The following is a 48,125-nucleotide window of genomic DNA, read 5'->3' as shown; positions in this document are numbered from 1 at the left end:
AAATTTATCTCGTCTCTGAGTTGCAGGATCTGTCTGTGAGTAAAAACGACCTCTATCCCAACAGCACACACACTACATCCCAACAGCACACATTGCTACCCCACCAGTACACACGAACCTCCCGTCAGGACACATGTTTATCCCACCAGCACACATTATAAAAGTGCCTCAGGCCAGATGTGGAGCGGGTTCAGAGACCGCGGGATCTGTTGGGAACTGTAAGGATCATAGTTGGATCAATATTGGATCGAGCCTGTGCAGATGTGGATAAGTGATTTTGTTTGCTAACGCGCCTTCGGCTTGTTCAACAGGCGGTGCCCATACAAAGAATTTGTATGGGCACCGCCTGTTACCATTAGACCTAGCTGCTGCTTCACACCGTATCTTATTCAACCAGTTTCCATACATGCGCTGGCACGCGATCAAAGAGCTTTACAACCGTTAGCTCAGCCTTACGGTGATCGTATGCTGACGTAATTACAAATCATTCACTCGAATCAGCTTTAGATTAGCCCCTTAGATCACCAGACACTTCGCCTCTCTTAAAATAAGAGGTAGTCTTGGAACTATGTTTAACACCAGTCAGAATAATAAGATGGTTGAAGTGTTATCAGGACATGAGCGGCGTCGGCGTCGTACTCCGCAGGAAAAAATTGCCATTATTCAGCAGACTATGGAACCGGGCATGACCGTGTCTCATGTCGCACGACTGCACGGTATCAATGCTAATCAGATCTTCAAGTGGCGCAGGCAGTATGAAGACGGTTCACTGACCGCCGTGACCTCAGGCGGAGAAGTCGTTCCCGCTTCCGAACTTGCTGCTGCCAATAAGCAAATCCGCGAACTTCAGCGCCTGCTGGGCAAAAAAACGATGGAAGCTGAAATACTCAAAGAGGCCGTGGAGTTCGGCCGGACAAAAAAATGGATTGCGCATGCGCAACTGAGTCTCAGGATCCGCCGTTCGCCTGACTGGCAGGATTGCAGGCTGCATGCCAGTTTTGACGATACTGAGGTGTTATCCCGGATACATACTATGGTCGCCGAACTGCACACCTATGGTTATCGCCGGGTGTGGGCGCTGTTGCGGCGACAGTCAGAGCGTGACGCGCTTCCTGTAGTTAACGCAAAACGCGTGTACCGGATTATGCGTACTCATCACCTTCTGCTGGAGCGCAAACCTGCTGATCCTCAGCGTAAGCGTGCACATAAAGGGCGCGTATCGGTCACTGAGAGCAACCGGCGCTGGTGTTCAGATGGCTTCGAGTTCCGATGCGACAATGGTGAAAAGCTGCGGGTAACCTTCGCACAGGACTGCTGCGATCGGGAAATCATCGACTGGGCAGCGAGCACCGGTGGAATGGCTGACAGATAACGGTTCAGCCTACAGAGCGCATGAAACGCGGGCGTTCGCCCGGATGCTGGGACTAGAGCCCTGCACGACCGCAGTTCGCAGTCCGGAAAGCAATGGCATAGCAGAAAGCTTCGTGAAGACGATAAAGCGGGATTACATCAGTGTAATGCCAAAACCGGACAGCCAGGCAGCGGTGGTTAACCTGGCGGTGGCGTTCAGTCATTACAACGAACATCACCCGCACAGCGCGCTGGGATATCGCTCGCCACGGGAATATATACGCAGAAAGTTATCACAACCGTAAGAGAGAAAAGACGTCTGGATATATAGGGTCAAATCCATGATTTGAACTGTCTGTATCCCGGTACATCTTTAGTGTTTATCTAGAACGCCCGCTCCTGGATGCGGGTTTAGGAACAGGCCGATGAACCCTGTCCGAACTTTTTTTAAATATGGAACTGTTTTAAACAGAAAGTACTCTTCCGGCCTGTTTTGAGTTAAATCTTTAGGGGCCGCATAAAAGTATAAAACAGGGTGTTCTTTGACAGTTAATATAGCAGCCGGGAATTGTGCTCAAAAAATCAGGCAGATAGCCGGAATTTATCAGTGCGGCGGAAACCTGAAGGATGCAAAGCGCAGTGTCGACTTTGCCCTCCGCGAGCTGGGGTATCTGAACCGGAAACAGCCAGAGTTGCAAATCATCAGCTGGGAACAGCTGCGTTTATCGCTGGCTTCATACCTTAACAGCTGCAGTGATATACGCTGGTTAACAGTCATCAAATACGCCAGAGCAAAAGCAGGTTCACGCAGGGCTACCGCAGTTCACAACCTGAAAAAAATTAGCCCGTAACAACCGTAAGCGCCAGTTAAGACCGCATAACTCAACTATGTTACGGGATCCACACCGTTCAGGCGACAGGTGCCCATCAGTGAACAGAGGATTGCCGCACGTTCTCCACCTTCATCTGAACCGGCGAACAGCCAGTTCTTCCGGCGCGACGGGCAGGGCGTCGTTAAACCGCAAGCTGAGTGTAGTAGTGATCTTGGGCCTCCTGGTGTAAGGCGTATTTTTGTCCATGCTAATGTCCCTGTTCGCGAAAGTATAAATGGCAGAAAGCACGGGCTGAAACGGAAGGTGGTGTAAACGTGACGCTTACATATCCCGGTACAGGTACAGGTGCAGGAGCCGGGCAGCGGTAAAACCCGGACGGCCCGGCTGCGGGTGTACGTGCGGGATGACCGCAATGCGGGGTCACAGCTGCCGCCGGCGGTCTGGTTCGCGTACTCGCCGGACAGGAAGGGCGTCCATCCACAACAGCACCTTGCGGGATACAGCGGTATCCTTCAGGCGGACGCGTACGGTGGCTAGAACGCGCTGTACAAAGACGGACATATCACAGAAACGGCCTGCATGGCCAATGCACGCAGAAAAATCCACGACGTGCATGCCCGCACGCCGACCGACACGACCACCGAAGCGCTCAGGCGTATCGGCGAACTGTTTGCCATCGAGGCTGAGATACGCAGCAGCCCGGCAGAGGAGCGACTGGCGGTCCGTAAAGCGAAAACCACCCCACTGATGCACTCGCTGTACGACTGGACACAGTTGCAGATGACGGTGCTGTCGCGCCACTCGGATACGGCGAAGGCGTTCGCGTACCTGCTGAAGCAATGGGACGCGCTGAACCTGTACTGTGGCAACGGCTGGGCAGAGATAGACAACAACATCGCGGGGAACGGGCAGCTGTGCTCGCTGATTGGCACCTGTCGGCTGAATGCTGTGGATCCGGGGGCGTGGCTGTGCTATGTCCTGGGGCATATCCAGGACTGGTCGGTAAACCGTATGCGTGAGCTGCTGCTGTGGAAAGCTGATCTCACATCGACTTAAGTGTCAATACGGTCTGGATATGAAGTTTACGGAGGTGTGACAGGTCATAACTCTTAATGTTAATCAGAATATTCAGTTGTAAACTGTAACAAAATATCCATCCCGCATCTCTCATCTTCAGAATAAGCTGATATATACCGATTCCTGAGCAAGGTAAAGCATGTCTCTTTTTTCGATTACATATAAGTTGAATCGCCGCCCGGCGGCTGCACTTTGGGCAGGCTTCTGGGGCGGAAACGTTGCAAGCTTCGTGAAGTGGGGTACGGAAGTGCCCATGCCGCCCCGTACGCCTGAACGCGCCATTCCTCCCGCAGAAATGCCCCACGACGCGGGCATTAACGTCAGCCGTCTTACACCTACGAGTACGCCGGTCACATTATAAACTGGGGTGTGGCAGGCTTCATCACCTGTCCTCCGTCGTTTTTGCGCTTTTTTACTGTATGATGGCGGAGTACTTTCCCGCTATCAAGCTGTGGCAGGATGTCGCCTTTGCCCTGGTAGTTACAGCCTGTTTCCATGGCGCTGTGCTTCCCCTGGGAGGCTGGACTCCGCCGGTATAGAAGCTGCCGCCTGCCGAGCTCTTCTCCGTGACGCTCGGGCATATCCTGTGGATGTGGACGATTGATATATTCAGACGCGACATCCACGATCGTTTGACTGGAAGGCGTGATGCAGAGTTCACGGACGCGTAGTTTTCAGTGTGAGCCTTAACAGAAGGCACGTACACCACAGAGGTATACGTGCCTGCCAGTCGCTTAACGGCCTCTCAGGCTGCTGACGGCCGGATTCTGACCGGCTGCACTGACCTTAACCGGCAGGCGCAACACCAGATTTGCTGCGGTGACGTACAGCCATTTTCTGCCGTCTGGACCGCTGCACAGCGCCAGATTGCCGGTGTCCTCCGACGGCACCAGTATTTTTCCGATACGTACCCCCTGCGCAGAAAAGACCTGAACCCCCTCTTTGCTGCTGCTCCAAACGTTGCCTTTCTCATCCGTTCTTATGCCGTCGGGTAAGCCGGGCAATACTTCAGCAAAGACACGTCCGCCGGTCAGGCGTGCCCCGTCAATCCGATAGGTCATAATCCGGTGAGCAAGTTTTTTATTGCTGAAGTCGTGCGCCAGCTGCGTGTCAGATACGTAGAGCGTTTTTCCGTCAGGCGAAAAAGCCAGTCCGTTCGGGGAATGCACCTCAGGCGTGTCGGCGCGTGACAGACTGCGTGAGGAGGAGTCGTAACGGTAAACATATTCGCCGCCCTGCTCAGGCTTTCCGCCGTAACTTTCTTCCTTGTTCAGTACGCCAAAGGTTGGGTCGGTAAACCAGATCGCGCCGTCAGGTGCCACCGTCACGTCATTGGGGCTGTTCAGCTGCTTACCATCCCAGGAATCAGCCAGCGTTGTCCACGTGCCGTCATGCTCCTGACGCACAATGGCGCGCCTGCCGTGTGAGGCAGCAATGATGCGTCCCTTGCCATCAACAGCGTGTCCGTTCTGATAGTCCGAGGGGGCAAGCCAGACCTTCAGCCCCTGTTTTTCTGACCAGCTCATGACCCGGTTCTGCTTCACGTCGCTGAAAATAAACAGTCCTTCCGGTGTGCATACAGGGCCCTCAGCCCATACTGCCATGTCGGTAATGAGTTCCGGGCGGGCATTGGTGTCTGTCAGCTCGTAAAAGGCAGCGTTCTCCGTAACGATTTTAACGCCGGGCATATCTGCCGCCACGGTGGAGAAACCGGCCATCATCAGAGCCAGAACAAAAGGCGTTTTAGTAAAGCGGTAACACATCTTTTTTCCCTCAGTCCGTGCAGGCACCGGTGGTTCGCACACCCTGCTTAAGTTTAATAATCAGCTGCACGTTAGGCTCGCTTCCAACCGTACGCGACACGTGCCCCACTCTTTTATCATCCACGTGGGGACGCGAATTGCTATCCGCATTGAACTGCACCTCGCCCGGCCCTTGGACCAGCGTGGTGCCGTCCGTGGTCTCCACGGACCATTTTCCGGACAGGGTGATGACCCACTGCGGGCCCGGTGCATGATGCCAGCTGCCAACGTAGCCCGGCGGAAGTACAGCATAGGCAATGCTCTCTACCCCATCGGGTGAAACGCCTATCCACTGTGGCGCTGAAGGGGGGGCATAGCTCTTAAACTGCAGGCCTTCAAAGCGGCCGTGTCCGACGTGCGTCGCGCCTTCATCATCAGCCCAGATAGTAGCAAATTTTACCGGCGGCTGGGTTTGTCCGTTGATCACTGTTCGCTCTGCTGAGTCGGCGTGGACGGCATGTACTCCGTCATCGGCGCTGGCAGAAGAAACGACGGTAAATCCGTACAAAAGCGTAAGTACGTGCAGCGTGTTATTTTTCATCATAATTACCTGTGTTGAGTGGCGCAGAAAGCATAGCGGCGAATTGCTTAAGGCACCCTGAATCCTGCAGATAAAATATTAAAAGGGTGTGTATTTCTGACGTGCCAGCTTACGGCAGATATACCGGAGGATGTCCGAACGCCCGGTCAGTCTGCCGACTCCTGCTTCTTCCGGCAGCCGGACGAAGCAGGAGATTTACCTGCACATTATATGCGGAAAGTTTCCACCATATTCTGCAGTGCACGCGCCTGCTCAGAAAGGGACTGCGATGCCGCCGAGGACTCTTCAACCAGCGCGGCGTTATTCTGCGTGACGCCGTCCATCTGGGTTACCGCAATGCTGACCTGGGTGATGCCCTGCATCTGTTCCTCAGAGCCGAGCGAGATTTCGTCCATGGCCTCAGCCAGTTCACCCACCATGCCGGTAATTCTGATGATACTCTGTCCTGTACCGTCAGCTACTGAGACACCGTTTTCGACCTGCGTAACAGCCATCTCGATGAGGGCTTTAATTTCTTTTGCCGCTTTGGCACTGCGCTGCGCAAGCGACCTCACCTCGCCGGCCACTACCGCAAAGCCCCGCCCCTCCTCTCCGGCACGGGCCGCCTCGACCGCAGCGTTCAGTGCGAGGATATTGGTCTGGAATGCAATACTCTCGATAACGGCGGTGATATCCCTTATTTTTCCGGCGCTGTGAGATATCTCTCCCATGCTCTCGGACATGCGAAGCACATCCTCCCTGCCGTTACGGGAAAGAGCAGCCGCTTCCCTTGCCACGCCGGCAGTATGCTGCGCGCTGGTTGTGTTGTTCCTTACTGTGACCGTTATCTCTTCCATGCTGGCCGCTGTCTCCTGCAGCGCAGCCGCCTGCTGCTCCGTCCGTGATGACAACTCGCTGTTGCCCTGAGAGATTTCATCCGCCGCCTGTGCCACTGAACCGGCGGCGCCCTTTATCTGCCCCACAAGTGCGCGAAGGTCAGTTTGCATTCCGTCAAGAGAGGCTAGCAGGCTGGTTGTGTCCTTATGGCGCAGCTGAACGGGCGTGGTCAGATCCCCGCCGGCAATCGCCGCCGCGATTTTCTGAGCCTCTGCGGGCTCCCCCCCAGTTGCCGCATCAGGATGCGGACAGTAAACAGGCAGACCAGTACGCTACTCACGATTGAAATAAAAATAATCAGGCCGGAAATTTTCAGCACCTTGATGGCGTGTTCATTATTTCTAGAAGCAGTTTTTTCAGCCTGCGTCGTCTGAATTGTCGTCAGGGCGTTCAGACTCGCAATCAGAAGCTGCTGAGGAGGCCGCACCACGCTGGTGAGATAATCCGGCAGGCCTTCAAGCTGCTTCAGCCTGCCTTTGTTTGCAGCAGTCTCAAGCACCGCCAGCGCAGTTTTCTCATTATCTAGGACGGTAGTCAGGAGCTTCATCTCGTCCGGGATGTTTTCAGCCATAATCATACCTTTGAGCTTATTGCGATTCTGGATATAAGCAGTTTTGCTCTTCTCAAAGCGTTCCCACTCTGTGGCAACGGCTTTTTCGTCAGAAAACAGCGCCATATTTCTGACCTGAACCAGCATATTTCTCAGGGCCGTGCCGGCTTCATTCGCCACCACCACCTTTTTCAGCCTGTGAGAAACGATGTCATTCATCTCATGCCGGGACGTGTTAAGGCTGATAAAGGTAAATGCGGAGCTGATTACAAACAATAAGATAAGGAAGGTAAAGCCTGCCGTTAAACGTGTCGATATTTTCAATGGATAAACCTTATTGGTTAATGAAGTAATATACTATCGACAAAATCCGGCCGGGCTTGATGACCGGGCTGAACAGCAAAGCTGTGTATTCCGTAGCAAGATCTGAACGCCGGCAGTCAGTCCGGAAGGTATTTTTTACAAAAGTATGGCTGATATGAGGCGTACCGCTCTGATTAAGGCCGTTCTGGTGCAGGGTCTGCCGGCAGTAGACAGATCATACCGGCCTGATGTGCGTGGATATCCTGCGTGTGGCGGATGCTCATGGGCGCAGCGGTTCTCCCCGCAAGTAAGACCCTGATTGTCAGGCAGGCTAAGCACATGGATGATACAGAATTTTTTGATGAACCGGCTACATGACCTGCTGTCATGAAAACGAAACCTCACATCTGCATGAACATCAATACGGTCTGAATGTGACGCTTACTTTGATAACGGGTATTTTTTCACTGGTGTATCAACTGATAACAATCATGCTCAGGGAAATATGATGGATGACGCAGATCTAGCACATGAAGTTCAGGAGGCGCTGATTGCTTCGGCCCTGTTAGCCCGTAAACCCGGACTGAAGAGTCCGGACGGCAGGTGTAACTGGTGCAAGGATGAGGCGGCCGTGGCGGGTACGGCTTTCTGTTCTGCTGAGTGCGGAGAAGACTACGTCAGAAACGAGCATCAGATGAAACAACGTTACGTCCCGTCTAAATATCTGTCAGATAATCCCGGTAATAAATGATTCAGGGCCGTGCTATCCTGACGGCCTTTTCGTAACTTTATGCCCCAGTCCCGAACCGCGTCAGAAAGGCTCCACTGCGCAAAATTAGGCTGGTTCAGATATGTTACTCCCTACTCCAACCCTGTTCACGGAGTACACCATGCAGGAGTTCTGATTTTTAAAAAGGGTAAGCATATCGCCGCCCTTAAAAGAACCGACGCGGAAAAATCCGCTCAACTGTCCAATGCCGGCTGGGAAAAGCAGTTTGAAGATGTTCGCGCTGCCGATGCTGAACGTGCGCTCGCCAGGCTAGCCGACATGCGGAAAGAGGAAGTCACGACGGAGCGAGCTTTCGTAACGAGTTCCGTATTCAGCAGTCTCCTAACGGCCATTCTCAGGTAACGACCAGTTGGCAGAGTTATATGACTCTGCCAACTGGTCGTTTTTAACATAAGAGTTCGGTCACGAATCCCGTGGCTGTAACAGGCTGCGGGCCTGGTGCCCCTGCGCGCCCCTGAAAACGCATGATACTGTAAGCGGCGGTTTCTCTTAACGCGAATTTCACTGCCTTACTTTCCTTCCCGGCCCCGCTGGCCAGGTTTCGGGATTTATTTCAGCCATCCGGGATGTTTATCACGGATGGCTGCCCCGGAAATCACCTTCTGTATTACGACTACGTTCCTGCGCTTCAGGCACCAGACAGCGGACGCCGGCAGAGGCGTGCCCGTTTTCAGGGCAATAAAAACCGCCATCACGGCGGTACAAAGAGCAATACTGTGACTCTTTTTTTATCGTGGTCAGCCGGAGCCGCCGGCGGATCTTAATCATATAAAAAATCGCTACGGCAGCAAGCTTAAGCGGATAAAAAACGGGTTCTCATGTCCGGTTACCTCCCCGCCTCTGCCGGCAACGCGGTGCCTGAGGCCTGACGCGCCGAATTTTGCCCGTAAAAAAACCCGCCATCTTTCGGAGCGGGCTGAACAATCAGTTCTCGTTCACAATTTACGGCAAATGGGCCGGATCCTGCAGGGGAACGGCCCGCTTTCAGCATGGAAGAAAATTGCGGTTATGCAAGCCGGGATAAGCTGCAAACGCAAAAAAATGGCTCCCGTCCGGGAGCCAGAAAAAACCCAATGGTCTGGGTCGTTGCCTATCTCTGGTGAAGGATGATTTAAGTATCGGCCGGATTTTCGCGGGCATCAGCCCGGCCGGCACAATTTTTTCGTACCCGCCCGTATGTTGTATTTACCATAACAGTGCTTCTGCTTCTGCTTCTGGCACAAAGCTGCCTGTTGAAAGCAACGTCCGTTATTGGCTGTGAGTTCAACGGGTCGATGCAGCGCTATCCTTAATCAAGGGGGACGTTGCCATGAAACGAAGAACACGCATTTACTTCACGCCAGAACAGAAAGCGATTATCTGAGACAGATATAAGCAAGGTGATTCTCTGCATGATATCGCCAGAATGTTCGACAGATTTCACTCTTCTATTATGCCTACAATCCACCAGACAGGTGGCTGCCGTCCTCCCGTGCGAAAGCGGCACCGGTTAGCGCTTTCGCTTGATGAAAGAGAGGAGATATCCAGAGGATTGGTAGCAAAACGCAGCATCAGGGACATCGCAGCCAAATTATCAAGAGCTCCTTCAACGATTAGCTGCGAGATCAGGAGGCACGGCGGTGCAAAACAATACCGTGCATCAAAAGCGGATACTGCTGCGTGGGAAAATGCTCTGAGACCAAAACCTTGCAAGCTAATCGAAAGCCCCGCATTGTGTAAAATCATTGCAGAGAAGATGCATCAGGACTGGTCGCCGGAACAGATCGCCGGCTGGCTGAAACGCTGTTATCCGGATAGTCAGGAAATGCATGTGTCACACGAAACGATATATAAAACGCTTTTTATACAAACCCGGGGCGCATTAAAAAAAGAACTGCAGCAATGCCTCAGAAGCGGAAGAGTCGTGCGTAGATCCAGAACATCATCGCTTAAAGGGAAAAGACTAGGATCAATCCCGGATACGGTCTCTATCAGCGAAAGGCCACCTGAAGCCGCTGACAGAGCAGTACCAGGTCACTGGGAAGGTGACCTGCTCCAGGGCTCTAAAAACTCCTGTATCGTCACCTTCGTAGAACGTCATTCCCGTTTTGTTATGCTGGCCAAAGTCAGGGATAACAAGACCATAACGGTTATATCTGCACTCATCAGACAAGCCCGGGAATTACCTGCTGAGCTTTATAAAACATTAACATGGGACCGGGGCGCTGAAATGACCAGCCATACCCGGTTTACTGTAGCCACAGATATTCAGGTTTACTTCTGCGATCCTCAATCTCCCTGGCAACGCGGCTCCAATGAAAATACGAACAGATTGCTCAGGCAGTATTTTCCAAAAGGAACTGACTTATCGGTTCACAGCCAGCAAAGACTAAACAGTGTTGCCAGGCAGCTCAACGAGAGGCCAAGAAAAACGCTAGACTATGAATCACCCGCAGAGCGATTCAATCAGTGTGTTGCATCCATCGGTTGAACTCACAGCGAAGAGCGGACATTCGTTACTTTCAACAGGCAGCTTTGTGCCAGAGGCAGAAGTAGCATAAGCACTGTTTTGGTAAATACACCATGCAGGCGGGTACGAAAAAATTGTGCCGCACGGGCTTATGTCTGCGGCAATCCGGCCGATACTTAAATCATCCTTCACCAGGGATAGGCAACGACCCAGACCTCTGTGTTTTTCTGGCTCCCGCGCGGGGCCATTTTTTTTGTGTCTGCAGCTTATTCTGGTTTGCAGTGCCGCATTTTCTTCCATGCTGAAAGCGGCCCGTTCCCCTGCAGGATCTGGCCCGTTTACTGTGAACGAGAACTGATTGTTCAGCCCGCTCCGAAAGATGGCGGTTTTTTTACGGCCAAAATTCGGTACGTCAGGCCTCAGGCACCACCGTGCCGGCAGAGGCGGGGAGGTAACCGGACATGAGAACCCGTTTTTAACCCGCTCACGCTTGCTGTCGCGGCGATTTTTTATATGATTAAGACCGGGCGCGCTCCGGCTGACCGCGATAAAAGCAAGAGTCACAGTATTACTCTTTGTACCGCCGTGATGGCGGTTTTTATTGCCCTGAACACGGGCACGCCTCTGCCGGCGTTCGCTGTCTGGTGCCTGAAGCTGAGGGACATGGTCGTGATACAGAAGGTGAGCTCCGGGGCAGCCATCCGGGACAAACATCCCGGATGGCTGAAAAAAATCCCGAAACCTGGCCAGCGGGGCCGGGAAGGAAAGTAAGGCAGTGAAATTCGCGTTAAGAAAAACCGCTGTTTACTGTATCACACCTTTATCATAGATGCGCAGGGGCAGCAGGCCCGCAGCCTCCCGTCAGCCGCCAAAGTGTCCGATGCTGTTTACTATCCGGCCCGGTCACGCACGCAATGCCGTCCTCGTCCTCTTCATCCTGCACCAGCTCACCGCAGAGGCTACCGGGTATCTATCCCCCTTCTGTTTCTTAGGCCTAAACTTTGAGTCACCTGCTGTCGATAATGCCAGCAAGGTGACGTTTTCAGGTCACCGCCACACATCATAAAACGACACAGACAATGTATCTCCGGATGCCTCAGACTTTCTACACTCAGCTTTTATCATCAACGGGAACTTAGATGAACAACATCAGAATCGGCGTACGCCTCGGCGCAGCGTTTGGCTTTATCCTTTTTCTTCTGGTCATCATCGCGCTGACCGGCATCTCCCGTATTCAGTCTCTGGGTGACACGGCCACAACCCTGGCGGGCAGCCGTTATGAGAAAACATCGGCTGCAACCAGCCTTCGTTACTACTCAATCGACATGACCCGGCTGGTGCGCAACGTCATCATTCTCAACGGTGACACGGGCAGGCAGGCGGGATTTAAAAAAGACTACGACACCGTTCGCACAAAGATGGCCGATGCCATCGACAGGATTGACCGGCTGCTCAGTACCCCGAAAGGCCGGGAGCTGCTTGCCCTTATGAAAAGCACCGACAGAGAGTATCAGGCATTTTCAGACGATGTCGTTTCGCTCGCCATGCAGGGCAGGCGGGATGAAGCCACACAGATGCTTTTCGGACCGCGCTTCCAGACCCAGTCTGACTACATAAAAGCCATCAATGACATGGTGAAGTTTCAGGAGTTCCAGATGCAGAAAGCCGGAGCATCTGCATTGCAGGAGCGGCAAAGTGCTATTATCCTGCTTTCCACGCTAAGTATCGCAGCCGTTCTGCTGGCGATGCTTCTGGCCTGGCTCATCACGCGCAGCATCGTCCGCCCGCTTAATACGGCGCTCAATGCGGCGCAGCGTATAGCTCTCGGAGATCTGAGCGTAACCGTCCCTGTTGCTGGCCGCGATGAGACCGGCAGGCTGCTTGCAGCGGTTGCGGAAATGCAGGACTCGCTGGCGCAGACCGTCAGTAGCGTGCGCCGGAACGCAGAGAGCGTGGCCACGGCCAGCCTGCAGATTGCGCAGGGCAATGCTGACCTGTCCCAGCGCACGGAGGAGCAGGCCAGCGCGCTGGAAGAAACCGCCGCCACCATGAGCGAGCTCAGCGTGACGGTCAGGAATAACGCCGACAATGCCCGTCAGGCGGCGCAGCTTGCCGTGAACGTGCGGGATGTCGCCCGCCAGGGAAATGAGGTCACCGCCGACATCACCGGGACCATGAAGTCCATCGGCGAAAGCTCCGCCCGTATCGCTGACATCACCTCGGTCATTGACGGCATTGCCTTCCAGACGAATATCCTGTCCCTGAATGCGGCCGTTGAGGCGGCCCGGGCGGGCGAGCAGGGGCGGGGCTTTGCCGTGGTGGCCGGGGAGGTGCGCACGCTGGCAGGCCGCAGCGCCACGGCGGCCCGCGAGATACGTCAGCTGATTGAGGCAAACTCAGCCAGCGTCAGCGCGGGCAGTGTGCTGACTGACCGTTCCGCTAGCACCATGGCGGACATCGTGGCGTCGGTTGGCCGGCTGAGCGACACGGTTGAAGAGATTACCGCCGCCAGCGCCGAGCAGGCGGGGGGCATCGAGCAGGTGGGCATCGCCGTGACGGAGATGGACGGGGTGACCCAGCAGAACGCCGCGCTGGTTGAGGAGTCGGCGTCAGCCTCGCAGAGCCTGCGCGAACAGGCGTCCCTGCTGGTACAGTCGGTGTCGGTGTTCACGCTTGCTGCAGACTCCCGTCCCGATGCAGCCGTCACGCGCGTAAATCTGCCGGTCTCCGCAGCGGTGAAGCCTCCGGTGACGGACAAAGCCGACGGAAACTGGACTACCTTCTGATTCTCACTCGCGTCCCGGCATGCCGGGACGTATCACTCCAGCCCGTCAAAAAGTTTGTATCAGACAGCAGTCAATACGGCCGCAATGTGACGCTTACCTTCATCTGGTGAGAGTTCTGAGTCTATGACCTCAAAGTCGTCCGCCACCCAGATGTGGGCCACGCACCGAGTGGCAGGGGCAAACCTCGACAAGCTGGCTATCAGGCCGGCAATGGTAAGTTCTCTTTTCATCATCTGCTCCTCAGTCAATGGTTGCACGGCCTCCGCCGTGCCGACACAGCAGCCGGGCGCAAAGCGGAGCAGACAGGGTCGACGCCGGAGAGGACTGAATGTCCCGCGCACGGCGGGGAACGGGTGAGCAGTTGTGTTTAACTTCAAGATATTTCACTATGAACAGTGAATAAACGCACCGTAGAGGAAGCATTTTTTGCTTAGCCTGATGGATAAATCAGAAGGCGGCCAGGGATGAAAAGCTGAACTGGCTTTTGATGTGAGGCTGAATGCCTCTAGATGAATACATCTGAAGTAAATAGATGTTAAACCTGCCAATTCTACAGCAGGTATGAAGAAAACTGAGCTTATTGCATTGACGCACGATAACACTTTTGGTTAGTGCGTTAGTCTTAAGCCAGTTCTTCATGCCCGGAAAATCCACCCATGTTAATCACGCATGAATTCTCCTTCATCACCGAGCTGGGCGTTACTCCGAAAGCTTTACGGAATGCATGACTGAAATGAGTCAAATCAGAGAAACCGTGATCCAGAGCTATCTCTGAAACACTTCGTGCCCCGCCCTGAACAAGGGCATTTCTGCAGGCGGTCAGACGTTCCTGCCATATAATAGCAGCCGGAGTTTTCTGATGACGCGCAAAAGCACGGGTTACAGTGCGGACGGACACATGATGCGCTTTCGCAATGCTTTGCAGACTTAGTTCGGGGTTCTTCAGATTACGACTGATATAGTTACGTACTCTCACGTACAAATCGCATTCAGCAGCAACTTTATCGATACTCTGAAGTTCAACACTAAGCGTCAGCAGATCCAATATCGTCTGCGAAAAGTGCCCGGCCATTTCCGGGTTACCTGACAGAACAGAATTATTTGCGGCCAGACAGACGATTTCCCGGAGTGGGACCACACCGGGGCGGTTGTTATCAAGAATTGTGGCGGTCATTCCCCTTCCGGCTGAAATCTGCCCATTGAGAAGGTGTCGCGGAATCCGGATCAGATGATTATCGCTCCCGCCAATGCTGAAACGAAAAGTCTGAGCCGCATCATAAAGCACCAGGTCTCCTGCTGACAGAGAGGCCCTGCGGCCGTCCTGTTCGAGCTGACCATATCCCCTCTGAATATAGCCCAACCACAGGTCATCCTCCGGCCCCGAGCGCAGATGATGTGCCTTTCTTTCCCAGTGATGCAGTGTTGAATTAAGGGTGCACACATCTACCAGCCCTATTTCACGTACCGCAAGCTCACCATTGAATCTGCCGTCAGCCTGAGGCTTACCATCTGAAGGAATACAGTGACGAAGAATAACGTCATGCCAGTAATCGAAGCGCTGATGGACTGCAACCTCTCCGGTTGAATACCGAATTTCGCCCTGGGGTGCGGAACAATTTTTCACAGCGACACCTCATATAAATCGGCTGATAGCTAATAGTTGTTCCTGACTTTAAGCAATTTCCGCGCCATGCTTTCATCCCGCACCACATGCATATACTGACGCGGTCAGAAGTGTGCCAGCCTCCCCGGTGCACTTTTCCAGGGCACTCCCGCACCATTTCTATTCAGATTTAATCCGCGGTAACGCAATCAAAGATGTGTCCGCAACAGCCAGCTGATTGTCCTGCTCAGCCAGGTAGGCAGAAAAATTCTCCTTAGTATCGGTGTTGAAAATATTCATCACTTAAAAATCATACCGGAGAGTTTTATGGAATCAGCCATCGATAAGCACCTCAAATGCCCCCGCACGCTGTCCCGCCGGGTTCATGATGACTACGAACCTCCTTTTCCGATGTTTGTCGGCCGGGCAGATAAAGATCTGACTCAGGTCGTCATGGCCTATCTGGGGGTGCAGTTTCATGAAGAGCACCGGCAGAAAGCTGTTCTGGCCATGCAGCACATGGTCGACAGCTTCGGTCTTGATTACGGTCCGGGTCACCACGACATGACATTTCATGTCGATAACCAGGGATTCGGAAATTTTATTGTGGTGGGCTACTGGCGGGATCCGTCAGCCTATTGCCGCTGGCTGCGCCTGCCAGAGATCGAAAACTGGTGGTCATCGGACAAACGTCTGAATGATGATCTTGGCTATTTCCGGGAAATCATCGCACCGCGCGCCGAGCAGTTCGAAACTCTGTATGCCTTTAAAGAGGAGCTGCCGGGTGTCGGGGCCCTGATGAATAATCTCAGCGGTGAAATACAGGAACACGGCTACTGGGGATCGGTGCGTGACCGGATTCCGGCCTCACAGAATGACTGGCTGCAGCCTGACGGCGAGTTGCGCATCATGGCAGGCGACCCTGCAGCCGGAGGCCGGGTGGTGGTACAGGGCCACGACAACATAACGCTTATCCGCTCCGGTCAGGACTGGGCAGAGGCCGATGAACAGGAGCGCCAGCTTTACTTCAACGAGATGCTTCCACCGCTGCAGGCAGGCATGGATTTTCTGCGCGACGAGGGGCACGAGCTCGGCTGTTACAGTAACCGCTTTGTACGCAACGTCGACCGTAACGGAAACCTGCTGGATATTGCCTACGATATTGGCTTCTGGCGCTCTCTGGACCGGCTTGAACGCTGGGCCGAATCTCACCCCACCCATCTGCGTATCTTTACCACCTTCTTTCGTGTCGTAACCGGCCTGCAGAAGCTGCGGCTTTACCATGAGGTTTCCGTTTCAGATGCCCGTTTTCAGACCTTTGAATACATCAACTGCCATCCTGGAACCGGGATGATGCGTGACGCAAAGCACTGAGAAAAATAATTAACAACGTCAACATTCTGGGGGTTTTATGCACGCATTACGTTTCAGCGCGCCAACGCTCATGCTCGCGTCTCTGCCGGCTTTCGCGGTGGAAGTGGCGCCCGGTGATTACAGCCAGTTCCCTGACGGCACAACCGTAGGGCTGCTTTACTACCAGCATGCATCAACCGGCTCGGCGTACTCGCGCGGAAAAAAAGTCAGCTCTGATTACAACCTGACCTCTGATATCGGCATGCTGCGTCTTCTGCATACCGTGCAAATTAGCGAATCGGCGACGCTGGACCCACAGTTTCTTTTGCCGTTTGGGCGGATTTCAGGCGGCGGCGAGGCTGCTTCGCTTGGTTCAGCCAGCGGCACAGGAGACCTGATACTGACCGTTCCTCTGAAGGTCAGGCTCAGCGAGGGTGGCGACATTTTGGGGTTTGCACCTTATCTGTACTTGCCCTCTGGCAGTTACAACCATAACGATCCGCTGAATCTGGGCGAAAACCGCTGGAAAGTGGATCTGCAGGCTGCATGGGTGAAGTTCTTTACAGAACGCTGGGCGCTGGACGTGGTGGGCGATGGCATCTGGTACGGGAATAACAGTAATTATGGCTCCGGGTCATCACGACTTGAGCAGGATAACGCCTGGACCGCACAGATAATGGGACGATATATGCCCGATCAGACGCTCTCCTTTGGGCTGGGACTGGGTCAGACGTGGGGAGGCGAAACCACTATCGATGGTATGAATCAGGATAACCCGACTCAGACCACCAATATCCGCCTGACTACCACGAAATTCGTTACCCCGCGCGATCAGTTCCAGATACAGCTGGGGCGGGATCTGCACGTGGAGAATGGTACGGAAGAAAACTTCCGCGTGAACCTGCGCTACGCCCGCGTTTTTTGATGCTGTCCTTCCTGACCAGCTGGCTGTCCTTCTCAACCAGGTGGCGGGTAGCCGACCGCGTTATGTTCAGTGCAGGAAATCAGTCTTAGATATTTACATGAGGAACAGAGAATGGCCATTGAACGCCCGGATGCCACCCAGTTACAGCAACTCGCCCGCCAGCTTCATCTGACTCTTTCAGAGAGTGAAGCCGCTGAATATCTTTCCCTGATGCAGCCTAACCTCGATGCCTATGACCTGATAGAGGGTTTAACGGACGAAATTCCGCCGGTTGAGTACCCGCGCGAAAAAGGCCACCGCCCGGCAGGAGATGAAAACCCGCTGAACGCCTGGTATTACAAAAGTGAGGTACCAGGGGCACCCGATGGCAGGCTGAAAGGAAAAACCGTGGCGCTGAAGGACAACGTCGCCCTGGCCGGCGTGCCGATGATGAACGGGGCCGCCTCGCTGGAGGGGCATGTGCCCGTCTTTGATGCGACCGTGGTAACCCGCCTGCTGGACGCCGGCGCAACCATACTGGGTAAGGCCACCTGTGAACATTTCTGCCTTTCCGGCGGCAGTCATACCTCCGATCCGGCGCCTGTCCATAATCCCTGGCGTCAGGGGCACAGTGCCGGGGGCTCCTCTTCGGGCAGCGCCGCGCTGGTTGCCGCGGGTGAGGTTGATATGGCTGTCGGCTGCGATCAGGGCGGTTCTATCCGTATTCCCTCCGCATTCTGCGGCACCTACGGAATGAAACCCACCCACGGGCTGGTGCCTTACACCGGCATTATGCCCATTGAGGCCACTATCGACCATGCCGGTCCGATCACCGCCAGCGTGCGTGACAACGCTCTGATGCTGGAAGTCATGGCAGGTCCTGACGGTCTGGACCCGCGACAGTACAGCCCGCGCAGCGGGAACTATACCGCCGCGCTGGAGAAAGGGGTCAGTGGAATGAAAATAGGGATAGTGACGGAGGGCTTTGGGCTACCTAACCTTCAGCCTGCGGTCGCGGAGAAAGTCCGGGCAGCTATTGACCTCCTGATAAGCCTCGGCGCACAGGCAGGCGAGGTGTCGGTGCCTGGGCATGCGCTTGCCGCCGCGCTGTGGTCACCCATTGGCTGCGAGGGCCTGACGATGCAGATGATGCACGGCAACGGTATGGGGTTTAACTGGGAGGGCCTCTATGATGTTGCTTTGCTCGATAAACATGCCGGATGGCGTGCGAACGCAGACTCGCTCTCCCCCTCTCTCAAAATCTGTATGCTCATCGGCCAGTACGGCCTCACGCGCTACAACGGCCGCTATTACGCCAAAGCCCAGAACCTGGCACGCCGCGCACGCGCAGATTATGACCGTGCCCTGAGTGACTTCGATCTTCTGGTCATGCCTACCGTGCCGGTAACGGCCCCACCCCTGCCATCATCTGACTGTTCGGTAACGGAATATATCTCCAGGGCGTTTGAGATGATCGGCAATACTGCGGCCCTTGATGTGACCGGCCATCCGGCTATGTCTGTCCCATGCGGGCTGGCAGGGGGACTGCCCGTTGGCATGATGCTGGTAGGCCGTCACTATGATGAAAGCACGATTTATCAGGCTGCCGCCGCGTTTGAGGCAAGCGGCGACTGGAAGCAGATGTAATAACCGGGCCGCAATGTCCGACACCGTTTACCAACACCCGGAGAAGAACGATGGCACATGACCATGAACATGAGCACAACCACACCGAGCCCCCGGCAGAGATTGCGCTGCGGGTGAAAGCGCTGGAGTCACTACTGACGGAAAAAGGACTGGTTGACCCTGTTGCGCTGGATGAACTCATCGACACCTACGAACACCGCATCGGGCCGCGAAACGGCGCCCGCGTGGTGGCGAAAGCCTGGAGCGACCCCGATTATAAAGCCCGTCTGCTTGAACACGGCTCCGCGGCCATTGCCGAGCTGGGGTTTTCCGGCGTACAGGGCGAGGACATGATGGTGGTTGAGAACACGCCGGATGTTCATAACGTGACTGTCTGTACGCTGTGCTCCTGCTATCCCTGGCCGACGCTTGGCCTGCCCCCGGCCTGGTACAAGTCAGCGCCTTACCGCTCGCGTATCGTTATTGAGCCGCGAAATGTTCTGGCTGAGTTTGGCCTGAACATCAGCGAGGAAAAGGAAATAAGGGTATGGGACAGCAGCGCCGAACTGCGCTATCTCGTGCTGCCAGAGAGACCGGCCGGCACCGCGGGCTGGACTGAAGATCAGCTCGCTAAGCTGGTGACGCGCGATGCCATGATAGGCACCGGTGTTGCCCTGCAACCCGATGCCCTGAAAGACATTCCGGAGGATGTGCGATGAACGGAATACACGATCTGGGCGGCATGCACGGCATGGGTGCCGTCATTACTGAAGAAAATGAACCGCCTTTTCATCACGAATGGGAGCGACGCACCTTTTCATTATTTGCCTCCCTGTTTGTCGGCGGCCACTTTAACGTCGATATGTTCCGGCATGCCATTGAGCGCATGAACCCGGTGCACTACCTTGAAGAAAGCTATTACGAACACTGGATGCACGCTTTCGAAACGCTGCTGCTTGAAAAGGGGGTGATAACCCCGGAAGAGCTGGCCGGCATTCAGCAGCCGGGAGAAGTCTCTGCTGACATCCCCGTATTACGCCAGGAAATGGTGCAGGCCGTCATCATGACAGGAGCATCAGCCCGCGTTGAGACAGACATTCCCGCTAGCTTCAGGGCGGGCGACCGCGTAAGGGCAAAAAACATCAATCCAGTCGGCCACACCCGCCTGCCGCGCTATGTACGCGGAAAAACCGGCACAATTGTCATTGACCACGGCGTATTTATTACCCCGGACACCGTGGCACATGGCCTTGGCGATCATCCGCAACACGTCTACAGCGTCAGCTTCGACGCCACAGAGTTGTGGGGAGAAAACGCGCCGGCAAAGGACACGGTGCGCATTGACCTGTGGGACGATTATCTGGAGGCGTTATGAGTACATTCACATCGGTAATGATGAGTGAACCGGAAGCATGCAGCGCACCGTTTGAGCACCCATGGCAGGCGCAGGTCTTTTCCCTGGTCGTCTGCCTGCACAAGGCAGGACTGTTCAGCTGGAAGGCCTGGGTCGACGTGTTCAGTGCAGAAATTAAAGCGCACCCGGCACTGGCGCATGAAAGTGTCAATGATGCCTATTACCGCCAGTGGGTGGCCGCAACGGAAAAGATGCTGATGTCACTGCAGATGGCCGATGAGGCAGAGATAAGCTGCCGGACAGATGAATGGCGTCAGGCATATCTTAACACTCCCCATGGCATGCCGGTGACGCTCGTCAGGGCAAGCTGCCCGCCTGAGCATGTTCACCACCACCCGGTGCACCGTGTCCCCGTGGCTATAAGCCCGGGAACGTCACAGATTGATTCCTGAAGATTTTGCAGCCAGAGAAGAGGACAAATTATGGAACACATTGTTGAAAATATTCGTTCAGAGCACGCGCCGATTCCCCTTAACGCAATCCTGCCCTGGGCTACATTTATCACGCTGATGGTGCTTCTGTCGGTTTATTTTATCGGTGCTGAGCAGGGGGCAACCGCCGTCTTCTCCGGCAATCAGATCCATGAGTATTTCCATGATGCCCGGCATCTGCTGGGATTTCCCTGCCACTGAGGACTGACGCATGACCGGAAAGCTGTTGTTGAACGGAATGTTCGCCGGAATGCTGGCGGGTATCGTTGCCTTTGGTTTTGCCCATTTTCTGGGTGAGCCGCAGGTTGACAAAGCCATAGCCTTTGAAGAAACGCTCAGCGTAAAGCATGCCAGCAGTGAAAGTGAACATCATCATAATCATGATGACGAAGGCGAGGTTTTCACCCGCGGTACACAGTCCGGAGCGGGCCTGCTGAGCGGGATGATATTGTTCAGCGCCGCAATGGGTGGAGCACTGGCGCTGGCATGGTCGCTATGCTGGCAGCGTACCGGCCCATCCAGCGCAAGAGCGCTTGCGCTGATACTGTCACTGGGGGGATTTCTGTTTATGAGCCTGATGCCGGGGCTGAAATATCCGCCCAATCCGCCGGCGGTGGGTGATGCAGCTACGATTGGTTACAGGACGATGCTTTACTTCATCATGCTGCTGGTTTCAGCCGCGATTGTTGTTACGGCAGCCTGGGGTGCGCACCAGCTCCGGACACATATGGGCAACTGGAATGCAGCGCTCTGGGGTATCCTGGCTGGCCTCACGATGCTGATTGTGGCCTGTCTGCTGATGCCGGCGGTGAATGAAATACCCGAAGGCTTCTCTGCAGACGTTCTCTGGCGCTTCCGGTTAAGTGCTTTCGGCACGCAACTGGCCATGTGGTGTACAACCGGACTTCTGTTTGGCTGGCTGACAGAAAAGAGCCTGAACAAAGTCAGGCTTCGTTTTGCGTCTGCAGGCGACTGAAGCGTGAGCGCGGTGATGCACCTTATCTGCCAGGGAGAAATCCTGGCAAACCGCCACACGCGTTTTCCGGCGAATGACGAGCTCAGTGAGAAAGCAATTGCAGCCCTGAGCAAGATGAAGGTAGATATCAGAGCCGGGAGTAAAATATGGCTCGCTCCGGAGGTTGCAGTCCTACAGACTGCAGCCGCATTGAGGCTGAGGGGCGAGGTTGTTACTCAGCTGGCTGAGCCTGACTATGGTCAATGGGCGGGCCTGCCCATAAAACAGGTTATGAAGGATAACAGTGAAGCATTTCATCGCTGGCTGTCGTGTGACGCACCACCGGGTGGCGAGAGTATAGCTGCGATTATATCCCGTACAAGTGAATGGCTTTCACGAAATGCGGGTGTGCAGGGGCACCACTGCACGATTGCATCGGCAGCGGTTATTTGCGCAATCATAACGGGTCTGCTGGATGCGCCATTGAGTGCATTCCAGCGGATCGATGTTGCGCCAATGAGCAGAACAATTATCACAAGTACCGGAAGCCGCTGGAATATCTGCACGTTAGGTGAAAAATTATAGTTTCTACATAATGTTATTTCTACTGATGGAACAAATTATGACGGATTGTGCGGCTAAAATGTCTGGCCACATTGTCTGATACCAGGCATGGCGGTCTGACTTGTTCAGGCGTGCATGATATTATCTTGTCAATGGCGAAGGGACTGGTTTCGGGATTACATCATCGTTATTTTTTTCTCACCATCCCGGATTATCGCATTTATGATGGTTATCAACTTACGCATACATGCCGTCATGGCAACTTTGAATACTTTGCCTCTTGCTGTCAGGTTTTCATAAAAAGCCTTGATTTCCGGGTTATAGCGCACAGCCGAAAGTACAGCCATATACAACATTGAACGGATATCAGAACGGCCACCCCAAATCGTCCGGCGTCCACTGAAATTCCCACTATCCCTGGAGTAAGGACAAAGTCCGATAAGAGCACTTATCTTACGGCGATCAAGCGTTCCCAGTTCAGGCACTTGGGTAAGTAATGCCGCCATCACAACCGGCCCTACTCCTTTAACCTCTTTAAGTAGTTCCACTTTCTCTTTCAATACGGGAATCTTCCCGATCCTTCCAGCGAGGACTTCGTCGATACGCTTTATTTCTGAGGTCAGCCACTGAATGTGGCGACGAATATCAGTCTTAATTTCCTGCTCTGTTTGTGCTTCAAAACGGTTCGTCTCCATTGTGCGATTAGCGACGAGCTGACGCCGGCGACTAACCATTGCTTTAAGCTTCAACAGTTCCTTATCAGGCTTCTCTCTACACGGCGGATCCATACGCATACCGTATTCACAGATTAGTCTGGCATCCTGTACGTCAGTTTTTGACCGATACCCCAACGCACGACTGAAGTTCTTTATCAGGCGCGGATTAACGACAGCAACCTTGAAACCACGCAATTCAAGTAATTCTATAAGCGCTCTGTGATAGTTACCTGTTGCTTCAACCACGAATAAGCTGATTTCGTTGCTGCTGACTAAATCCAGCAACGCCTCAAAACCTTTGGCAGAATTTTCAAAGTGATAGGTGCCAGTACATCCACTTACACATACGTCAAAGCTATTCTTGGCTATATCTACACCCACAATGACTTTCATGTTCATTTCAGTTCTCCCGGTCTTGCAAAATTCGGGCTGGAATTAACCGCCCAGGCAGTTGTTCGGGCTGGTGCTGAAAAAAATGCTGCGCTTTTCAGCTCACCCTCGGGCTTTGAAACCCAGCAGGCCGGTCGTGCAGCAGCATCCTTATTGCCAGTTTAATCTGACACCCCCAACATACAAGCAGGACGGCGAAGCTTACCTTGCAGGCGAAGCGGCCCGGCTACCGTGAGGGCACGGCACTTTATCCCTGCCGGTTTCCGGCCGCAGGACGGGAAGCGGCAAAAGAGGCGGAGCGAAGCGACTTCATTATCCCTTACAGATGAGATGCCGCCGGTCGGGGCGGCATCGGGTGAAAATATCAGGGCCGGTAATCTTCCCACCGGCAGTCGCTGCGGTCACAGATGACGGGCGCATCCGGCGAACCGCTCGCCGTCCACTCATCGAGGAACCGCAGTCCGGCCAGCGTCTGTGCCTCACGTTCATCAAGCAGAACGATGCTCTTCAGCCAGACGCTGCCCCGATCAAACTGCCAGTAGCAGCCCTGCGAACAGACGGGACGTTCCGGCGGCCACCAGGTTTCCCCCATCCGTTCGCATGCGGCTTCGGCCAGCGTAAAGTCCTGCCCGCTCAGCAGCAGGTGGTATTCATGTGAGCTGCTGCCCGCCTCTTCCTGATAACTGACCAGCCAGATGTTCATTCAGTCTCCCTCCGGGCCTTCACGCTTTCTGCACAGTCGCGCATAAATTCCCAGCTGAGGCTGACGTCAGCATCCAGCGTTCTGTCCGCCAGTTCGATCGCTGCAGTCACTTCACCGGGCGTAAGTTCCGGGGCAATGTCCTCAAAGTCGTCCGCCATCCAGACGTGGGCCACACACGGCGTATCCGGGGCAAATCCCGACAGGCTGACGGATATTGCCGGCGTAAGCGGATGCAGCAGCAAAATCGCCGGGCTGGTGATAGCCGGACTCCTGCGCGAGATGCATTCCTCCGGCATGCCGTGCTGGCGATGGACACAGGAACACTGGCAGACGCTCTGTCGGGAAGCCAGAGACGGCCGTCCGTTAATGGCCGCCTTTGCCTGGCATCTGGCAGGTTTTCATGACCCGTTCAGCCTCCCCGATATACGCAAACCCGCCCTCTACGCCTCTGCCATTTTCGGCCAGGCTTTTTATCGTCAGGAGCTGCACCGTCTGACGGATACGCTGATGTCGCTGGGTTATGCTCCGGCAAGCCAGAAAAATCACATATCAGGCATACTGGCCACGCTGATGATTATGAACCGGGATCCCCGGCTGGAGACGTTTACGCCGGACCTGCTGTGGCAGGTCCAGTCTGGCATGGAGGCAGGGACCTCCCGTTATGTCGGGCGGGTTTCACACGGTCTCGCTGCGCTGGGTATTATCAGCGCCCCGATGAGGATGCGAAACTACACAAAGTGGTACGAGAAGCCGGTAGAAGGCATCGATCCGGCCTGGGTGCACTGGTGCCGGCGCTGGCGTGAAACGTCGGTGCTCAGGCCGCGTACCCGTGAAAGCCAGTACAGCTTTATTTTGCGCTGCGGTCTCTGGCTGACAAAGGAGCATCCGCAGGTGCGGGAACCGGCAGACTGGACGATGGAAACCTGTGCCAGCTTCATCGCGGCGGTAGGCCGGTTGAACGTGGATGAACTTCAGCTGGGTACGGAAAGAGGCACCCGCAAATCGGTGCGCTCCGGCGAGCCCATGATGCCGCATTCCCGGGCGCATTTTATTTATTCACTGCGCCGTTTTATGATTGATTATGAAAACTGGGGCTGGGGGCGCCTGCGCTTCAGCCCTGCCCGCCATCTTTCCACACCGGATACGCCTCTGTTCCGTCGCGGCGTTAATCCCCGGGTAATCGACGACCCGGTCTGGCTGAAGCTCATCTGGGCCAGCCTGAATCTGCGTCAGGAAGACCTGCTTACTGAAATACATTATCCGCTTGCCATGCTGCAGGCGATGGCCGTCATCTGGACCCATGCGGGGGTAAGAAAGAGTGAACTGCTCCGCCTGACTACCGGTTGCATCGCGGCGCAGGCGGACGATATTGTGAAGGACGACGGCAGCATCATCCCGGCCGGAACCCTGTGCTACCTGCATATCCCTGCCGGAAAAACGTCAAAGGCCTTTGTGAAACCCGTAGCGGCCGTGGTGAAAAAATACGTAGACATCTGGCTGGATGAACGTCCCTCTGAACAGGCTATGCTTACGGACGAGCGAACCGGTGAGAAAGTCCGCCTTCTGTTTCAGTATCGCGGTAAGCCTGCCGGCAGCGCTATCCTCAACCGCACGGTGATACCGATGCTCTGCGCCAGGGCGGGTGTGCCTCTGGAAGACAGCGGCGGAATAATAACCAGCCACCGGGGACGGGCTTCAGCGGTAACCGCACTGGCCAGCGTACCGCAGGGGATGTCGCTGTACGAGCTGATGCAGTGGACAGGGCATGCAACGCCTCAGTCCACCATGCATTATCTGCGCATCCGTCCGACGCAACTAGCCGCCTCGTTCGTCAAAGCAGACCGTGTCGCTCACATGATAAGCGTGCTGATTGACCACGATCCGGAAGCCGCCAGCCTGACCGGACCCGCGACGTATTATGATTTGGGCGATTCGTATTGCACGAATCCCTTCTGGAGCAGCTGTCAGCACCGGATGGCCTGTATCGGCTGTGATTTTAACCTGCTCAAACAGAGTGCGCGCGGACTGGTACTGGAAAGCAAAGCTTCTGTCAGGCGTTACCTCGAGGAAGTTCCGCTTACACCCGATGAGAGGGCCATCATTGAACAGGACGCAGAGAAAATTGAGCAGGCTCTTAAAAGGTTGCCGCTTAAACCTGAAGGATAAAACGGTCCGCTTTGTGCCAGAAGCGGACACTGCTTACATAGTGAAAGGGTGATTTATGTGGAGAATTAAGCGAAAGTAATGCCTTCTGGTAAAAAGGAGTGTCGGATGAACTTAGAAACTGCGCGTTTAAGGCTTGAGCCCTATCATGACTCACACTATGAAGGCTTAAGGGTAATGGAAAACGACTCCGGCGTGATGCGGTATATCAGCAACGGCATTGTTAAAACACCAGAAGAGACCTGGGAAAGTATCAGGCGTGTTCAGGCCAGATGGCAGAAATATGGATTTTCGTGGTGGGCTATTAAAGAGCAGGCTTCCGGGGCCGTGGTTGGGGCAGCATGCCTCCAATACCTGGCAAATGTTGAAGGTGCCCCCTTAGAGATTGGCTGGCGGCTCCTCCCGGAACACAATGGCAAAGGCTATGCAACAGAAGCGGCTAAAGCGATTATTGATTTCGCAGCAGAGCAGATAGGCGCGACGTATTTAGTGGCTGTTGCCGACCCTGAAAATGCGGCTTCTCAACGAGTGATGCAGCGATTAGGCATGACTTACAAAGCAATAGAACAGCATTATGATGTGCCTTGCGTAGTTTATGAACTTAGCATTCAGCCCGCTCAATCATAATGAGAATATGAACACAAGGTCCGCTTTGTGCCAGAAGCGGACGTTGACAGCCCGGCACTGCAGTGGCTGCCCTGAAGCTGGACGCAAGTGATTCTTCAGTTTCAGGCCTGACTAAATTTGGCTCCGCAATCCAAAATATATAAAATATTTTCATTTAATTTGTGACATTCATCCTCTCCATATTTTCATACCCTCAACAAAAAAACACCTTAAAATCAGGCTCTATTTGGCATTTAAACTATAATCAGGTCTCATCACCTGGATTCGTACGGATGATTTTTCACTGACCTGATACAGTTAATTGTTAAGGATATATCATGAATAAAGTGACCTCTGCCCTGATTAGCAGCAGTATTTTTCTGGCTATGAGTGCGGCCGGCGCGGCCTCAAACGATGTTCATCTGGAGCATCACACGCAGTCTTTCGTTGACCAGCTGAACAGCGGTAATGGAAAACCCATTGAGAAACTTTCGCCGGAGGAAGCCCGCAAGGTTCTGTCCGGTGCACAGTCTTCAGTGAAAGTTGACCTCTCCGGCGTGACAACCTCAAACAAAACCATTCAGGTCGATGGTAAGCCCGTAGAACTGACCATCGTCAGGCCTGAAAATGCCTCAGGAAAGCTGCCGGCCTTTATGTTTTTCCACGGAGGAGGATGGGTTCTGGGAGATTTCCCGACGCATCAGCGCATGGTCCGGGACCTGGTCCTTACGTCCGGTGCGGTGGCCGTCTTTGTAAACTATACCCCCAGTCCGGAAGCACACTATCCGGTTGCCATAAACCAGGCCTACGGTGCCACAAAGTGGGTCGCTGAACATGGCGATGAAATCAGTGTCGACGGTAAGCGCCTCGCGGTCGCGGGAAACAGCGTTGGCGGAAACATGGCGGCAGTGGTAAGCCTGATGGCAAAAGAAAAACACGGACCTGACCTGCGTTACCAGGTGTTGTTCTGGCCGGTAACCGATGCAAAATTTGACACAGCCTCCTACGAAAAATATGCGACAAAGCGCTTCCTGACCCGGAATATGATGAAATGGTTCTGGGATAATTACACAACCAGCGATGCGCAGCGCAATGAAATATACGCTTCACCGCTCCGTGCTTCAGAAACCCAGCTGAAAGGTCTCCCGCCAGCGCTTGTACAGACGGCAGAGAACGATGTGCTGCGGGATGAAGGGGAAGCTTACGCCCGTAAGCTTAACGCAGCCGGCGTGGACGTGGTTCAGGTGCGTTATAACGGCATGATACATGATTACGGACTGCTGAATGCTCTCGCCGAAGTTCCTGAAGTTCAGGCCTCACTGACTCAGGCGGGTAGTCTGCTTCGCGAGCATCTGAAATAGTTTTAGCGGGCTGCTCAGAATGCTGACCAGCCCGGTTTTACTCTTCCTGAACCCTTCTTCATGCCGTAGATCAGTGCGATTATGGCAATCACAGATATAACCCCAAATCAGACATTTCATCCCGAAAGACTATTACGCCGAAAAAAAACGTCTGCTGTTCGCTCATAGCAGTCATTCAAGTCTGAACTAATACTGTAGATTTTCCATTCCACATAAATCATAGCCTTAGCCAGAGAGTGATGACGGCGCTGGAAGAAATGACCCCCCGCGTGGAGCAATATTCCATCGATGAGATGTTTCTGGACCTGACTGGTATCGACGGGTGTGAGGATTTTGAGCACTTCGGCCGGCGCCTGCGGGCGCACGTGCTGGCTACAACCGGTCTGACAGTCGGTGTGGGTATGGGGCCGACTAAAACGCTCGCAAAGAGTGCTCAGTGGGCGAGTAAGGAATGGCCCCAGTTCCGTGGCGTATTGGCGCTGACGCCGAGAAATATCCGGCGTACCGAAACACTGCTCTCAAAACAGCCTGTGGAGGAGGTCTGGGGAGTTGGCAGGCGTATCGGTAAACGACTTAACCTGATGGGGATCAGTAATGCTCTGCAGCTGGCGCACGCGCACCCTGCCCTTATCAGGAAAAATTTCAGTGTTGTGCTTGAGCGGACCGTACGTGAGCTGAACGGTGAATCCTGTATCCCACTCGAGGAGCTGCCGCCTGCTAAGCAGCAGATTTGCTGTTCAAGGTCTTTTGGTGAGCGCATTACCTCTAAGATACTTATGCAGCAGGCGCTTTGTCAGTATGCGACCCGGGCCGCTGAGAAGCTAAGAGGAGAACGTCAGTTCTGCAGGCGTATCAGCATTTTCATCCGGACCTCGCCTCACGCAGAGAATGAGATTTTCTATGGTAACAGTGCCGGCGAGAAGCTCAGCCTGCCGACTCAGGATACACGCGACATTATCGAGGCCGCTATACGATCACTTGACCGTATCTGGCTGGAAGACCGCCGGTACATGAAAGCCGGCATCATACTCGATGACTTCACTCCAAATGGCGTCAGTCAGCTGAATCTTTTTGATGATGTGCAGCCGCGGGCTAACAGTGCGCAGCTGATGAAGGTACTGGACGGTATCAATCAGTCCGGGCTGGGAAATGTATGGTTTGCAGGACAGGGGGTTAGCACGGATTGGAAGATGAAGCGGGACATGCTTTCGCCGTCGTGGACTACGCGCTGGGATGATATACCTGTTGCCCGCGTATTATAAAAAAGTAACAGCTCAGATTTCCGCTTGTTCGCAATATCCGGCATGCCTCTGCCGGATATCATTTTACTGTTAAAGCTTCTGAGAGTCAGCGGTAGGCCGCACTATATATTTCGCATGCGAAATCAGGCCTGTCGTTTCAGCAGGGCCTTCACTGTGTCAGTCAGGCTATAATGTTGTTTTGACCAACGTCCGCGGGAAACGCTGCCCATTACGATAGTCTCACTTTTCGGGACACTATCGTCATAATATTTGATTTCAATAATGCCTGATTCCTTCAAAGAGGCGGCAACCGAACGGATATTTGTACGGATATAACCACTTTGTTTCTCGAAGTCATCAAGATTCAGACCACTTAGGTTTTTATCAAGCCCGTCAGCAAGCGCAAACACAAGCCGCGAAGCCAGTGACCGTCTTCCGGTATCAGCTAAAGCGTTATCAAGTTCAGTGAAAGTCATTCTGGTTTCACAGCCATTTTCTTACGTACCCGGTAATGCTGGTCTTCCTCGATCGCTGCAGCTATCCAGCCCGAAGCAATATTCAGGTAGATATCCGCAGGCAGACTCTCTGAAAGTCTATCCAGATTCATTCCAGGTGACAGCTTTAAGATGAGGGACGCAAAGCCGGCCCATTCCTCATTACTCACGGGGCGCCATCCTCGTTTGAGTGTCAGGTCAAACGCGGCCAAAGCTGCCCACAAAGGAGGCTGCCTGCGTTTATTCCACTCACTCAGAGCAGTACCAGGTACAGCAAGTTCTCGCGAAATGATATTCAGATCTCGCGCATGTTCGGTCAATGTTCTGGCTGCTTCAGCTGCACTTTGATCTTCGTCTTTCGCCCATCTGTGCACGATACTCCCTCGGAACTGGGCAGATAGCTGCTGAAAAGGTGTTAATGAGTATGCTGGCATTATTCAGACCTCAGGCCTAAGAACTCTACATCGCTGGCACTCACGTATAGTTCACCCTCAGCGGTTTTAAGCCATATGAAACCAAATTCATCGGGCATCTTATGAAGCAGGACAGTCACTTCAGTACCGTTGAACTTCACTACTGGAATTAAAGGGAGTGGTACATCAGCAGCCTGATACTGGTTTTTTTTATCTCTAGAAGAAGTACTACCGGATTCAGGAGTGAGAGCTTTCGCATGCGAAACCTTAGTCGGTGCTTTACTGACATCTCGCCCCTTCAACCGATCCAGTTCCTTCTTGACCTGGGCCCGGGTCAAGGTGCTGCCAGCGTTATGCTTTTCAATCAGTCGGTCTGACGCACCTGAATCTATGTTGTCGATCTGAATCAGCGTGTAAGCAAGATCTACATCAGAGATGGATTTATTTTTCAGCAGGGCCTTTATATTTTCAGGTGCCGAGCCAATACGGATATGTTTGCTGACAAAAGCTGTAGGCTTGCCGAGTGAGCGGGCGATTTCCTCCCCTGTCATATTGAAATCTGTTTTCAGCTGTTCAAAAGCCAGCGCGGTAGCCAAAGGCTTGAGCCCCGATTGCTGCAGGTTCTCGATAAGCTGCCCCATGATGCGCTGCTTTTCATCTTTCGGCGGCCGACCGACATAAATATCAATAAATTCATCACCGCGCTTTTTCATTGAGCGGATACGAGTAGCGCCAAACCATACGCGGTACCCCTGACGGTCTTTAGGAAAACAGCGGGGTGGCGTCAGGTTACCGAACTCACTGAACGACTCAACCATGCCGGAAATGACCTCCTCATCAAAATCATCTTCCGGACGAACCTGCTCGACCTCATAAATTTCATCCGCTCTGACGCGCACGATCTGCCCCTCAGGCTCCAAACCAGGGCGGGCAATTTCTGCCCGAATCTTTGATGCTTCAGGCGTTCCAACCGGAGCAGGTGCATTACGGGCTGCTACACTTGCGGCGACTTCAGGCATGGCGCTTACAGCCGGACCTGAAGTTTTAAGCGCATTTAACTTTTTCTGAAACTTACTCGCAGCCATCAGTGAACTCCCCGTGTCAGTTCAATAATCTTTTTACTTAGTTCCTGATACTGCAGCGCAGGCTTACTTGATGGAGAATACTCTTTAATGGTCATGCCCAGTTCAATGGCTTCTTTGGCAAGATTTTTTACCCATGAGATATAAGCAAGCACCGTTTCCGGTCCATAGTTTTTCTCCTGCAGGATGTCAAAAAGACGCTGCAGGTTTTCTGTCTCTACAGCGGTCAGATAGCCATCAAGGAGAGGCTGATTGTAGTTTTGAACATTCGCTTGGGTGATATAGGTTCCCAGGTATTTAAGTTCCGGGTTGTAATTTTTACGAATACGTTGCATGTACGACAGCTGCTTTCCGACGCCAATACGTGATGATTTCTCCAGAAGAGTTGGGATCAGCAGATAATCAGCAACAAGATGAGAGGCAATCAGAAGGTTGTTATATTCTGGCGCCGAATCGATAAAAATGTAGTCGTAGTGCTTACGCAGCTCAGTGATGCGTTCCTTAAAATCGAAGATACAGTCCTGCGGACGATAGTTAATTTCATGCAGTTCGTTGGTCGAGCCGATGATGTGGCGTCCATCTGGCAGCACATGAGGATTAACTTCTGTATCAGGGAAGAATAACTGGTAGGCATTTGCTTCGCCGGGTGTGAAGGTGTTACCCAGCGGGTCTTGATCGATTGAAAGCGGCAGCGCATCGGGAAATGTCCTTTCCGTCAGCCCGGATGTGGTATCGAAATCAATCATGCAGGTCTGCATTCCCATGACCTGCAGGTTGTATGTCAGCTCATTGGTTGACTGAGATTTGACGACGCCACCTTTTTGATTTCCAACAATGATAACAATTCCTGCTTTTGCTTCCATAGCTACATCCTCAAGATTTCGCATGCGAAATAATTGTGATGGCTCGTCGCTGACTGGAGTACTTCATTGGCTGAAGGGGATAGGCTCCATTGAGTCTGGCGTTTCGCCGTAATGTCAGCCGGCTACCCGGTGACAAATTCAGTATGCCAGGCCTCAGATAAAGAATCAATAATGATTCTTTATGATAAGTATTGCATGTGAATTTTAACCAATTATACCTACTGATTCCGGCTCTAGAGCTCAATGTATCGGGAACGAAGTTTACGAGATTCATGATACCTGACATAAAAAAAAACCCTGTTCGCTTTAAAAAACAAGGGGTTTTATCAACGCATTACTTCAATCAAAAAGATAATCACGCTGAGGGCAACACGAATTGCCTTGAGTGTAGTGATTAACACTTCCATAAACGTCCTTCTTTCATTCTAGGACATTGCAAGGCGCAGCCAGCCTGGTTTCCCGCTGCGCTTTTCCGTGTTGATTTACAGTGTACAGACAACACGTTCGGTAAAGTCTGAGGAATGCGAAAAGCGATGTCATGCTTCTAACATTCCGGAAACAGGATCAGCCCGCCAGCTGGTCCTTTTTTTTGCGTCAGCTAAAGATGAGCCTGTCCACGCTGTAAGCAATTACTATATGCAGCCTTTTTAAAAAGTAATTTGACTACATGTGGACATATATTAGTAATTTATGGCCGCTTAACAAGAGCAAAAAATGATGACTTGAGGGGTTGTATTTTTGGCGAAAACGCCTAACCCGTGCCTTATAAGGCCTGGCGACATGTCAACCAGATCACACTTTTTTTTCTGATTATGATCGGGCGCGTATTTCTCATTCAATCCAAGGATTCAACAGTTCTAAACGCATTATGTCCTCAGATTTCATTATCAATTCCATTCTCTTTCCTGACTTTATCTACTGCATCGAACCTTTTCACATTAATACCGGCTCTATCATGGGCAAATCAGCGTTTTATGCCTACGACGTAAGGAAAAATGAGATGAAATTTACGCGGCTATGCGTAAGAAAGGGCACCCATATCCTCTTCAATAGACCCTTAGTGAGTTTTGACGCGACATTACGGATCTGCAGTTTCTGTAAAAGCTAAACTTACGTCTCCGGCATCCATGCATGGCTTTCACTCTGAATTTTCAGCTTATGTATCAGGCTCTATACCAGATTTCATGTTTGAGAAACGGATAGATGGCGTATCTCAAGACCACGAATATAAAATTCCTGAGATACGGACGCAGGTGAACCTCCGACACATAATCATTTTTCAGACTCAACAGAGAAAAATTATGCTTAAGAAAAATCAAGGGCCGCCTGCGCTTGCAAAAGAAATGCTGCAATTGAAGTTGCAAGAATTACGAGAGGCTGAGCATCCTGTATTGCGCAGTACCTGGCCCGTAATAGAAAGGCTAATTGCACGTCAGCATGAAATGGCACCGGTTTGGGAAGAACTTGGCAAAAAAGAAGTCACCGGTACTCGCTTATGGGTCCTAACAGAACAATGCATAATGGCTGCTGTAGAAGGCGAAAGCGGTGAACATGAGGCAATTCGTTCAGACTACAGTGAACTTCAGCTGCTGAATGACGAAATTTCTTGGATGAGTATCAGACTTGCACAACTCCTTGATGCTAGAGACACTTTGCTTAACCGAAGCGGGCATTTTCATGTCGAACGCATGCTCAGGCTGACGGATTTCATAAACGTCGCTGGAAAGGGAAACTACCTCTACTGCACAAGAATCAAGCCCGAACTGGAAAATCTGTCTCATTATGATCTGAAGTACTGGCCGGAGATGTCAGCACTGCTGCATGCTCTTGGGGAAGAAAGAACAGAAATTACGTTCCGCTATACATCCAGCGAGGCGATTGCTTTTGCCCGCCCGAGTCTACTTACAGACTTTCTACGTGATCTTTTTGACCGCATTTATGACATAAGTCATGGCAGTATGTATGGACTAAAGCCACGCTTCAAATTGTCGGATGCGTCCCTCAGCACAATCTGCAATGTGATGCTCGACCTGCCAGGTGATGAAATGATCGATGCTGAATACGTGAAAAGTGCAAGGCAGCGTCTCCGTAAACAGGGATTAAAGGGGGCATGGTAAGAGCCATAATTCTAACTATCCGGGACCTGACCAATAAGAATGCGCTTCAGTAGTATCCATCGAGAACCGCACGCCGAGCTGGCGCGTGACGTCCAGCGCAAATACCCGCGTATACCACTCGGTGGACTTCGCATCCTTGTGGCCCATCAGGGTCTGAATCACCTTCTGCGGCACCTGATGCTGCACCAGATGCATCGCAAACGTGTCCCTGAACGTTTTAGGCGTCACGGGGCGGATGGAGAACGTCACTCCGTCACGCGCAGCTGCCGCCACGGCCTGACTTATCCAGCTGCGCGCCGTGTCCTCACTCCTGATGTCCCAGAGCCGCGCACCCGCAGGCAGGCCTACCGTCGCAAACCACTCCCGTAAGCGCTGCACGAAACCCGGATCGGTAAGGGGCACCGCGCGTGGCGGGTTCTCGCGTATCTCCGCCTCAGTTTCCCGCTCCGCCTACTGCTCCTCCTTGGTAGGGCGGCCGCGCCGGCGGCTGCGGCTGCGCGCGGCCTCCTCAAGCTTCCGCTGCTTGAGGGTACGCAGCACCACAAACGGTGAACTCAGCGGGGCGCCGGTCTGCGGATCGTCCAGCACAAAATCCCCCCTTGTCAGCGGCAGAATTTCATTCAGCCGCCCGCCGGTGTTCCACAGCGCATCAATGAACAGGCGTTTGCGGAGATCGGTCACCTTTGACAGCAGCACGGCCACTTCGGGCGCCAGCAGGTAGCGGGGCATGTCGGTGCCGTAGGCGGCGGCCAGATTGCGCAGGGCCACCGCACTTTCGTAGTCAAAGTAGCGCGCGGCACCCGAAATGTTCAGATTGTGACCACTGACGTCGCTGTGTGAATTCTGCATCAGTTCGCGGGGCAAATACCCAAACTTTTAATCTCCGTCGTCTGGCGGTATGGAACGTATTTTCCCCTGTCTGTCCAGCGAAAACCACGGGAATAAATCGATCCGGAGAGGATCCGTTTGGGCTCGGTTTTCCGGCTTTTATCCCGTATGCGGAGAATAACCTGGACGGACGGAAATAAAAAGGCACGGGCCGCGGCGGATTTACGGCGCATAAAACAGGGTAAGCCACTGGTAAGAAAGCAGATTATGGAAAAACGGCCCCGACGGGATCGGACCAGGCACTCCGGGATGAATGCCTGGTCATTGAACATAAACGGACTGGCACTAACACCGGCAGTGTGTTCAGTGTACAGTGGGGCATTTACTGTCTTCCGGAAAAGTGTGCGGACAGAAACCCGTCAGTCATACCCCTGCAGAGAAATGATGAGACAAAGAGCGTTCTGTACCGGAACGGACCTGAGCAGAATGACGTCAGCTGAGTAAATTAACGATGGATCAGCCGCTATTCAGCCATTAGTTCGAATGCACAGCTAATAGTTGTCATTTATTCTCAGCGCATTCAAATGTTCAGCCTGATGAAACCGGACAGCAGAAGTGTGACAGGGAAATAAGACATATCCTGCAGAGTTAAATTACAACGCCTGTTGCATAAGTTTAACTCTTATTTTCGTTACTGAATCGCCACGGCTAATCTAGACACTTCTGAGCCGTTGATAATATTGTTTTTCATATTCTGTCGGTGACATCTGATCGTTAGAAACATGCCGACGCTTACTGTTATAAAACATTTCGATGTAATCAAAAATATCGCTGCGGGCTTCTTCCCGCGTTCCGTAGATCTTTTTCTTTATCCGCTCGCGTTTCAATAACTGGATAAAGCTTTCTGCAACCGCATTATCGTGGCAGTTACCGCGACGGCTCATGCTGCCCTCCAGGCCGTGTGATTTCAGGAACGACTGCCACTCATGGCTTATGTACTGACTGCCCTGATCAGAGTGAACCAGCATCTGTTTTTGGGGATTACGCCGCCATACAGCCATCAGCAATGCGTTCAGGACAATGTCCTTTGTCATCCGGGATTGCATTGACCAGCCGATAATTTTGCGTGAGAACAGATCAACAACCACGGCAAGATATAGCCAGCCTTCGTGGGTCCTGATATAGGTGATGTCCGTTACCCAACGCTCATCCGGTGCATCCGGATTAAACTGTCGCTGGAGCCTGTTGGGCGACACGATACGGGCCTCGCCTTTACGTGCCCGCGAGCTCCGATATCCAACCTGAGCCTTTATCCCGGCACGTTTCATCAGTCGCCAGACGCTGTTGACTCCGCACTGTTGCCCGCTGTCCCGCAGATCCAGATGGATCTTGCGATAGCCATAAACGCAACCGGACTCCAGCCAGAACTGTTTAATCTGTCCTGTCAGTCTCATGTCTGCCTGATGGCGTTGTGAATGCGGCTGCTGAAGCCAGGCGTAAAAGCCGCTGGGATGAACATCCAGCACCCGACAGAGCAGGCGAACAGGCCAGCAACGGGCGTTGTCACGGATAAAGACGTACCTCAGTCGGACAGCTTTGCGAAGTACGCCACGGTTTTTTTTAATATGTCCCGTTCGTCGGTAACCCGCTTCAGCTCTTTCTGGAGACGGCGGATCTCAGCCTGAGCATCTGACTGTTCTTTACTCGTGGACGAGTCCGAACCGTACTTCTTTATCTAGGCGTAAAGGCTGTGGGTGGTGATATCAAGACGTGTTGCAACGCTGGAAACTGAATAACCACGATCGACAACCTGTTTGACCGCTTCAATTTTAAACTCTTCGGGATAACGCTTACCGCTCATGGGCACTTCTCTTTAAGTCATCTTAAATGACTCTGAGGTGTCTGTTAAATCTGTGGCAATTCACCATTAAATGGCATCTGCCCCTATTCAGAATCGAAGGCAAATGCCATTATCGTATCAACCAATTTGCATAGTGACGGCAATGAGTAATATTACTGCTTCACAACTGTTACCGGACCATGATTATCACAATGATCGCCATGAGGGTGATGAAGATGCCCATCAACCAGATAATCAACGTGATCACCATGAGGGACGGCTTCATGACCGCAACCCGGCCCATGCACATGGCCCGGTTCGTGACCGCTGCAATGGTGATCCGGAGTACACTGGTCTGGGTTAGTCGCATCAACCGGTAAAACATGTTCATCGACATGATCACCATGAGGGTGATGGAGATGCCCATCATGCAAATAATCAGTATGGTCACCATGTTTTATAGCAGTATGGCCACAACCAGTGCCATGTTTATGATCGTGATGTAAATGATGTTTTTCATTGCAAGTAGACATGGACTACTCCTGAATAGTTAATGGTCTTCATTAATGTGTTCGCATGCGTTGCGAATAATATCGGCGACGTGACTATCTGCGAGGCGATACATCATTTTTCGGCCCTCACGTCGGCGTATCACTAAACGGTGATAGAGCAGATCTTTTAGCCGCGCAGAAACATTCACCATTTTCTCACCCGACAACTCGGTGAGTTCAGTTACGCTTTTTTCTCCATCTTCCAACAGTATTACTAGCTGAAGACGCCCTTCATCTGATAGCGCATGGAAAAATTCAGATACTTTGCTCAAGTTAATGTGCATTATTTAACTCTAACATTCTATTAATTTATAGAATAACAGTCTTTTTGAGCTATGCAACATTTCATTTTGCTTTGGAAGCAATAAGATTTGAATTTATGACGTTGTTTGGGAGTGTTTCACGCCCGTGCGATTGATCAAATTAATTTGATATTTCAGTCGGTTGCTACAGTTTGAAGGAGCGGCCATTCCCTGCCGGCTCTTTAACTAACGCGGCAGGCGTTGAACTGCCATGCATTAACTTGGGAATGTTGCGGTAACATTTGTCGCCAAAGGCCTTTATTACAATTATGTAGTCAACTCACCGCGAAGAGGCCGTTACGCTTCTTCATACAATGTACTGATTGGCGGCGCGATGATCACAGTTATTAATCTGTTGCCTGATTTCTAACGCAACATCCCTGGACCAAAGTGCAAAGATCGAATGCCAAAGACGTTAACCTTCGTCATGAGGCAGCTTCATCTGACCACACATGAGTTAGCTATTATTCAGTTTAAAAAAGCAGAAAATGCTCGCTGAATCAAAGGAGTTAGACCGTTTTCTTTCATAGGTATATCACGCGGACAGAGGGCCTATGATTTTGCCCTGTCGATAATCACATCTGGGAACGTAACTGGCAACAAAACGGGCAATTACACCCGGATACAGGTACCAGACGTGTAAAACCTTTGGCAACCGTTTCTGAAGGTATCGAATGGGCATCATAGCTGCTGGTATCCGCGTTAACCTGCAGGGCGGATGGAGCAGACGAAGACGTAACAAAAGCAGCTACATGGAAAGACGTTACTAGCAGCGAAGCACCAATGATTGCAAAGATTTTCATTTCAATTCCCTCACGGTTTATGAATTCCCACACTAAACCTCAGATATTAAAATTTCTATGCGTACACATCAGGAAAATTTGTAGCCATTTATGTCAACGCATATAACAAGGAAGGACGCTGTCTTCTGCCATATTACAACGAGCCAGCCTGCGATATCTAAAGTGAAAAGGGCTGCAAGTTACAAACTATAGAAGCAGGTGACATGAGTAGCGATAATTAATGGCGGGGGAATAACCCCCGCGATCATTTAGCTCTTCGAGCTTATCAGAAATCTGCTCACAGATTGCAACTTCTCAACTGTCTCTTCAAGCTCCCGCTCCGGGGTAGACTGGTCGATAATGCCCGCACCAGCCTGCAGTGTTACACCGTTATCGTTTTTAAACAGCGAGCGCAGCACTAAAGCCGCATCCAGTTCGCCTCCACTGTTAAACATGAAGACGCTGCCGCTGTATGCGGCACGCTTCATGGGTTCCAACCGCTTAATCGCCTCAATAGCCGGGCGCTTGGGAATACCTGAAGCGGTCACCGCTGGGAACAGCACCGCAAACGCATCCCACGCACTGAATTCCTTCGCGAGTTTTCCGGTTACCCGTGATGCCAGATGCTGTACGCTGCCGCGTTGTGCGATGCTCATGAAATCACTGATCTGGGTAGATTTTGCGACACATACCGGTAGTAACTCTTCGACTGCCAGTTTGACCGACACCGCATGCTCTGCAACTTCTTTGGTATTGCTGATTAACGCCTCACGCAATCGCTGATTTTGCTGAACATCTGCTGTTAACGCACGCGTACCGGCCAATGGCTGGGTAGAGACCATACCGGAAGCGGAGACTTCGACCACCGTTTCAGGACTGAAGCCGATAAAATGATGATCATCGATTTTCACGATGTAAGAACGTGCTGGGGTGTTGTTTGTGCGTCCAAGATGGTAACTGGCCAGCATGTCTACAGGTTCTTTAAGCATGACATGACGCGAGAGGATGACCTTCTGATAATGGCCTTGCTTAATTTCGTTCACTGCCTCGGCTACGCGATGGCAGTAGGCGTGAGCATCGTGTTCGCGAATTGTGCTGGCGATAGCGTCCTGCCACACATCATCCGGTGCAGGGATATTGACGCTGCGATCGGCCTGCTGAATTCGCGTAGTAAATCTTTCCAGATCCTCTTCACTTATCGTAATAAACTTGGCGCTATGCTCAGAAAGGGCAATCTGCACTTGCGGCACAATCAGCGTCATCAGCGGAGACGTCTTATCCAAATCTGCCGGAGAAACATCATAAATCAGGCGCGCTAGCTCAAAATGGCTGATACCAAATGTCTGCCAGTGGCTGAAGGGCAGCGCATCGAGCGCACTCTGCAGATTTTCCCGCCAAGGCGCATTCTGAAAGGTTTGCCGCTGCCCGTCAGGCAATATTAGCTCCGCATAATGGGTAAAAAGCCTGATTTGCGCCTTAATGCCGATGCCAACGTGCCAGCAGCCCTGGCGTTCATAAACGATATGGCTTTCAGGTTCGTCCTGCATCAGGTGATAAAGTACATCCAGGGGGGGATGCCGCAAGGATATTGAGCGGCTGGAGTGCGCCTTCTCTTGCGCCTGTTGTGCCAGAGTAGCCAAGCGGCGTTTATCAATTTTTCCTACAGCGGTGTGTGGCCAGCTTGTGATAGGTAAAAGTTGGTCGGGTAATTTGTAATCACTCAATCCCTTCTGCTGTAAAAAGGTGCGCAATTCGCCCAGTTCCAGCGCCGCCTCACCTTGATAACAGGCACAGATGCGTTCACCGAGCCGTTCATCGCTTACGCCCACCACAATAGCGCTCACGACGCTTGGGTGGAGAGCAATTAGAGATTCAATCTCTGTACAGCCAATTTTCTCTCCGGCGCGATTTATTTGTTCTTTGATTCGCCCCTCGACTATCACATTGCCGCCTTCAGTCAGGCGAACAATATCCCCCGATCGATAGAATTTATCAAGCGTGAAGGCCAGCAGGTTTTGCGCTTCGGCGCGATAGTAGCCGCCAATCGTGTATGGACCGCGGGTAAGCAGTTCACCCGGTTCGCCTTCCGCCACCGCAGCGCCATTTGCGTCAACCACACGGATTTGATCTGCATCGGAGATGGGACGGCCTTGGGTGTGAAGAATAACCTCCTCACTGTCATCCAGTCTGGTACAGCAAATCAGCCCTTCGGCCATACCAAACACCTGCTGTAACTGGCAGCCAAATGCGGGCTTCACTTTTTCTGCCAGCGTGCTTTCCAGTCGTGCGCCTCCTACCTGAATAAACTGCAAACTGGATAAATCGCTTTCATCCCACTTCCGACACTCCAGCCAGAGATTCATTAATGGCGGGACGAGGGCGGTGAAGGTAACGCGTTCCTGTTCAATCAACGGGAAGATCTCATCGCAGCTTGCCGTCTGCGCCAGTACAACTTTACCGCCCGAAAGCAGCGTTCCCAACACGCCCGGACAGGAGAGGGTAAAGTTATGTGCGACGGCAAGCGTAGCGAGATAGACACTCTCCCCAGTGAGCTGACAAAGGCCCGCCAGCGTACGCGCATTGTAAAAGTAGTCGGCGTGCGTGCGCGGTATGAGTTTGGGCGTGCCGGTGCTGCCGCCCGAGAGCAGCAGCAGGGCAATATCTTCGGCGTGCGGGGCAGGAAAACGTTGCGCTGGTTGCTGAAATTCCGCGAACGGAGTGTCGCTGTCGTCTGCCGTGTTCACTGACCAGCGTTGGATAGTCGGGTGGTTGACCGACATTCGCTGCGCGATGGTATGAAAATCATGCCCGAGATAATGCGCGGGATAGACCCAGGCTTTAGGCTGGGCCAGCGTACAAAGCGCATCAATATCCGCCCCTTTCTGTGCAGGCATCGCCAGAATCGGGCACGCGCCCAGGCGAAATAACGCAAACAGCGCGGCGACCAGGCCGGTACAGTTGGGAAGTTGTAGCAGGACATTGTCCCCAGCCTGAATGCCTCGCGCGTTAAATCCTGCCGCCAGACGATCCGCCAGTGTATCGAGTTCATCGTAACGAAGGCTCTGCTGCCCGGAAACCAGCGCGATACGGTTTGGCTGCTGCCGCGCCCAAAGGCGTAGTTGCTCTCCCAGCGGCACATTCGTCCAGTAACCCTGCTGGCGGTAATATTGACGTTCAGTTTCACTCCACGCCCCGTAAACCTCAGATTCATTCATATTTTTTTCCTTGATGAAGGACAGACTCTCACTGCATAACAATGCGCGCGATAAGCTCTTATTGAGAATGGTAATCAATAGTGGCATGTTGAATGTTATGATATAACATATCAAACATTGATTTCTGAAATGACTTATTACGGGTTGCCGTTAAGGGATTGGTAGAAAAATGCATCGCGGTTTGACAAGAAGGTCGCTGGTTAAGGCGATAGGGATAGGGATTGGGACGGGTATGGCGCTGACTCACACCCTGTTACCGCAGGCGCTGGCGGCAGAAGTAAAACCGGCGAAGGGGGGGACATTACGCGCTGCGTTTGCGGGTTCCAGTAATGATTCGACCAATGTTTTGCGCGCCATATTCAGTACGATTGATTACGTCAGAGCGAGGCTAATATGGGACTCTCTCGCAGAGGTTGAAAATAACCGTATTGTCTGGCGGCTGATGGAGTCGGCGGAACCCAACAGTGACGCCACCCGCTGGGTGATCAAAATCCGCCACGGCGTAACCTTCAGCGACGGACGCAAACTCACTGCCCGTGATGTGATGTTCAGCCTGAAAACCTGGCGAGGTCAACCCGGTAGTCAGAGTGGCTGGTTAAAACCGCTTGATCTCGCCGCGTCACGCATTGACGACCCCTGGACACTGACGCTGCAACTGAGTCACCCGGTCGGTTCGTTTGATTTGCTGCTTGCGCAATCCCTCTTTATTTTTCCGGAAAACACGCAGGACTTTTCTGCCGCGCCTGGCAGCGGTCCTTTTGTACTCAAGGACTGGTCCTCAGAACACAGCACGCTGGAGGCGCGCAAAGATTACTGGGATGCTGACAACGGTGGCCCGTATCTGGATGAGATCCAGCTTTACGCCATCAGTGATACGGCGGCCCGTCTCAATGGCCTTAAAGCAGGGCAGTTCGATTATGTTGGCGGGATGTCATTGCTCACCGCCCGCACCGAGCAGACTAATCCGGCACTGAAACTCTGGCACTCGGATAAGAGTGAAATGAGCCACCTTGCTTTCAGCATGAATCTCACTAAGGCGCCCTTCAATAAGCCTGAAGTGGTTGAGGCGCTAAAATATGCTATTGACCGCGAAGCAATGGTGCGTGCGGTAACCATGGGTAGAGGCGAAGTCGCCAATGATGCGTTAGGCGCAGGGCAACTCTGGTACGCGGCGGATCTTCCCAAGCGCCATTACGATCCCGAACGTGCCCGCTCACTGCTGCAAAAAGTGGGAATGCCTGCTGTAAAGGCGGCAATTCGTACCAGTCATTACGAATATGGCCCGGCAGAGAGTGCCACGCTGTTACTGCGACAGGCCGCGAAAGCAGGGCTAAACCTGCATCTTGATTCGGTCCCAGCCGCTGATTACTACAGTGACTTCAACCTGTTGCTCAATACGCCGTTGCAAACCAACCTCTACCATGCCATGCCGCTACCGGTAGCACTGCCCTTCTATTATGGCTCAGGCGCGTCATGGCCCTTCACCGGCCCGGCGACGCCAGAACTCGATAAGCTGATGAATGCAATGCAGGCCGCCCGCGGTGATGCATTGCGTCAGCGAGTTGGAGATGTGCAGCACTATCTCTGGCAGCAAGGGGGCGATGCGATATTTGCGCGAATGCCGTCAGTGGCGGCTTCAGCACCACAGGTTGCGGGCGTTAAAGCCGCAGGCTTCTTCGATTATCCCTTGCTGCGTGATGCATGGTTACGTCCGGCCTGATCGTCTCAGCCGTGCTACGGCGAACCGCCCAGGCAATTTTCACTCTTTGGCTGGTTTCGATCATGATTTTCAGTGCGATGTCGCTGGTAAAAGGAGATGCCGCCACCCAGCGTCTTGCGGGAGCGGGCAGTCGCGAGCAGGTTAACAGCCTTCGCATACAACTTGGACTCAACCAGCCTCTGCCTGTGCGTTACTGGCGCTGGATAGAGGGAGTGGTGCAGGGGGATCTTGGCGTCAGTTTTGTTAGCGGGCGTGCCGTTAGCGCGCTGATTATCGATCGCGGTCGCTACTCTCTCGCATTGGGGATAAGCGCCAGCCTTCTGCTGATCGCCCTGGCAAGCGCGGCGGGGTTCATTTGCGGGCTACGTCCGGGCAGCGTGGCTGACAGGGTCATCAGCCTTATCACGCTCTGCCTTGTCGCCCTGCCAGAATTCGTCACGGGTACGCTGCTGGTGGTGTTGTTTGCGCTCAGCCTACACTGGTTACCCGCGCTGTCGTTAATCACGCCTGAACGATCGCTCTGGACACAGTGGCCGCTGTTCGTGCTGCCCGTTATCACCTTAATCACGGTCTGTCTGGCGCAGAACATCAAGTTAATCCGTCTGAGCGTCATCCGCGCGGCGCACTCGCCCGCGTGTGAATGCGCGCGCTTCAATGGCATTGCCGAACGACAAGTGGTGCTCCACTGGATCCTGCCTGCGGTGGTCAGCCAGTGTGTCCCTACGCTTGCGCGCTATGTTACCTATCTGTTCGGCGGCGCACTGATTGCCGAAACTCTATTTGGCTGGCCGGGGCTGGCGGCAGCTTTGCTCAACGCCACGCTTTCCAGAGACACGCCGGTAGTGATGGGGATTGCGATGACACTTTGCGCCCTGACGGTGCTGTTTAATTTACTGGCAGATTGCCTGACAACCCTGCTAAATCCGGCTGCGCGCCGTAAGGGCAGCTAATGTCTGAAAAAAACGTTTTCTGCCTGACGCTGTTTTTGTTAATGGTGATTGTCACGCTTATCGGCCCCTGGCTGGCACCTTGGGCGACTGATGAAATACGCGATATGCCATTTGCGCCGCCCGCCGATACCTTACTGATGGGCAGCGATTATCTGGGTGCCGATGTGCTGAGCCGGGTACTAAGCGGGGGGCAGCAGCTACTTATCTTCGCTGTACTGAGTGTCGCGTTGGCCTGGCTTACGGGCGGAATGGCAGGCATGGTAGCCGCCATTGAAGGACGCTGGCTGGATCGAGCCCTGCTCACGGTGGCTGATGTTCTGCTTAGCATACCGGGATTGCTACTTCTCACGCTGGTAGTGACCGTCAGTGGCAGGGGCTATTCCGCCGCCGCGCTTGCCGCGTTGCTGGTGATGTTTCCAGATATTTTTCGTCTGGTACGAGCCGCGACACTTCATCAGCTGCAGCAGGATTATGTGGAGATGGCCCGACTGCGAGGAGAATCGCTCAGAGCTATTCTGTTCCGGGAGATAGCACCGAACTTGTTGCCCTTGCTCAGCGCAGATCTCGGTATTCGTCTGCTTACCGCGCTGTTTATTCTTGCCAGCGCCAGCTTTCTAGGCCTCGGGGCGATGCCGCCGCAGGCCGACTGGGGCCTGATGATCACCGAAAACCGGCAGGGGTTGACGCTACAGCCCTGGGCCACGCTGGCACCCATCATCGCTATATTGCTTTTACTCATCCCGTTAAACTTGAGCCTAGACTCGCTGTTTATCCCTGCACGCAGGCACCAGCAACCTACACAAAAAAGCGCAGCTAATGCGTCAGGAAACATAACTGGACTGCTCGAAATAGCACAATTGCATGTGGAGATTCCTGAGCGGACTTTGCTGAAAAACGTCTCGTTGAACCTGAGGGCAGGGGAGATAGTTGCGCTAACCGGCCTATCCGGCAGCGGGAAGAGCACGCTATTGCGGGCCGCTCTCGGACGACTCCCTGATACGCTGAAGTCGCAACGTGGTGACGTCTGGCTGTCCGGCCAGCCGCTTTTCTCTCTCTCTGACGTGGCGCTTCGCAAATTGCGTGCCCAGCAGATTGGTTTTGTGCCGCAGGACCCACGCCAGAGTCTGGTAGCTTCGCAAACCGTGGCAACTTACTTCACGCTGATGGCAGCGCGGCGTGGCCTTTCAGCAAAGCAGCGAGACGAACAAATCGCCGCACACTTCCGGGAACTGGGTCTGCCGGATGATAAAGCGTTTCTGCAACGCTATCCGCACCAGCTTTCTGGCGGGCAGCGCCAGCGCGTAATGGTGGTGGCGGCCATGCTGGGTTATCCCCCTATGATGGTAATGGATGAACCAACCAGCGCACTGGACAGCCTCACTACCCAGATGCTGATGAACTGGGTGGTGGAGAAAGCTCGAGCGCATCACCAGTGCGTGTGGTTTGTTGCCCACGATCTTCCGCAGGCCACAAAGATCGCCGACCGTATTCAGGTCATGGCGCAGGGCGAGTTGGTTGAGCAGCAGGCAACTACCGATTTCTTACGGGCGCCGCAAAGCATTGATGGAAAGAGATTGATGGCAGCATGGCAACCCGGCGTTATTTCTCATCAGAAAGGGAGCCATCAACCACCGCTCCTTAAGGCAAGTGCCATCTGTGCGCATTATGCCGGACGACAGGTACTGGATGGGGTACATATTACCCTTCGCGCGGGTGAGACGCTGACGGTCGCCGGGCGTTCCGGATGCGGCAAAACCACGTTGTTACGCACCATCATGGGATTACATTCCCGCGTGAGCGGCGAAATAACATTTCGCAGTGAGGCGTTGCCACTATCGCTCGACCAGCGTACAGCCCTGCAAAAAAAACGTCTGCAGTACGTGGCGCAGAATCCCGCCAGCTCATTAAATCCTTTCTATCCGGTGCGATCGATACTGGGCCGTACGCTGCACCTCAGCGCCCCGCGACTTGATAAAATCGAACGTGAAACACGCATTCGTGACGTTCTGCACCAGGTCGGTCTGCCCCCGTCGCTTCTGGGGCAGCGTTCGGCAACGCTGTCCGGCGGACAGCTGCAACGGATTGCGCTGGCGTGCGCGTTAATAGCCCGCCCCGAGGTGTTATTGTGCGACGAAGTGACCAGTGCCATTGACGGCCCGACCCGACTGGAACTCATCGCACTGTTACAACAGATACAGCAACAGCAAGGCATTGCATTACTTATGGTGACTCATGATTTGACACTGCCTGCACAAACAGGCGGCAAACTGTTGGTGCTGGAAAACGGGTGCATTGCGGAGTATGGCGATGTCGCCGCACTACTTTCACATCCTGCACATCCCCTGACACAACAGCTACGGGATGCCACACAAATCACCACAGGTGGAGAGAAATGACCTCACCCTGGTTGCGCACGTTGACAACCGACGCTTGCTCAAAGTACCAACTTTTTTGTCTGCCGCACGCCGGCGGTAACGCTGCGCTTTACCGTGGCTGGCGCGAGCAGTTGCCGCCGGAGGTAACGTTGAATCTGGTCTGCTATCCGGGCCGACTTGACCGTCTGCATCACCCCATTCCAGACACACTTCCTGAACTGGTGAACGCATTGGTTCAGGCTGTCTCCCCTCAACTTAGCGAGCGCTGTGCTATCTTCGGACACAGTATGGGGGCCGTCGTCGCGCATGAACTGGTGCTGGCATTGCAGCGAAAAGGGCTGCCCGCCCCGCAGTTGCTGGCCGTTTCCGCGCGCGAAGCACCGCAGTTTCATCAGCCCGGTACGCTTCACCAGCAACAGGATCAGGCGCTGTGTGATGAGTTGTTGCGTCTGGAGGGCACCGATCCAGCGCTACTCGCCATGGCGGAGATGCGGGAGATTATACTGCCGACGATGCGCGCGGATTATCGATTAATAGAGACGTGGCAACTGAGTTCAGAAAAACCACTGAGCTGCCCGATTGCCGCATTTGTCGGTCATCGCGACCCGGAACTTTCTCTCTCACAGGCACAGGGCTGGTCTGACTGGACCACGGCTTCGTGTACCCTGGACGTGTTTGAAGGGGGACATTTCTATTTTAGCGGTCATCAGCAAGCGGTTATTGACCGCCTGCTGATGCGCTGGCGTGCGTGTCAGACGGACGAATAAGGTTGCTCGCGGATTAACCAGAGAGCGGCCACGCCGGAGAGCGCACTGGCAAGGGCGGCCACACGAAATAGCATGTTCAGGGCATCGCCCCATGCCTGGCGGGCGTGTTGCAGAAGTTCCGGCGCGGCGTTAAGCCCGTCAAATTGCGCGCTACTGACCGCGTGTAACACTTCTTGAGGTCGTGCTATCCCTGCATCAGACAACAGTGAGAGCGGCAGCGCCTGTTGCACGACATAGTTGAGCAGTAAACCAAAGAAAGCGATACCGACCGCCGTACCCAGCGGAAAAAAGGTGTTTGCCGTTCCTGAAGCGGTACCCGCCTGTGAAGCAGGCACCACGCTGACGGCCAGATTCATCAGATGCGGTAGCGTTAGTCCTGCACCCACACCCAGCATTAACAGCATTGGCATCAGAACCAGCCAACTACTGTCACTCTGCA

35 protein-coding genes and 7 pseudogenes (1 of these 42 cut by a window edge) are annotated in these 48,125 nt (G+C 53.3%); 23 read left to right on the top strand and 19 right to left on the bottom strand.

Translation table 11 applies throughout. From position 1 onward, the window contains the following. Positions 1-385: 385 nt before the first annotated feature. A pseudogene (locus ACX8ZY_RS23275) lies at positions 386-472 on the bottom strand (Hha/YmoA family nucleoid-associated regulatory protein); the annotation flags it as partial. Positions 473-595: 123 nt separating this feature from the next. Between ACX8ZY_RS23275 and ACX8ZY_RS23270 the strand changes: the two are divergent. The 3 genes and pseudogenes from ACX8ZY_RS23270 (at position 596) to ACX8ZY_RS23260 (ending at position 3,799) form a co-directional block, all read left to right on the top strand. Continuing rightward, positions 596-1,655, top strand: a pseudogene (locus ACX8ZY_RS23270) (IS3 family transposase). 867 nt (positions 1,656-2,522) lie between these two features. Beyond that, positions 2,523-3,239 (top strand): annotated as a pseudogene (locus ACX8ZY_RS23265) (IS66 family transposase); the annotation flags it as partial. A gap of 440 nt (positions 3,240-3,679) precedes the next feature. Next, positions 3,680-3,799 (top strand): hypothetical protein, encoded by a 120-nt coding sequence (locus ACX8ZY_RS23260; protein ID WP_346530362.1) that lies wholly within the window; start codon positions 3,680-3,682, stop codon positions 3,797-3,799. Positions 3,800-3,994: 195 nt separating this feature from the next. On the opposite strand, the gene ACX8ZY_RS23255 is transcribed toward ACX8ZY_RS23260, so the two are convergent. From ACX8ZY_RS23255 to ACX8ZY_RS23245, 3 genes and pseudogenes are all read right to left on the bottom strand, one after another. Further along, the gene (locus ACX8ZY_RS23255) at positions 3,995-5,023 is read right to left on the bottom strand and encodes an SMP-30/gluconolactonase/LRE family protein (RefSeq protein WP_337016584.1); all 1,029 of its coding nucleotides are present in this window, start codon (positions 5,021-5,023) and stop codon (positions 3,995-3,997) included. Positions 5,024-5,033: 10 nt separating this feature from the next. Further along, positions 5,034-5,603, bottom strand: coding sequence for a cupin domain-containing protein (locus tag ACX8ZY_RS23250; RefSeq protein ID WP_346530396.1), 570 nt, complete (start codon positions 5,601-5,603; stop codon positions 5,034-5,036). Between the two features lie 206 nt (positions 5,604-5,809). Continuing rightward, positions 5,810-7,353 (bottom strand): annotated as a pseudogene (locus ACX8ZY_RS23245) (methyl-accepting chemotaxis protein). Positions 7,354-9,431: 2,078 nt separating this feature from the next. Between ACX8ZY_RS23245 and ACX8ZY_RS23240 the strand changes: the two are divergent. Further along, positions 9,432-10,592: pseudogene (locus ACX8ZY_RS23240) on the top strand (IS30 family transposase). Between the two features lie 1,118 nt (positions 10,593-11,710). Further along, positions 11,711-13,357, top strand: coding sequence for a methyl-accepting chemotaxis protein (locus ACX8ZY_RS23235; protein ID WP_337016638.1), 1,647 nt, complete (start codon positions 11,711-11,713; stop codon positions 13,355-13,357). Between the two features lie 622 nt (positions 13,358-13,979). On the opposite strand, the gene ACX8ZY_RS23230 is transcribed toward ACX8ZY_RS23235, so the two are convergent. Next, positions 13,980-14,981: a helix-turn-helix domain-containing protein gene (locus tag ACX8ZY_RS23230; protein ID WP_459261414.1), complete on the bottom strand. Its 1,002-nt coding sequence runs from the start codon at positions 14,979-14,981 to the stop codon at positions 13,980-13,982. A gap of 306 nt (positions 14,982-15,287) precedes the next feature. Between ACX8ZY_RS23230 and oxdA the strand changes: the two genes are divergently transcribed. The 9 genes from oxdA to ACX8ZY_RS23185 all read left to right on the top strand — a co-directional run bounded on the left by oxdA (position 15,288) and on the right by ACX8ZY_RS23185 (position 22,228). After that, a complete protein-coding gene (gene oxdA / locus ACX8ZY_RS23225) occupies positions 15,288-16,334 on the top strand; it encodes an aliphatic aldoxime dehydratase (protein ID WP_337016236.1) in 1,047 nt (348 codons plus the stop codon). A gap of 37 nt (positions 16,335-16,371) precedes the next feature. Beyond that, complete coding sequence (locus ACX8ZY_RS23220) at positions 16,372-17,238, top strand: transporter (protein WP_013360168.1); 867 nt, start codon at positions 16,372-16,374, stop codon at positions 17,236-17,238. A gap of 111 nt (positions 17,239-17,349) precedes the next feature. Further along, positions 17,350-18,864 carry an amidase gene (locus ACX8ZY_RS23215; protein ID WP_337016239.1) on the top strand — a complete coding sequence of 505 codons (1,515 nt, stop codon included), beginning with the start codon at positions 17,350-17,352 and terminating at the stop codon, positions 18,862-18,864. Positions 18,865-18,914: 50 nt separating this feature from the next. Beyond that, the gene (gene nthA, locus ACX8ZY_RS23210; protein WP_346530461.1) at positions 18,915-19,562 is read left to right on the top strand and encodes a nitrile hydratase subunit alpha; all 648 of its coding nucleotides are present in this window, start codon (positions 18,915-18,917) and stop codon (positions 19,560-19,562) included. Further along, positions 19,559-20,218 (top strand): nitrile hydratase subunit beta, encoded by a 660-nt coding sequence (gene nthB / locus ACX8ZY_RS23205; protein ID WP_325177810.1) that lies wholly within the window; start codon positions 19,559-19,561, stop codon positions 20,216-20,218. Before nthA ends, nthB begins: the two co-directional genes overlap by 4 nt. Further along, positions 20,215-20,649 (top strand): nitrile hydratase accessory protein, encoded by a 435-nt coding sequence (locus ACX8ZY_RS23200; RefSeq protein ID WP_013360172.1) that lies wholly within the window; start codon positions 20,215-20,217, stop codon positions 20,647-20,649. Before nthB ends, ACX8ZY_RS23200 begins: the two co-directional genes overlap by 4 nt. A 30-nt stretch (positions 20,650-20,679) precedes the next feature. Further along, positions 20,680-20,889 carry a CbtB domain-containing protein gene (locus ACX8ZY_RS23195; RefSeq protein WP_013360173.1) on the top strand — a complete coding sequence of 70 codons (210 nt, stop codon included), beginning with the start codon at positions 20,680-20,682 and terminating at the stop codon, positions 20,887-20,889. A gap of 10 nt (positions 20,890-20,899) precedes the next feature. Further along, complete coding sequence (locus tag ACX8ZY_RS23190) at positions 20,900-21,664, top strand: CbtA family protein (RefSeq protein WP_337016247.1); 765 nt, start codon at positions 20,900-20,902, stop codon at positions 21,662-21,664. Positions 21,665-21,667: 3 nt separating this feature from the next. Beyond that, a complete protein-coding gene (locus ACX8ZY_RS23185) occupies positions 21,668-22,228 on the top strand; it encodes a histidine phosphatase family protein (RefSeq protein ID WP_459261409.1) in 561 nt (186 codons plus the stop codon). Positions 22,229-22,383: 155 nt separating this feature from the next. Here the strand turns inward: ACX8ZY_RS23185 and ACX8ZY_RS23180 are convergent, their stop codons facing one another. From ACX8ZY_RS23180 to ACX8ZY_RS23170, 3 genes are all read right to left on the bottom strand, one after another. After that, positions 22,384-23,322 carry an IS110 family RNA-guided transposase gene (locus ACX8ZY_RS23180; RefSeq protein WP_013360176.1) on the bottom strand — a complete coding sequence of 313 codons (939 nt, stop codon included), beginning with the start codon at positions 23,320-23,322 and terminating at the stop codon, positions 22,384-22,386. A 355-nt stretch (positions 23,323-23,677) separates the two neighbouring features. Continuing rightward, positions 23,678-24,016: a hypothetical protein gene (locus ACX8ZY_RS23175; RefSeq protein ID WP_346530467.1), complete on the bottom strand. Its 339-nt coding sequence runs from the start codon at positions 24,014-24,016 to the stop codon at positions 23,678-23,680. Continuing rightward, positions 24,013-24,312 carry a hypothetical protein gene (locus ACX8ZY_RS23170; protein ID WP_459261406.1) on the bottom strand — a complete coding sequence of 100 codons (300 nt, stop codon included), beginning with the start codon at positions 24,310-24,312 and terminating at the stop codon, positions 24,013-24,015. Before ACX8ZY_RS23170 ends, ACX8ZY_RS23175 begins: the two co-directional genes overlap by 4 nt. On the opposite strand from ACX8ZY_RS23170, the gene ACX8ZY_RS23165 reads away from it, so the two are divergent. The 4 genes and pseudogenes from ACX8ZY_RS23165 to umuC all read left to right on the top strand — a co-directional run. Next, positions 24,296-26,182 carry a tyrosine-type recombinase/integrase gene (locus tag ACX8ZY_RS23165; protein ID WP_459261404.1) on the top strand — a complete coding sequence of 629 codons (1,887 nt, stop codon included), beginning with the start codon at positions 24,296-24,298 and terminating at the stop codon, positions 26,180-26,182. The genes ACX8ZY_RS23170 and ACX8ZY_RS23165 overlap by 17 nt on opposite strands. A gap of 105 nt (positions 26,183-26,287) precedes the next feature. Then, a complete protein-coding gene (locus ACX8ZY_RS23160) occupies positions 26,288-26,806 on the top strand; it encodes a GNAT family N-acetyltransferase (protein ID WP_337016255.1) in 519 nt (172 codons plus the stop codon). Between the two features lie 317 nt (positions 26,807-27,123). After that, positions 27,124-28,146, top strand: coding sequence for an alpha/beta hydrolase (locus tag ACX8ZY_RS23155; RefSeq protein ID WP_459261402.1), 1,023 nt, complete (start codon positions 27,124-27,126; stop codon positions 28,144-28,146). A gap of 221 nt (positions 28,147-28,367) precedes the next feature. Next, a pseudogene (gene umuC / locus ACX8ZY_RS23150) lies at positions 28,368-29,408 on the top strand (translesion error-prone DNA polymerase V subunit UmuC); the annotation flags it as partial. A 122-nt stretch (positions 29,409-29,530) separates the two neighbouring features. On the opposite strand, the gene ACX8ZY_RS23145 reads toward umuC, so the two are convergent. The 4 genes from ACX8ZY_RS23145 to ACX8ZY_RS23130 are packed head-to-tail and all read right to left on the bottom strand — an operon-like array spanning position 29,531 to position 32,239. Continuing rightward, the gene (locus tag ACX8ZY_RS23145; RefSeq protein WP_346530160.1) at positions 29,531-29,863 is read right to left on the bottom strand and encodes a hypothetical protein; all 333 of its coding nucleotides are present in this window, start codon (positions 29,861-29,863) and stop codon (positions 29,531-29,533) included. After that, the gene (locus ACX8ZY_RS23140) at positions 29,860-30,315 is read right to left on the bottom strand and encodes a hypothetical protein (protein ID WP_346530162.1); all 456 of its coding nucleotides are present in this window, start codon (positions 30,313-30,315) and stop codon (positions 29,860-29,862) included. Before ACX8ZY_RS23140 ends, ACX8ZY_RS23145 begins: the two co-directional genes overlap by 4 nt. After that, positions 30,315-31,379, bottom strand: coding sequence for a ParB/RepB/Spo0J family partition protein (locus tag ACX8ZY_RS23135; protein ID WP_459261399.1), 1,065 nt, complete (start codon positions 31,377-31,379; stop codon positions 30,315-30,317). The genes ACX8ZY_RS23140 and ACX8ZY_RS23135 overlap by 1 nt, the downstream gene beginning before the upstream one ends. After that, positions 31,379-32,239, bottom strand: coding sequence for a ParA family protein (locus tag ACX8ZY_RS23130; protein ID WP_346530166.1), 861 nt, complete (start codon positions 32,237-32,239; stop codon positions 31,379-31,381). Before ACX8ZY_RS23130 ends, ACX8ZY_RS23135 begins: the two co-directional genes overlap by 1 nt. 1,301 nt (positions 32,240-33,540) lie before the next feature. On the opposite strand from ACX8ZY_RS23130, the gene ACX8ZY_RS23125 reads away from it, so the two are divergent. Further along, complete coding sequence (locus ACX8ZY_RS23125; protein WP_346530169.1) at positions 33,541-34,356, top strand: hypothetical protein; 816 nt, start codon at positions 33,541-33,543, stop codon at positions 34,354-34,356. A 15-nt stretch (positions 34,357-34,371) separates the two neighbouring features. On the opposite strand, the gene ACX8ZY_RS23120 is transcribed toward ACX8ZY_RS23125, so the two are convergent. From ACX8ZY_RS23120 to ACX8ZY_RS23095, 6 genes and pseudogenes are all read right to left on the bottom strand, one after another. Beyond that, entirely contained in the window at positions 34,372-34,605 is a 234-nt protein-coding gene (locus ACX8ZY_RS23120; RefSeq protein ID WP_459261469.1) for a tyrosine-type recombinase/integrase, read from the bottom strand. 201 nt (positions 34,606-34,806) lie between these two features. Continuing rightward, entirely contained in the window at positions 34,807-35,205 is a 399-nt protein-coding gene (locus ACX8ZY_RS23115; protein ID WP_428984803.1) for a site-specific integrase, read from the bottom strand. 692 nt (positions 35,206-35,897) lie between these two features. Next, positions 35,898-37,045: pseudogene (locus ACX8ZY_RS23110) on the bottom strand (IS3 family transposase). Between the two features lie 152 nt (positions 37,046-37,197). Beyond that, complete coding sequence (locus ACX8ZY_RS23105) at positions 37,198-37,557, bottom strand: hypothetical protein (RefSeq protein WP_346530171.1); 360 nt, start codon at positions 37,555-37,557, stop codon at positions 37,198-37,200. Between the two features lie 17 nt (positions 37,558-37,574). Beyond that, positions 37,575-37,847, bottom strand: coding sequence for an ArsR/SmtB family transcription factor (locus ACX8ZY_RS23100; protein ID WP_346530173.1), 273 nt, complete (start codon positions 37,845-37,847; stop codon positions 37,575-37,577). A 1,081-nt stretch (positions 37,848-38,928) separates the two neighbouring features. Continuing rightward, on the bottom strand, positions 38,929-41,874 hold the full coding sequence (locus ACX8ZY_RS23095; protein WP_459261395.1) for a salicylate synthase: 2,946 nt from the start codon (positions 41,872-41,874) through the stop codon (positions 38,929-38,931). 232 nt (positions 41,875-42,106) lie between these two features. Here ACX8ZY_RS23095 and ACX8ZY_RS23090 point away from each other — a divergent pair, with 232 nt between their 5' ends. From ACX8ZY_RS23090 to ACX8ZY_RS23075, 4 genes are read left to right on the top strand one after another with little or no spacing between them, the layout of a single operon-like run. Continuing rightward, a complete protein-coding gene (locus ACX8ZY_RS23090) occupies positions 42,107-43,594 on the top strand; it encodes an ABC transporter substrate-binding protein (RefSeq protein WP_346530176.1) in 1,488 nt (495 codons plus the stop codon). Beyond that, positions 43,576-44,544, top strand: a complete 969-nt coding sequence (locus ACX8ZY_RS23085; RefSeq protein WP_346530178.1) for an ABC transporter permease — start codon at positions 43,576-43,578, stop codon at positions 44,542-44,544. The genes ACX8ZY_RS23090 and ACX8ZY_RS23085 overlap by 19 nt, the downstream gene beginning before the upstream one ends. Further along, complete coding sequence (locus ACX8ZY_RS23080; protein WP_346530181.1) at positions 44,544-46,940, top strand: ABC transporter ATP-binding protein/permease; 2,397 nt, start codon at positions 44,544-44,546, stop codon at positions 46,938-46,940. Before ACX8ZY_RS23085 ends, ACX8ZY_RS23080 begins: the two co-directional genes overlap by 1 nt. Next, a complete protein-coding gene (locus ACX8ZY_RS23075; RefSeq protein ID WP_346530183.1) occupies positions 46,937-47,686 on the top strand; it encodes a thioesterase II family protein in 750 nt (249 codons plus the stop codon). Before ACX8ZY_RS23080 ends, ACX8ZY_RS23075 begins: the two co-directional genes overlap by 4 nt. On the opposite strand, the gene ACX8ZY_RS23070 is transcribed toward ACX8ZY_RS23075, so the two are convergent. After that, positions 47,671-48,125, bottom strand: partial view of an MFS transporter gene (locus ACX8ZY_RS23070; RefSeq protein WP_346530186.1) — the final stretch only. Its footprint extends 1,069 nt past the window's final position; the window shows 455 of its 1,524 coding nt (coding positions 1,070-1,524); its start codon lies beyond the right edge, outside the window; the stop codon is at positions 47,671-47,673. The two genes, ACX8ZY_RS23075 and ACX8ZY_RS23070, sit on opposite strands and share 16 nt — an antisense overlap.

It is taken from the genome of Pantoea sp. XAF26B01_ASV70 (assembly GCF_054512635.1).
The sequence above is the reverse complement of the archived record's forward strand: the minus strand, read 5'-3'. Positions and strand labels throughout refer to the sequence as shown.

Coding starts and splice junctions, on each gene's coding strand:
- ACX8ZY_RS23175 (WP_346530467.1), bottom strand. CDS start 24,016: ATGAACATCTGGCTGGTCAGTTATCAGGAAGAGGCGGGCAGCAGCTCA.
- ACX8ZY_RS23085 (WP_346530178.1), top strand. CDS start 43,576: ATGGTTACGTCCGGCCTGATCGTCTCAGCCGTGCTACGGCGAACCGCC.
- ACX8ZY_RS23260 (WP_346530362.1), top strand. CDS start 3,680: ATGATGGCGGAGTACTTTCCCGCTATCAAGCTGTGGCAGGATGTCGCC.
- ACX8ZY_RS23195 (WP_013360173.1), top strand. CDS start 20,680: ATGGAACACATTGTTGAAAATATTCGTTCAGAGCACGCGCCGATTCCC.
- ACX8ZY_RS23080 (WP_346530181.1), top strand. CDS start 44,544: ATGTCTGAAAAAAACGTTTTCTGCCTGACGCTGTTTTTGTTAATGGTG.
- ACX8ZY_RS23255 (WP_337016584.1), bottom strand. CDS start 5,023: ATGTGTTACCGCTTTACTAAAACGCCTTTTGTTCTGGCTCTGATGATG.
- ACX8ZY_RS23145 (WP_346530160.1), bottom strand. CDS start 29,863: ATGACTTTCACTGAACTTGATAACGCTTTAGCTGATACCGGAAGACGG.
- nthB (WP_325177810.1), top strand. CDS start 19,559: ATGAACGGAATACACGATCTGGGCGGCATGCACGGCATGGGTGCCGTC.
- ACX8ZY_RS23135 (WP_459261399.1), bottom strand. CDS start 31,379: ATGGCTGCGAGTAAGTTTCAGAAAAAGTTAAATGCGCTTAAAACTTCA.
- ACX8ZY_RS23115 (WP_428984803.1), bottom strand. CDS start 35,205: ATGCAGAATTCACACAGCGACGTCAGTGGTCACAATCTGAACATTTCG.
- ACX8ZY_RS23140 (WP_346530162.1), bottom strand. CDS start 30,315: ATGCCAGCATACTCATTAACACCTTTTCAGCAGCTATCTGCCCAGTTC.
- nthA (WP_346530461.1), top strand. CDS start 18,915: ATGGCACATGACCATGAACATGAGCACAACCACACCGAGCCCCCGGCA.
- ACX8ZY_RS23105 (WP_346530171.1), bottom strand. CDS start 37,557: ATGTCTACTTGCAATGAAAAACATCATTTACATCACGATCATAAACAT.
- oxdA (WP_337016236.1), top strand. CDS start 15,288: ATGGAATCAGCCATCGATAAGCACCTCAAATGCCCCCGCACGCTGTCC.
- ACX8ZY_RS23180 (WP_013360176.1), bottom strand. CDS start 23,322: ATGAACATGAAAGTCATTGTGGGTGTAGATATAGCCAAGAATAGCTTT.
- ACX8ZY_RS23215 (WP_337016239.1), top strand. CDS start 17,350: ATGGCCATTGAACGCCCGGATGCCACCCAGTTACAGCAACTCGCCCGC.
- ACX8ZY_RS23200 (WP_013360172.1), top strand. CDS start 20,215: ATGAGTACATTCACATCGGTAATGATGAGTGAACCGGAAGCATGCAGC.
- ACX8ZY_RS23235 (WP_337016638.1), top strand. CDS start 11,711: ATGAACAACATCAGAATCGGCGTACGCCTCGGCGCAGCGTTTGGCTTT.
- ACX8ZY_RS23075 (WP_346530183.1), top strand. CDS start 46,937: ATGACCTCACCCTGGTTGCGCACGTTGACAACCGACGCTTGCTCAAAG.
- ACX8ZY_RS23220 (WP_013360168.1), top strand. CDS start 16,372: ATGCACGCATTACGTTTCAGCGCGCCAACGCTCATGCTCGCGTCTCTG.
- ACX8ZY_RS23250 (WP_346530396.1), bottom strand. CDS start 5,603: ATGAAAAATAACACGCTGCACGTACTTACGCTTTTGTACGGATTTACC.
- ACX8ZY_RS23160 (WP_337016255.1), top strand. CDS start 26,288: ATGAACTTAGAAACTGCGCGTTTAAGGCTTGAGCCCTATCATGACTCA.
- ACX8ZY_RS23125 (WP_346530169.1), top strand. CDS start 33,541: ATGCTTAAGAAAAATCAAGGGCCGCCTGCGCTTGCAAAAGAAATGCTG.
- ACX8ZY_RS23130 (WP_346530166.1), bottom strand. CDS start 32,239: ATGGAAGCAAAAGCAGGAATTGTTATCATTGTTGGAAATCAAAAAGGT.
- ACX8ZY_RS23090 (WP_346530176.1), top strand. CDS start 42,107: ATGGCGCTGACTCACACCCTGTTACCGCAGGCGCTGGCGGCAGAAGTA.
- ACX8ZY_RS23155 (WP_459261402.1), top strand. CDS start 27,124: ATGAATAAAGTGACCTCTGCCCTGATTAGCAGCAGTATTTTTCTGGCT.
- ACX8ZY_RS23165 (WP_459261404.1), top strand. CDS start 24,296: ATGCATTCCTCCGGCATGCCGTGCTGGCGATGGACACAGGAACACTGG.
- ACX8ZY_RS23190 (WP_337016247.1), top strand. CDS start 20,900: ATGACCGGAAAGCTGTTGTTGAACGGAATGTTCGCCGGAATGCTGGCG.
- ACX8ZY_RS23095 (WP_459261395.1), bottom strand. CDS start 41,874: ATGAATGAATCTGAGGTTTACGGGGCGTGGAGTGAAACTGAACGTCAA.
- ACX8ZY_RS23170 (WP_459261406.1), bottom strand. CDS start 24,312: ATGCCGGAGGAATGCATCTCGCGCAGGAGTCCGGCTATCACCAGCCCG.